Annotated in this window: 43 protein-coding genes and 2 pseudogenes (1 of these 45 running past the window's edge); 25 read left to right on the top strand and 20 right to left on the bottom strand. The window is 68.4% G+C overall.

Annotated features, from left to right (window positions below; all coding sequences use genetic code 11):
- The 5 genes from QH196_RS28935 to QH196_RS28915 all read right to left on the bottom strand — a co-directional run.
- Nucleotides 1–645: the 5' portion of an ESX secretion-associated protein EspG gene (locus QH196_RS28935; RefSeq protein ID WP_280419013.1), read on the bottom strand. It extends 102 nt beyond the left edge of the window; the window shows 645 of its 747 coding nt (coding positions 1–645); it begins with the start codon at nucleotides 643–645; the stop codon falls past the left edge of the window.
- On the bottom strand, nucleotides 642–1865 hold the full coding sequence (locus QH196_RS28930; RefSeq protein WP_280419012.1) for a WXG100 family type VII secretion target: 1224 nt from the start codon (nucleotides 1863–1865) through the stop codon (nucleotides 642–644). Before QH196_RS28930 ends, QH196_RS28935 begins: the two co-directional genes overlap by 4 nt.
- Nucleotides 1866–1902: 37 nt before the next feature.
- Nucleotides 1903–2283, bottom strand: a complete 381-nt coding sequence (locus QH196_RS28925; protein WP_280419018.1) for a hypothetical protein — start codon at nucleotides 2281–2283, stop codon at nucleotides 1903–1905.
- A gap of 40 nt (nucleotides 2284–2323) precedes the next feature.
- Nucleotides 2324–3025: an alpha/beta hydrolase gene (locus QH196_RS28920; RefSeq protein WP_280419011.1), complete on the bottom strand. Its 702-nt coding sequence runs from the start codon at nucleotides 3023–3025 to the stop codon at nucleotides 2324–2326.
- Between the two features lie 70 nt (nucleotides 3026–3095).
- The gene (locus QH196_RS28915; protein ID WP_280419010.1) at nucleotides 3096–3818 is read right to left on the bottom strand and encodes a hypothetical protein; all 723 of its coding nucleotides are present in this window, start codon (nucleotides 3816–3818) and stop codon (nucleotides 3096–3098) included.
- Between the two features lie 229 nt (nucleotides 3819–4047).
- Between QH196_RS28915 and QH196_RS28910 the strand changes: the two genes are divergently transcribed.
- On the top strand, nucleotides 4048–5220 hold the full coding sequence (locus QH196_RS28910) for an acyl-CoA dehydrogenase family protein (RefSeq protein ID WP_280419009.1): 1173 nt from the start codon (nucleotides 4048–4050) through the stop codon (nucleotides 5218–5220).
- A gap of 9 nt (nucleotides 5221–5229) precedes the next feature.
- Nucleotides 5230–6351 carry an acyl-CoA dehydrogenase family protein gene (locus QH196_RS28905; RefSeq protein ID WP_280419008.1) on the top strand — a complete coding sequence of 374 codons (1122 nt, stop codon included), beginning with the start codon at nucleotides 5230–5232 and terminating at the stop codon, nucleotides 6349–6351.
- A gap of 220 nt (nucleotides 6352–6571) precedes the next feature.
- Here the strand turns inward: QH196_RS28905 and QH196_RS28900 are convergent, their stop codons facing one another.
- Together QH196_RS28900 and QH196_RS28895 are read right to left on the bottom strand one after the other, a co-directional pair.
- The gene (locus QH196_RS28900; RefSeq protein ID WP_280419007.1) at nucleotides 6572–7210 is read right to left on the bottom strand and encodes a phosphoribosyltransferase; all 639 of its coding nucleotides are present in this window, start codon (nucleotides 7208–7210) and stop codon (nucleotides 6572–6574) included.
- Nucleotides 7211–7460: 250 nt separating this feature from the next.
- The gene (locus QH196_RS28895; RefSeq protein WP_280419006.1) at nucleotides 7461–8297 is read right to left on the bottom strand and encodes a carbon-nitrogen hydrolase family protein; all 837 of its coding nucleotides are present in this window, start codon (nucleotides 8295–8297) and stop codon (nucleotides 7461–7463) included.
- A gap of 60 nt (nucleotides 8298–8357) precedes the next feature.
- Here QH196_RS28895 and QH196_RS28890 point away from each other — a divergent pair, with 60 nt between their 5' ends.
- The gene (locus tag QH196_RS28890) at nucleotides 8358–10163 is read left to right on the top strand and encodes a DEAD/DEAH box helicase (RefSeq protein ID WP_280419005.1); all 1806 of its coding nucleotides are present in this window, start codon (nucleotides 8358–8360) and stop codon (nucleotides 10161–10163) included.
- A 108-nt stretch (nucleotides 10164–10271) separates the two neighbouring features.
- Entirely contained in the window at nucleotides 10272–13958 is a 3687-nt protein-coding gene (locus tag QH196_RS28885; protein ID WP_280419004.1) for an AAA domain-containing protein, read from the top strand.
- Between the two features lie 90 nt (nucleotides 13959–14048).
- Here QH196_RS28885 and QH196_RS28880 read toward each other — a convergent pair whose 3' ends face one another.
- Nucleotides 14049–15236 carry an alanine racemase gene (locus QH196_RS28880; RefSeq protein WP_280419003.1) on the bottom strand — a complete coding sequence of 396 codons (1188 nt, stop codon included), beginning with the start codon at nucleotides 15234–15236 and terminating at the stop codon, nucleotides 14049–14051.
- Nucleotides 15237–15274: 38 nt separating this feature from the next.
- Complete coding sequence (locus QH196_RS28875) at nucleotides 15275–15721, bottom strand: TetR family transcriptional regulator (RefSeq protein ID WP_280419002.1); 447 nt, start codon at nucleotides 15719–15721, stop codon at nucleotides 15275–15277.
- Between the two features lie 400 nt (nucleotides 15722–16121).
- On the opposite strand from QH196_RS28875, the gene QH196_RS28870 reads away from it, so the two are divergent.
- Nucleotides 16122–16880, top strand: coding sequence for a tyrosine-protein phosphatase (locus tag QH196_RS28870; protein ID WP_280419001.1), 759 nt, complete (start codon nucleotides 16122–16124; stop codon nucleotides 16878–16880).
- Between the two features lie 9 nt (nucleotides 16881–16889).
- Here the strand turns inward: QH196_RS28870 and QH196_RS28865 are convergent, their stop codons facing one another.
- Entirely contained in the window at nucleotides 16890–18335 is a 1446-nt protein-coding gene (locus QH196_RS28865; protein WP_280419000.1) for a class I adenylate-forming enzyme family protein, read from the bottom strand.
- 129 nt (nucleotides 18336–18464) lie between these two features.
- Nucleotides 18465–19256: an enoyl-CoA hydratase/isomerase family protein gene (locus tag QH196_RS28860; protein WP_280418999.1), complete on the bottom strand. Its 792-nt coding sequence runs from the start codon at nucleotides 19254–19256 to the stop codon at nucleotides 18465–18467.
- Nucleotides 19257–19294: 38 nt separating this feature from the next.
- On the opposite strand from QH196_RS28860, the gene QH196_RS28855 reads away from it, so the two are divergent.
- From QH196_RS28855 to QH196_RS28825, 7 genes and pseudogenes are all read left to right on the top strand, one after another.
- Entirely contained in the window at nucleotides 19295–20314 is a 1020-nt protein-coding gene (locus QH196_RS28855) for a glutathione S-transferase family protein (protein WP_280418998.1), read from the top strand.
- A gap of 365 nt (nucleotides 20315–20679) precedes the next feature.
- A pseudogene (locus QH196_RS28850) lies at nucleotides 20680–21321 on the top strand (hypothetical protein); the annotation flags it as partial.
- A 212-nt stretch (nucleotides 21322–21533) separates the two neighbouring features.
- Nucleotides 21534–22451 (top strand): ATP-binding cassette domain-containing protein, encoded by a 918-nt coding sequence (locus QH196_RS28845; protein WP_280418997.1) that lies wholly within the window; start codon nucleotides 21534–21536, stop codon nucleotides 22449–22451.
- On the top strand, nucleotides 22448–23230 hold the full coding sequence (locus QH196_RS28840; protein WP_280418996.1) for an ABC transporter permease: 783 nt from the start codon (nucleotides 22448–22450) through the stop codon (nucleotides 23228–23230). Before QH196_RS28845 ends, QH196_RS28840 begins: the two co-directional genes overlap by 4 nt.
- Before the next feature lie 310 nt (nucleotides 23231–23540).
- Entirely contained in the window at nucleotides 23541–27218 is a 3678-nt protein-coding gene (locus tag QH196_RS28835; protein ID WP_280418995.1) for an ABC transporter ATP-binding protein, read from the top strand.
- A 107-nt stretch (nucleotides 27219–27325) separates the two neighbouring features.
- Nucleotides 27326–31135: a multifunctional oxoglutarate decarboxylase/oxoglutarate dehydrogenase thiamine pyrophosphate-binding subunit/dihydrolipoyllysine-residue succinyltransferase subunit gene (locus tag QH196_RS28830; protein ID WP_280418994.1), complete on the top strand. Its 3810-nt coding sequence runs from the start codon at nucleotides 27326–27328 to the stop codon at nucleotides 31133–31135.
- A 164-nt stretch (nucleotides 31136–31299) separates the two neighbouring features.
- Entirely contained in the window at nucleotides 31300–31863 is a 564-nt protein-coding gene (locus QH196_RS28825; protein WP_280418993.1) for a Uma2 family endonuclease, read from the top strand.
- A gap of 76 nt (nucleotides 31864–31939) precedes the next feature.
- On the opposite strand, the gene QH196_RS28820 is transcribed toward QH196_RS28825, so the two are convergent.
- Nucleotides 31940–32161: a hypothetical protein gene (locus QH196_RS28820; protein ID WP_280418992.1), complete on the bottom strand. Its 222-nt coding sequence runs from the start codon at nucleotides 32159–32161 to the stop codon at nucleotides 31940–31942.
- A 181-nt stretch (nucleotides 32162–32342) separates the two neighbouring features.
- Between QH196_RS28820 and QH196_RS28815 the strand changes: the two genes are divergently transcribed.
- The gene (locus tag QH196_RS28815) at nucleotides 32343–33341 is read left to right on the top strand and encodes a TIGR03617 family F420-dependent LLM class oxidoreductase (RefSeq protein ID WP_280418991.1); all 999 of its coding nucleotides are present in this window, start codon (nucleotides 32343–32345) and stop codon (nucleotides 33339–33341) included.
- 18 nt (nucleotides 33342–33359) lie between these two features.
- Here the strand turns inward: QH196_RS28815 and QH196_RS28810 are convergent, their stop codons facing one another.
- Nucleotides 33360–34733, bottom strand: a complete 1374-nt coding sequence (locus QH196_RS28810) for an ABC1 kinase family protein (RefSeq protein ID WP_280418990.1) — start codon at nucleotides 34731–34733, stop codon at nucleotides 33360–33362.
- A gap of 205 nt (nucleotides 34734–34938) precedes the next feature.
- Here QH196_RS28810 and QH196_RS28805 point away from each other — a divergent pair, with 205 nt between their 5' ends.
- Together QH196_RS28805 and QH196_RS28800 are read left to right on the top strand one after the other, a co-directional pair.
- Complete coding sequence (locus tag QH196_RS28805; protein ID WP_280418989.1) at nucleotides 34939–35568, top strand: TetR/AcrR family transcriptional regulator; 630 nt, start codon at nucleotides 34939–34941, stop codon at nucleotides 35566–35568.
- A 259-nt stretch (nucleotides 35569–35827) separates the two neighbouring features.
- Entirely contained in the window at nucleotides 35828–37060 is a 1233-nt protein-coding gene (locus tag QH196_RS28800) for a PucR family transcriptional regulator (protein ID WP_280418988.1), read from the top strand.
- Here QH196_RS28800 and QH196_RS28795 read toward each other — a convergent pair.
- Genes QH196_RS28795 through QH196_RS28785 form a run of 3 tightly spaced genes read right to left on the bottom strand, consistent with a single transcriptional unit; the run spans nucleotide 36966 to nucleotide 39302 of the window.
- Nucleotides 36966–37811, bottom strand: coding sequence for a MerR family transcriptional regulator (locus QH196_RS28795; protein WP_280418987.1), 846 nt, complete (start codon nucleotides 37809–37811; stop codon nucleotides 36966–36968). The two genes, QH196_RS28800 and QH196_RS28795, sit on opposite strands and share 95 nt — an antisense overlap.
- Nucleotides 37812–37815: 4 nt before the next feature.
- The gene (locus tag QH196_RS28790; protein ID WP_280418986.1) at nucleotides 37816–38667 is read right to left on the bottom strand and encodes an alpha/beta fold hydrolase; all 852 of its coding nucleotides are present in this window, start codon (nucleotides 38665–38667) and stop codon (nucleotides 37816–37818) included.
- 53 nt (nucleotides 38668–38720) lie between these two features.
- Complete coding sequence (locus QH196_RS28785; RefSeq protein ID WP_280418985.1) at nucleotides 38721–39302, bottom strand: sugar O-acetyltransferase; 582 nt, start codon at nucleotides 39300–39302, stop codon at nucleotides 38721–38723.
- Nucleotides 39303–39368: 66 nt separating this feature from the next.
- Here QH196_RS28785 and QH196_RS28780 point away from each other — a divergent pair, with 66 nt between their 5' ends.
- From QH196_RS28780 to QH196_RS28755, 6 genes are all read left to right on the top strand, one after another.
- On the top strand, nucleotides 39369–39527 hold the full coding sequence (locus tag QH196_RS28780) for a hypothetical protein (RefSeq protein WP_280418984.1): 159 nt from the start codon (nucleotides 39369–39371) through the stop codon (nucleotides 39525–39527).
- 49 nt (nucleotides 39528–39576) lie between these two features.
- Nucleotides 39577–40779 carry a sensor histidine kinase gene (locus QH196_RS28775; RefSeq protein ID WP_280418983.1) on the top strand — a complete coding sequence of 401 codons (1203 nt, stop codon included), beginning with the start codon at nucleotides 39577–39579 and terminating at the stop codon, nucleotides 40777–40779.
- Nucleotides 40776–41450 (top strand): response regulator transcription factor, encoded by a 675-nt coding sequence (locus tag QH196_RS28770; RefSeq protein ID WP_280418982.1) that lies wholly within the window; start codon nucleotides 40776–40778, stop codon nucleotides 41448–41450. Before QH196_RS28775 ends, QH196_RS28770 begins: the two co-directional genes overlap by 4 nt.
- Before the next feature lie 775 nt (nucleotides 41451–42225).
- The gene (locus QH196_RS28765) at nucleotides 42226–43221 is read left to right on the top strand and encodes an alpha/beta hydrolase (protein ID WP_280418981.1); all 996 of its coding nucleotides are present in this window, start codon (nucleotides 42226–42228) and stop codon (nucleotides 43219–43221) included.
- Nucleotides 43218–45071: an ABC transporter ATP-binding protein gene (locus QH196_RS28760; protein WP_280418980.1), complete on the top strand. Its 1854-nt coding sequence runs from the start codon at nucleotides 43218–43220 to the stop codon at nucleotides 45069–45071. The genes QH196_RS28765 and QH196_RS28760 overlap by 4 nt, the downstream gene beginning before the upstream one ends.
- A gap of 29 nt (nucleotides 45072–45100) precedes the next feature.
- Nucleotides 45101–46813, top strand: coding sequence for an ABC transporter ATP-binding protein (locus QH196_RS28755; protein WP_280418979.1), 1713 nt, complete (start codon nucleotides 45101–45103; stop codon nucleotides 46811–46813).
- Nucleotides 46814–47021: 208 nt separating this feature from the next.
- Here QH196_RS28755 and QH196_RS28750 read toward each other — a convergent pair whose 3' ends face one another.
- Entirely contained in the window at nucleotides 47022–47663 is a 642-nt protein-coding gene (locus tag QH196_RS28750; RefSeq protein ID WP_280418978.1) for a TetR/AcrR family transcriptional regulator, read from the bottom strand.
- A 59-nt stretch (nucleotides 47664–47722) separates the two neighbouring features.
- On the opposite strand from QH196_RS28750, the gene QH196_RS28745 reads away from it, so the two are divergent.
- From QH196_RS28745 to QH196_RS28730, 4 genes are all read left to right on the top strand, one after another.
- Nucleotides 47723–49270 (top strand): flavin-containing monooxygenase, encoded by a 1548-nt coding sequence (locus QH196_RS28745; protein WP_280418977.1) that lies wholly within the window; start codon nucleotides 47723–47725, stop codon nucleotides 49268–49270.
- Nucleotides 49267–50097: an SDR family NAD(P)-dependent oxidoreductase gene (locus tag QH196_RS28740; protein WP_280418976.1), complete on the top strand. Its 831-nt coding sequence runs from the start codon at nucleotides 49267–49269 to the stop codon at nucleotides 50095–50097. Before QH196_RS28745 ends, QH196_RS28740 begins: the two co-directional genes overlap by 4 nt.
- Nucleotides 50098–50114: 17 nt before the next feature.
- Nucleotides 50115–51038, top strand: coding sequence for an alpha/beta hydrolase (locus QH196_RS28735; protein WP_280418975.1), 924 nt, complete (start codon nucleotides 50115–50117; stop codon nucleotides 51036–51038).
- Between the two features lie 121 nt (nucleotides 51039–51159).
- On the top strand, nucleotides 51160–52953 hold the full coding sequence (locus tag QH196_RS28730; protein ID WP_280419017.1) for an AMP-dependent synthetase/ligase: 1794 nt from the start codon (nucleotides 51160–51162) through the stop codon (nucleotides 52951–52953).
- Nucleotides 52954–53015: 62 nt separating this feature from the next.
- On the opposite strand, the pseudogene QH196_RS28725 reads toward QH196_RS28730, so the two are convergent.
- The 3 genes and pseudogenes from QH196_RS28725 to QH196_RS28715 form a co-directional block, all read right to left on the bottom strand.
- A pseudogene (locus QH196_RS28725) lies at nucleotides 53016–54492 on the bottom strand (DHA2 family efflux MFS transporter permease subunit).
- 189 nt (nucleotides 54493–54681) lie between these two features.
- Complete coding sequence (locus QH196_RS28720) at nucleotides 54682–55587, bottom strand: glycine betaine ABC transporter substrate-binding protein (RefSeq protein ID WP_280418974.1); 906 nt, start codon at nucleotides 55585–55587, stop codon at nucleotides 54682–54684.
- Nucleotides 55588–55854: 267 nt separating this feature from the next.
- Nucleotides 55855–57060 carry an NAD(P)-dependent malic enzyme gene (locus tag QH196_RS28715; protein ID WP_280419016.1) on the bottom strand — a complete coding sequence of 402 codons (1206 nt, stop codon included), beginning with the start codon at nucleotides 57058–57060 and terminating at the stop codon, nucleotides 55855–55857.
- Nucleotides 57061–57671 lie beyond the last annotated feature (611 nt).

Here is a 57671-nt window from a genome sequence, read left to right as displayed (position 1 = left end):
GCCGGTGTGGATCGCATAGCGGCCGTCCCCGGCGATATCGATCCAGCACAGCACACCGAACGGGTCGGTCCTGGCCGGCCGGTGCACGGAGACCACGAGCTGGCCGATACCGTCGCGCGGTTGCTTCAGCCGCTGCCGGATCCGGGTCGCCACAGTGGGACCCGCGACCGGAATGGTCACCCGGTCCCGGCCGTCGCGTACGACCTCTGCCCGCGGCGCACGCAACCGCGCCCCGGTCCCGACCGGGGCGGCCGGTAACGCGGCGACGACGCGCACGGGCAGGGAGGTGGCGGCCCCGGCCATGATCCGGATATCGCCGCCCCGATCCGGTTCGGCGCCCGGGCGTTGCGTGGCCACGACCCCGATATGTCCGGCCGAGGCACCGAGCACCCGCGTGGCGGGATTGCCCGCCCCGTCCTGTCCGAATGCCGACACACTCACTTCCGGAGCGGCCAGCACCCGCAGGGCTGCTTCCAGATCGGCGTCGAGAGTGGTGTCGCACCACTGCCGCAACGCGGGCAGCTGGGCGGTGCGCTCGGCGGAATCCCGCGCGGACAACCGCACCGCCAGCGGGTAAGGGAGGCGATCGCCGACCGTCTGATCCCAGGCCAGCGCCAACTGGTCCGGGGTGAGGATCCAATTCACTCGGCTTCGGTCCACTCACCCAGGACCGGCGGGGTGGTGGGCTCGAGGGTGCCGATCAGCTGCCCGCCGGGCTCGGCTTCTTCCAGGAAGGTGAGCTCCTCGTCGCCGAAATGCAGGTCGTCGTCCTCGTCGGCGGACCGTTCGGTACGCACCGGCGCCACCGGCGAATTCGAGCGCACGGTATCGGCCGCCATCGCACCGCCCATCATGCCGCCGATCGCCCCCGCGCCCATTCCGGTGATCGCGTCACCACTCGAATTACGCTGCTGCTCCTCGCGATCACGATCGCGTTCACTGTCGGCCCCCGAACCGGCGGGGCGGACCGGGACAGCGAACAATGGTGCACCCGGCGTACTCGCCGGCGCCACGGGTGCACTGCCACCGGATACAGCCGCCGGGGTGGTGGCCGGGGTCGCGGGGGTCGGCTGCTGCGTTCCCGCAGTCGTGGTGGCCTGTGGCTGATCCGCTGGGGCGGGAGTTGCCGCAGGCGCGACAGCAGCTGCGCCGGTGAGTGCGGGGCTCGCGGCGGCTGCCGGGCCGTCTGCGGCAGCTTGCGGAGGAATCGGCGCGCTCGGCGCCACAGAGGCGTCCGATGCGGCCGTAACAACCTTTCCTACCGGCGAACTCACGCCGGTCGCGGAAGCGGCGGGCGCAGTAGCCGGGGTCGGCGCGCCGGGTTCACCCTGACCCGAGCCGGGCAGGTCGGGAAAGGCAGGGACCTGGGATCCGGTGGGAATGAAAGCGCCGAGGTAGACGCTCTCCATCACCCGTACCGCGTCCGCGCGTTCACTCTCGGCCGCCTGCTGGCCGGCGATATTGCCCGTCGCCGCATGGGGATCCAGGAGTGCGGCCGGCAGATCCGGCCGGACCCCGGATGGTTCGCCGATTCCGGTACGGAGCGTTTCGGCGGCATCACCGGCCTGCCCCAGACGCTGCCCCACCGTGGTCAGCACATCGGCGAGCTGCCGGCCGGCGGCCTCGAAATCCCGGACCGCCGCGCCCGCGAGTCCCGCCGCGGCGCCACGCCAGCCGTCGGAGATGGCGCCGCGGATCTCGGTATGCGCCTGTGTCACAGCGTCGTTCAGACCGTTTGCCGCGCCCTGCCACAGTTGTCCGCCGGTCTGCAGGGCCGACGGGTCCAGGAGCGATACCCCGGCGTGGATCTGCTCGTGGGTCAGATTGTCGAAAACCTCGACCGTCGGCGCGTAGTCGGGATCCACTCGATTGTGGGCGCCCCGCAGCCCCGTTCGCGGTAGCTCACGCACCGAGTGCCCCCGCCTGCGTGGCGCCGAGCGCGCCCGCAACCTCGGCATCGGTGTGCTGATAGGCCGCCGCCGCGCTCCGGAAGGTATGTGCGAGCTGCCGCGCCGCACTCGCGTAATCGCGCAGCGCCACTATCGCGTCGCCCGCTTTGCCCTCGAAACCACCGCGCAGGGCGGCACCGGACTCGAATCCGCCGAACCCCGGTACGGAAAGAGCTCCGCTGAGGGTTTCGATCTGCCCATCCACCTGGTCGGCCAGCTGCTCGTAGCGCAGCGCGCACCGCTCCGGCGCGCCCTCGGCGACCAGAACTCCATCGATCCACAGCTCCCCGTCGTCGACGGCCGCGCCGAGCGCGGTAATCGTATTCGGCTGCATCACCGGACCCCCTTCCTTTTCCGCCGGCGCCCGGCGGCTCTCATCGTCGCCGCACCGGCCCCGCGACGATCTCCTGCGTCCATTGCACGATATCCGCCGTGACCCGGCCGCGCACGCGCTCGTGCAGCAGATCGTGTCCCGCATCGGGGTACTCGCGCAGCTCCACCGAATCATGCCGCCGAGCCCAGTCCCGCACCGTCTCGATCGGCGCGCGCCGGTCGTCGACTCCGTGCACCGCCAATACCCGCGGCAGCGGCACGACCTGCGCGGGGGTACCGCCGAGTGCCCGCTCCGGGGTACCGCACAGCACCAGTCCGGCCAGGTCGCGGGCGTCCAATACCGGATCGCGAGAAAAGTCGGCAGAGTGCGGTGGCGCGCCGTGCACAGGTGTGGGGCGGGCAGCGCCGAGCGCGGCCAACGCCGTGATCGCCCCCAGCGAATGTCCCATGAGAGTCAATGGCAGATCAGGGACTCCGTCACGCACGAGCATGGTAAAACGCACCGCGTCGTCCACCAGATCGGCCAGACTGCCCGGCCGATCGGGATCCCCCTCGCTGAGCCCCTGCCCGGCAGTGTCCAGCGTCCACACCGCGATCCCCTCATCGTTCAGCCGGCGCGCGAACTCGTGATAATGCCCGCTGTGCTGTCCCGAACCGGGCAATAACGCCAACACGGCAGCAGCCCCCTCGACCGGCCGATCCCGATAGTGCAAGCGGCCGCGCGCGCCGTCGAAGAACCCCATGACCGAATTCTGGCAAAGAACGCAGACTTCGAAGCTGCGAGCCGTCCGGGGGGAGCGCCCGGCGGGAGGGTTACGCCGGAGCCGGAGCGGGCGCCGGTGCCGACTGTGGCGCCGGGGCCTGAGGTGCGGGCGGAGCGGCCGCGTCCGGCGCAGGGGCGGCGGGGACCGGCGGTTGATCGGGCACGGAGAACAAACCGACCGTGGGCGTCATCACGCAGAGCGCTCCCGGGTAGCTCACGGTTCCCCACATGGAGGCGAGGACCGTTCCCGGCCCGCTGTCGACGGTCCGCGACAGCGAGGCGGTGCCGAACTCGGTGACATCGCTGAGCGTATCCAGCCCGCTGCGGCCGTTGTTGATATTGATCCACGCGACCACCAGGCCCGAACCCTGCGGAATACCGGAATGCCGCGGGGTGGCGTGGAAGGTCAGCGTGCCGGGAGTGCCGCTCAGGTTGATACTGGGCCCGTTGGCCGTGGCGGCCGCGAACGTTGTGGTGATCACACCGTTGCTGCCGCAGCCGAAGGTCGGGGCCGCGTAGACGAAGGGAGCGTAGGCGCCGATATTGCTGATCTCATGGGCGGCGACGACGTCGTGGTAGCTGCGCAGCGCGTCCACTCCGGGACGGGCGGCCGGATCGGCGGCGGTCCGTTCGGTGAGAGCGGTCAGCGCGGTTTCGCCGGGGGTGGGCGCGGCTTCGGGTTCGGCAGCTGCCGGAGTGGTGAAGGTGAGCGCGGCACCCATACCGAGGGCCGCCGCTGCGGCCGCGGTTCGCGCGACGATTCTGTTGTGCACTGCTGAACTCCCTATATCCGCTCGCGGCGATGGCAGGCCGGACCCACCGGCAATCCCCCGCCCACCGCTGCAAGTTACCAGCACCGGCGGGACACCGCCGGGTCACACTCCGCTCTCGGCCCGCGTTATCGGCGGCGGGCGGCAGCTGTATGTGATGCACTCGACGCGGCAGGATAGGTGAGGGGTGTAAATTCGATGCGGGACAATCGAGACATATTTGGAGATGTGTATGAAATTAACTCTGTCTCCCGACGAGGTCGCCTTCCGCGACGAGCTGCGGAAGATCTACACCACCGCGATTCCCGCCGAGATCCGTGAACGCGTGAAGTACGGTCACGAGCTGTCCCGCGAGGACATCGTGACCGCGCACCAGATCCTCAACCAGCACGGCCTGGCCGTACCGAACTGGCCGGTGGAATGGGGCGGCAAGGACTGGACGCCCATGCAGCGGCATATCTGGCAAGACGAGATGCAGTTGGCCAGCGTGCCCGACCCGCTGACCTTCAACGCCACAATGATCGGCCCGGTCATCGCCCAGTTCGGTTCCGAAGAGCTGAAGAAGCGCTTCCTGCCGGCCACCGCCAACCTCGATATCTGGTGGTGCCAGGGCTTCTCCGAACCCGATGCCGGCTCCGATCTGGCCTCGTTGCGCACCACCGCCGTCCGCGACGGCGACTCCTACATCGTCAACGGCCAGAAGATCTGGACCACGGCCGGCCAGTGGGCCGACTGGATCTTCTGCCTGGTCCGCACCGACCCCAACGCCCCGAAGAAGCAGGCCGGGATCTCCATGCTGCTCTTCGATGTGAAATCCCCCGGCGTCACTATCCGCCCGATCAAGCTCATCGACGGCGGCTACGAGGTGAACGAGGTCTTCTTCGAGAACGTGCGGGTGCCCGCCGATCAGCTGGTCGGCGAGGAGAACATGGGCTGGACCTACGCCAAATTCCTGCTCGGCAACGAACGCACCGGTATCACCGCCGTCGGCCGCACCAAGGTGAAGATCGGGGTGGCCAAGGAATACGCCGCGGCCACCAAATCCGGTTCGGGCACCCTGCTCGAGGACCCGCTGTTCGCGGCGCGGATCGCCGAACTGGAGAACGAACTGCTCGCCCTGGAACTCACCCAGCTGCGCGTCGTCTCGAATTCGACCGAGGGCAAACCGAATCCGGCGTCCTCGGTACTGAAGATGCGCGGTTCGGAACTGCAGCAGGCGGCCACCGAACTCCTGCTCGATATCGCCGGACCGGATGCCCTGCCGGTCGGCGCCGGGGATATCGCCTCGCCCGACTGGGCGCAGCGCAGTGGCCCCAGCTACCTCAACTACCGCAAGACAACCATCTACGGAGGTTCCAGCGAGGTGCAGCGCACCATCATCGCCTCCTCGATCCTCGGATTGTGAGGTCAGGTTATGGATTTCGATCTCACCGACGAACAGGTCATGCTCCGCGATACCGTGCGTGACCTCCTCAATCGCCATTACACCCCGGAATCGCGGCTGGCGGTCACCGAAACCGAGCTGGGCTGGAGCCGCGAGGTCTGGGGGCAGCTCGCCGAACTGGGTGTGCTCGGCCTGAGCTTCGCCGAGAAAGACGGCGGTATGGACGCCGGCCCAGTGGAGACCATGCTGGTGCTCGAAGAGTTCGGGCGCCGGCTCGCACCGGAACCGCTGCTGGACGCGGTGCTGGTACCGGGCGGATTGATCAGTGCGGCCGGTAGCGCCGATCAACGGCAGCGGATCCTGCCCGAGGTCGCGGCCGGGTCGAAACTGCTCGCCTTCGCACACGGTGAACCGGGCACCCGCTGGCCCGATCACATTGTGGAGACGACCGCCACCGCCGACGGCGACGCCTACACGCTGACCGGTGTGAAGAACCCGGTACCGCACGGCGACTGCGCCGACGAACTGGTGGTCAGCGCGACCCTGCCCGGCGGCGGTCTCGGCCTGTTCCTGGTCGCGGCGGATGCCAGCGGCGTCACCCGGACGCCGTACAAGACGGTCGACAACCTGCGGGGCGCTCAGGTGGAATTCACCGCCGCGCCGGCGGAACTGCTGGGGTCCGGCGATGCCACTGCCACCGTGGAGTCGGTGCTCGTCGCGGCCCAGGCCGGGTTGTGCGCCGAATCGGTCGGTGCGATGGCGGAATCGCTGCGGTTGACCACCGAATATCTGAAGACCCGGAAACAGTTCGGGGTGACGCTGTCGAAGTTCCAGACCCTCACCCAGCGCGCCGCGGATATGTACGTCTCGCTGGAGCTGGCCCGCAGCATGAGCTACTACCTCACCGCGGCCCTGGTCGACACCGCCGACCCGGTGATCGCGTCCCGGGCCCGGCTGCAGGTCGGCCGCTCGGCGCGGCATATCGGGCAGGAGGCGATCCAGATGCACGGCGGTATCGGGGTCACCTCCGAATACCCGGTGAGTCACTATGTTGCCCGGCTGACCGCCATCGACCGCACACTGGGTGGCCGCCTGGAACATCTGCGGATCCTCAGCGACCGGGTGGGTGAGTACGCACAGCCGGAGCTGTAACACAGCGAAGCCGCGCCCTTGCGCTCCGGCTCACCGGACAACTCCAGGGCTCGAGCGACTCACCGTTCCCCGGGGAACGCCGGCTTCGCCGGAGCAACTCACCGGCCCACCCCGACAGCCCCGCCCACCGAGAACAACTCACCGGGCCGCCCCGACAACTCACCGGCCCCACCGACCACACCCGAACCGACGCACCGGCCGGACGAGTAACCCCTTGATCTCACCGGAGCAGCTCGGTGACCTCGGTGTCGGCCAGCTGGTGGAAATCCCGGTACGCACCACCCACCCCGGCCAGCGCCGCGGGCGTATGCGGGCACACCACCTCGTCGGCCTCCGCACGGATCCGCGGGAGCGCTTCCGGCGCGGCGACCGGAACCGCCACGACCAGGTGTCGCGGTTCCCGAGCGCGCGCCACCCGGCAGGCCACGACGACCGACGCTCCGGTGGCGATCCCGTCGTCGATGATCACCACCGTGCGGTCGCGCAGCGGAATCGGTGGACGGTCACCCCGCCATACCCGGCTGCGCCGCTCCAGTTCGGCGCGTTCCTCCACTTCGATCGCATCGAGCCGCGCGGTATCCAGTCCGGTCTGGCGGACCACATCCGAGTTGATCACCCGCACCCCCTGTTCGCCGATCGCCCCCGCCGCCAGTTCGGGCTGCCACGGCACACCCAGTTTGCGAACCAGCAGGATATCGAGGTCACCGCCGATCACCTCGCGGACCGCCGCCGCCACCGGCACACCTCCACGCGGCAAGCCCAGCACCAGCGGGCCGGGCGCCAGCGAATCCCCCGCACGCAGGTGCCTCAGTTCGTTTCCCAGCGCGCGTCCGGCAGCTACCCGATCGGCGTAGAGCATCACCTTCGACGCTACTCGCTTGCGGCGCCACCATCGTAGATCTCCGCCGACGCCATTCGTATATCGGCCTGTCAGCTCACCCGATCGGCCGAAACACGCCGGTCGCGATCAGCCTGACCGGCCGGAGAACGAACCCCTGGACCAGAAACGTCGCGGACTCTAGCCGGAACGAGCAGACCACCCGACACAAATGGCGCCCCGCTCGCCCCACTTCAGGGGCGCGGTCTCGGTTCGCGGACCCGCAGTTCGCCTACGGGGTCGCGACAGTGAATCTGCGCAGCGACAGGCTCGGGTTGGTCCGGCGCACCTTGTCCAGCAGATCCGGCTCCAGCGGCGCCAGTGCGATCCCGGGTTCGTCCGCCAGTTCGCTCACGATCCGTCCTGCCGGGTCGACGACCATCGAGTGACCCGCACCGCGCGGCCCGCAGTGGTCGGCCGCGGCCAGGTAGACGGTGTTCTCGATGGCCCGGGCCCGCAACAGGGTGGTCCACTGGTCGACCTTTCCCGGGCCCGGAATCCACTGGGCGGGGAGCAGCAGGACCTGCGCGCCGGCGGCGGCCAGGCGCCGGAAGCCCTCCGGGAAGCGCAGGTCGAAACAGGTTTGCAGGCCGAAGGTGAGCCCGGCGGCGGTGAACAGCGCCGGCTCGGTGAGCGGGCCGGGGCGGACGATATCCGATTCGCGCTGACCGAAAGCGTCGTAGAGGTGCACTTTGCGGTAGTACGTGCGCAGCGTGCCGTCGGGTCCCAGCACCACCAGGGTGTTGTGGATCCGGCCGTCGTCCGGCGCGGTGGTCTCGACCACTCCGGCCACCAGATGCACTCCGGTGTCGGCGGCGAGGCGCGCGAGGGCGGTGACGAACGGGCCGTCGAGCGGCTGGGCCGCGGCGTGTACCCGTTCGTCGAGCCGGCCCAGGGCGAACATCGAGTACTCGGGGGCGACCACGATGCGCGCGCCCTGGTCGGCGGCGGCGCGCACCCGGTCGGTGAGGGCCGCGAGGTTGGCGTCGATATCGGTATGGGGTGCGAACTGCACCACAGCCAGAGCCTGCGCCTGCGCGCGCGGCTGATCGGCGGGGTCGGCATCCATGCTGACACCGTATGGCCCGGTGGCCCGGACGACCAGGCCGTACCAGTAAACTCCTGGTCAATGAGCACCAATCAGGGCGACGGCAGCCTCGGCGGAGATCCTGGCGACGCACAAGCCGAGAATGCCGAATCCGCCGGACCGTCTTTCGCCGATCTCGGGATCGATGACCGAATCCTCTCGGCCATCGCCGATGTCGGCTACGAATCCCCCTCCCCCATCCAGGCCGCGACCATCCCCCCGCTGCTCGAGGGGGCGGATGTGGTGGGTCTCGCGCAGACCGGCACCGGTAAGACGGCGGCGTTCGCCATCCCGATCCTGATGGGTTTGCTGCAGGACCGGCCGACCGGCAAACAGCCGGCTGCCCTGGTCCTCGCCCCGACCCGGGAGCTCGCGATCCAGGTCGCCGAGGCGTTCGGCCGCTACGCCACGCATATGCCGAATACGCATGTGCTGCCGATCTACGGCGGGCAGAGCTACGGCGTGCAGTTGTCGGGTCTGCGCCGCGGCGCGCAGGTCGTGGTGGGCACCCCCGGCCGGGTGATCGACCACCTGGAGAAGGGCACGCTGGATCTGTCGCAGCTGCGCTACCTGGTGCTCGACGAGGCCGACGAGATGCTGAAGATGGGGTTCCAGGAGGATGTGGAACGCATCCTCGCCGATACCCCCGCGCAGAAGCAGGTGGCGCTGTTCTCCGCCACGATGCCCGCCGCGATCCGCAAGATCTCCAAGCAGTATCTGCGTGAACCGGTCGAGATCACGGTCAAGTCCAAGACCAGCACCGCGACCAATATCACCCAGCGCTGGGTACTGGTCTCGCATCAGCGCAAACTCGATGCCCTCACCCGGATCCTCGAGGTCGAGGCCTTCGAGGCCATGATCATCTTCGTGCGTACCAAACAGGCCACCGAGGAGCTGGCCGAGAAGCTGCGCGCCCGCGGGTTCTCGGCCGCGGCGATCAACGGCGATATCGCCCAGGCGCAGCGTGAACGCACCATCGGGCAGTTGAAGGCGGGCACCCTCGATATCCTGGTCGCCACCGATGTCGCGGCCCGCGGTCTGGACGTGGACCGCATCTCGCATGTGGTGAACTACGACATCCCGCACGACACCGAGTCCTATGTGCACCGGATCGGCCGCACCGGGCGGGCGGGCCGCAGCGGCGAGGCCCTGCTGTTCGTCGCCCCCCGGGAACGGCATCTGCTGAAATCCATCGAACGCGCGACCCGGCATCCGCTCACCGAGATGCAGCTGCCCAGCGTCGACGATGTGAACGCGCAGCGGGTCGCGAAATTCGGCGATGCCATCACCGAGAACCTGAGCTCGGACAATCTGTCGCTGTTCCGCAAGCTCATCGAGGACTACGAGCAGGAGCACAACACTCCGCTGGCCGATATCGCCGCGGCCCTGGCGGTCGCCGCGCAGGATGGCGAGAGCTTCTTCCTCGAACCCGAACCGGAGCCGGTGGAGCGGCCGCGCCGGGAACGTGCACCGCGCAACTTCGGCGACGGCGGCTTCGACGACCGTCGCGGCCCGAGCCGGCATCGCACCACCGGTGCCGAACTGGCCACCTACCGCATCAGCGTCGGCAAACGGCACCGGGTGGTACCGGGCGCGATCGTGGGTGCGATCGCGAACGAGGGTGGTCTGCGGCGCAGTGATTTCGGGCATATCAGCATCCGCCCCGATCACAGTCTCGTGGAATTGCCGGCGCAGTTGCCGCCGGAAACCCTGGACGCCTTGCGGAGCACCCGGATCAGCGGTGTGCTGATCCAATTGCAGCTCGACCAGGGGCCGCCCCGCTCGATCGGCCGCGGGCCGCGGCGCGACGGGCCCAAACGGCACGAGCGGCGTAAACCGCGTTCGTAGTTTCCACGGTCCCTCCCACCAGGCCGGAGCCGGTGATTACAGTGGGCCGCGTCCGGTGTGCGCGTACCCGCTCGCCGGGTGTATCGCTGGGTCGCAGGAGGGCCGTGGGTGTTCGTTGTCGGTGATCAGGTGGTGTGCGGCGCCACAGATCTGGAGCGTGGCGCGCGCTGTGAGTTCGCGCTGCTGCGCGGACTCGACGCCGAACTGGGCACCGTCCCCGGAACCGACAACGGAATATCGGCCGGGACAAGGGGTTTCGGCGAGTGCGGGATACCGCCGGAAACCGCTTCCGGATACGCGCAATTCGCCGCGCTGCGTACTGCCGTGCGACACCGCCACGGCGCCGGCGTGGTCGAACTCCCCCCGCCCGCCGACCCGGCCGATCCGCTGGGTGCCCTCGCCGCCGCGCACAGTGCCTCCGTCGCAGCGATCCGCGCGGGCGCCCCGGCGGTGCTGGGTGCGGTGTTCTTCGACGGGGATTTCTTCACCCACGTCGATGTGGCCACGCAGACCCCGCACGGGCTGCGGCTGCACGGAACCACCCGGACCCGGCCGGTGCCCACCGCGCTGCGGCTCGCCGCGGCCGCGCTGTTCCTGGAATCGCTGCCGGTACCGGTCGATCCCCGCCTGCACATCCACGCCGGCGGCGAGACACATACCGCCGAGGTAGCCGAGGCAGCGCCGGTGTACCTGGCACGCCGTCGCCGCGTGCACCGGATCCTGGACGAGCACTCGACCGAACTCCTGCCGGTGCAATGGGGGGATCCACGCTTCCGGGCCTGCGGCCGCTGCGCGGTCTGTACCGCCGCCCGCGCCGAGGCCCGCGATCTGCTGCTGGTGGCCGGGATGGATCCGGCCACCCGGACGGCGCTGCGCGCGGCCGGTATCACCACGATCGACCGGCTCACCACCCGCATCGCGACCCCGCCCGACGTACCCGCCCCCACCCTCGCACGGTTGCGCGCCCAGGCAGTTGCCCAGCTGCGGCAGGAACATTCCGGTCGCGGTGAACTGCTGCCGGCCGATCCGGCGGCCCTGGATATGCTTCCGCCCGCCACACCGGGCGATCTCGCCCTGCACACGCATCCGGTGGCACCGGATCGCCTGCGGGTGACGGTGGCCTCCCGGGAATCCCTGCGGTTCTCCTGCGAACTACCGGTCGAGCCGTCCGCGGACGCGCTTTCCCCGCAACACCGTACGGCTCTACGCGACGGTGCCCGCCGCGCGTTCGCCGATCTGCTGGCCGCACTCACCGAACCGCTGCTGACCGAACCGGGCCTGCATATCTTCCATTACACGGCGGCTGCCCGGACCCTGTTGCTGCACACCGCCGGCCGTCTCGGCGCCGGGGAGGAAACCGTGGACGCGCTGCTGCGGACCGGCGTTCTGGTGGACCTGTATCCGATCGTGCGCGGCGCCTTCGTCCTCGGCACCCGCTCCTATGCCCTGCATCCGGTCGCGGCCACGCTCGGTCATCCCGGCGAGACAGACGGCAGTACGGTGCTGTGGCTCGCCGACCGCTTACGCAAGGAGGCCGGCGCCGCCACATCCCGGCCGCCCGGCGCCCACACCGGCGACCTGGACCGGCTGCTGCGGGACACCCCCGCCGTATGTCCGTCGTCCACCGAGGCGGCGCTCGCCGAATACGCGGGCCGCGCCGAACCCGACGGTGACCGATCGCCCGGCGCCCCCGGCGCCGATCCGCACCGGGTCGCGGCGCTGACGGCCGCCCTGCTCGGCTATCACCGCCGCGAACAACAGACGTCCTGGTGGGCCCATATCGACCGGCTCACCCATCCCCTGCCCGAGTGGACCCCGGACCACGGGGTGATGGTGGCCGATTCCTGCACGGTGGATACCAAATGGCATATCGGCCCGGGCGATACGGTGCGCCGCTTCCTGCGCCTGCGCGGACGGCTCACCGGACCGGGGCCGGCGCCCGGCACCCGGGTCTACGTCGTCTACGAACCAGAACACCGTGCGCCCCGGGCCATCCGCACGACCGGGCCCGCCACGGTGCTGGGCTGTGCGATGGAACCCGATCTGACCGATACCGTTCGCCTCGAGGAAACACTCCCGCCCGGAGCTGCGGCACACGACGAACTTCCGGTCGCACTGGCACCGGCACTGCCCGATGCGCACACTGCCGATTCGGAAGCGCTCGAGGAGCTCGGCGAGCATCTGCTCATAACCCTGCCCGGGCTACCGGATACCCCGGTCTTCGACCTCCTGGCTCGCCGGCCACCCCGCGTACGCCCCACCGATGCCGACTCACCTCCAGCGTCCGCGCCGGACGCCGTGTCGCACATCCCCGCAACCGAGGCCGGATCTCGCGCACTCTTCGCCACCGGTACCGGTTCGTCCCACAACTCCGGGGCTCCCGCCGCCGATAGCCCGGTATCTACGACCTCTGCGGAGGGCTCCGGCTCACCCGTGACCGGGTCCGGCTCACCGCCGGCGCAACCGGACGAGTACCGCTCGCCCGCGGACAGCGCGACCAACTCCGGGTCGCCCATCGCCGCCGCCTGGACACCCGCAACCGGCATCGACTCACCGGCAACACAGACAACCGGGTCCGACGCACCTGATCGTGGGGTCGCACTTTCCACGGATCCGTCTGCGGACCCAAGTGACTACGCGACCGCGATCACCGCGGCCCTGCGCGCGCTGGACCGCTCCTACCTGGCCGTACAAGCCCCCACCGGCACGGGACGAACCACCATCCTCGCCGAGTCGATCGCCGCACTCGTCACCCGGGACAACTGGCGTATCGGGATCGTCGCGCCTACCGCCGTCCCGGTGGAGAACCTGCTGGACGCCATCGTCCAGGCCGGGGTGCTCCCGGAGCTGGTGGCGAAGAGCGATGCCGCGGCCGTGGCCCCCGAATGGCTGGTGCTGGACTCCGCCCGCTACGCCCGGTTTCTGTCGAATGCGATCCGCGGATGTGTATTGGGTGGCGCCCCGGGCGATTTCACCGATCCGGACCGGGTGCCCCGGGAGGCCCTGGACCTGCTGGTCATCGCCGATGCGAACAGTTTCTCCCTGGCGGCGACCGCCGCGGTGTCGGTCAGCGCCCGCAATCTACTGCTCACCGGCGACCCCACCGAACGCCACCGGTCGGGTCCCGGTCCGCATCCGGAACCGGTGGACACTGCGGCCCTCACCTGGCTGACCGGTGGCCGGCGGACGCTGCCGGCAACGCACGGCTACTTCCTGGGACGGACCCACCGAATGCCCCCGGAAGTGAGCGATCCGGTCTCGCGCCTGTTCTTCGACGACCGCTTACGTGCCGCGCCGGTGCCCGCTGATCCCGCGGTGACCCTGGAACCCGGTATCGCCACCGTCCTCGTGGAGCATCACGGCAACACCACCTCCTCCGATGCCGAGGCCCGGGAGGTCCTGCAGCAGATCCGCGATCTGCTGGGGCGCACCTGGAACGACGGCACCGGCGCCCGGCCGCTGCAGCCGCACGATATCGTCGTGGTCTCGCCGCACCGGGCACAGGTGAGCTTGATCCGAACCCTGTTGTCCCGGGCCCGGATCGAAGAAGTGCTGGTCGGGACCCCCGAGCTGTTCCGGGGCCGGGAGGCGGCCGTGGTGCTGGTGTCACCGGCGACTTCCACTCCCGAGGACGCCCCCGTTCCGGTCGGTGCACTGCTGTCGGCCGCCGTGGTGCACGATACGTTGTGCCGCGCCCGGCGCCGCGCGATTATCGTCCGTTCCCCGTTACTGACGGAATTCCTTCCGGAAAGTCTCCGCGAATTATCGGCACTGGCCGATTTCATCCGGTTGTGAGCGCGGGAAACGAATTCTCCGGACCACCTGAATTTCGTCCGGCAGTCCGGCTCACCGCTATTTTTCGGGTCGTCCGGATTTCGCCGGGAATCACCCGAAGCATTTCCCTTCACCGCGGTAGGTCGGCACCTCGGTGCGCGACCCGTCACTGTCGACCAGGTACAACCGATCGAACCGTTCACACAGCTCACCGGCCTTGGCATGACGAAACCACACCCGGTCCCCGATATCCGGCACGGCCGATCCCGACAGCGGTGTCTGCACCTCGCCGGCCCCCTCGGTACCCAGCATCCGCAAATCCTTGGGCCACACCGGTTTAGGCACACGGCTCGCCCCGGCCGGACCGGACGCGATATACCCACCCGCGAAAACCGTGGCGATATCGGAGGCGGGCCGGCGTAGTACCGGCAGTGCGAAATACAGGGCGGGCCGCGGGCGGAACGAACGATAGTCGTCGAATAGTGTCGGCACGTAAAGCCCTGAGCCTGCGGTGATCTCGGTGACCCCGGCCGCCGCCGCACTGAGCTCGACGGATCCGGTGCCGCCACTGTTGACGATCTCCAGCTCGCCGGTCACCGAGACCACGGCCGCCAGCACAGCGGCCCGGCGGCGCTCGATCTCGCGAGCGGACGCCTTTTTCACCAGCCGCACAGCGAGCGAGGAATCCGGCAGCCCGGCGATCTGCGCCTCGTAGGTCATCAGCCCGACGACTCGGAAGCCGTCCGCACGGGCCCGCGCGGCGAGGGCCGCGGCCTGCTCGGGCGTGCGTACCGGCGATCGGCGCACCCCCAGATGCAGCGGCCCGATCCGCAGCGAGGCGTCGACATCCAGGCAGAGGCGCGGTGCCACGCGGTTGTTACCCATCGCGGCGCGGATCAGGTCGAGCTGGGCGGTGTCGTCGACCATCAGGGTGATCGCCTCGAGCGCGGTGTCGTCGCCGGCGAGCGCGGCGAGCGCCGCGCGATCAACGGTGGGATAGCCGAGCAGCACATCGCGGGCACCGCACCGGACCAGCCACAGCGCCTCGGCAAGCGAGTACGACATGATCCCGGCGAAACCGCCCGCGGCCGTCAGCTCCGGACCCAGTACCTCCGCGAGCACAGCCCGGCAGCGCACCGATTTGCTGGCGACGCGCAGCGGCCTGCCGCCGGCACGGCGGACCAGGTCGGCGGCATTCGCGCGTAATACGGTCAGGTCCACCGCGGCGAGCGGCGGATCGAGGTCGGCGGTGGCCGCATGCAGGTGGGCAATCGGCGGGGTCGTGCTCACCCCGCCCACTCAACCACCGGACTGGTCATACGTCCAGCTTTTCGGAATCAGGCGTCGACAGCGCGGGTGACCAGATTCGACACCAGATCGTCGAAGGCCACCAGAATCGCCTCGTCGTCACAATCGGCCAGCCAGCGCAGCACCGAACCCTGCACCACGGTGATCACATACCCCGCCACCGAATCGACCGGCTCGATCCAGCGGGTGCCGGAGCGCTGGGCACATAGTTCGAGCCATTCCACCACATGCTGCTGCTGGGTCCGCTGCCGCTCCGATACCACCGGGTCAGGGACGTAATCCGCACGCGAATCCCAGTGCCGGCACAGCGTCTGCACCGTCTTCTCGTAAGCGTGGATCTGCTGGACCGGCCGGGACTTCACCAGCGGCCAATAGGCGCTGAAACCCGCATGCAGTAACACTCGCAACGCACGTAACCCGGTGATATCCAGCACCGCGTCGGCGTTTTCGACCGCTTCACGCACGGCCGATCGCATACGACCCTCCGCTATTTCTCCACGTACGCCCAACGCAAGCTCCCTCGCAAAACACATCGCACACTTCGGCACCGAAACACGGCACCGAAGAGGCCGGCCGGATCGGCAGGCGCAAGGTCGGGAAGTTACCGCCCAACCAATCCGTCAACTCAATATTAGAAACGTTTTCGGGGTTTGAGAACAGCTACACGGGGAAACCCGTACCCGAAGCCTGTTTTGTGACCCCTCCGCAACCGCGGCTTTTCACAACCGGGACCTGGGGCACTCGGTACCGGCACCGGCCTGCCGCCCGCCGGGCAGAGGCCATCGGCCAGTCTACGACGATGCCACCGGGTAGCCCGATCGCTGTGCCTCATCACACACCGCCTCCCATTTCTGTCCGGCCGGTTAGCCTGATTCGGTGACCAGCTCTCCCCTCGCCGACCATCTACGGATCAGCGGCACCTTCAATTTCCGAGACCTCGGCGGCCTGCCCGTCCACGGCGGCGGGACCATCCGGCCCGGGGTCCTACTCCGGTCGGCCCAGCTCAGCCGCCTCGGCGACCCCGGCCATGCGACCCTGCGCGAACTCGGCGTCGGCGCGGTCCACGACCTGCGCGGATACCGGGAGATCGAGCGCGCGGGCGCCGATCACCTCCCGCCGGATATCCAGCTCCGGGTCACTCCGTTCCACGGCGAAACCGCCACCGCTCCGCCGCACGAGGCGGCCGCCGGCCGGGAGGACGCACCCGGCGCGGCGCTGGCCTACATGATGGACGTGTACCGGGGTTTTCCGGCCAGCCCGGAGGCGCATACCGCTCTGCTGGCCCTCGCCGAAGCGATCGTTGCCGATCGTGGCGCCGTTCTGGTGCACTGCGCGGCCGGTAAAGATCGCACCGGGTGGTCGGTGGCCACCATGCTGCGGGCAGTGGGCGTTCCGGAGACCGAGATCCTCACCGATTACCTGCTGAGCAACCACGCCGTCGCCGAACTGCGCTCCTCGCTGAAGGACGAGTTCGGCGCCGACCTGCCACAGGCGGTACTCGAAGTTCGCGAGGAATACCTGCGCGCCGGCCTGGAGGCCGGCACGGAATTGCACGGAGATTTCGACTCCTACCTGCGGGCGGTCGGGTTCACCCCGGACCTGCGGGAACGGCTGCGTGACCGGCTCGTCGCCTGAGGCCGGGCTTCAGGCACTGCGCCGAACCAGCCCATCGCGGCCGATACTCACCTGATCACCCGTGTGGAACCAGGTGCCGGTGAACCGATCGGCGGTGCGTTGCGGATCTTTCCAATACCGCCGGGACACATTCGGCCCGCGGCACAGCAGTTCACCGTGACCGGCCGCGGCCCGTGGGCCGCACAGCGCCAGCTCGGTGCCGCCGAACGGAAAGCCCAGTACCGTACCGTCCACACCGCCGACGAGGCCGGCGGTGGGACCGAGCGCGAGACCGATACCGCTGGTCTCGGTAGCGCCCCATACCGACCACTGCCGGGCGGACGGGAAGACCTGGCACAGCTCCGCCAGAAAGTCGGGCTCGGCGCTCCCGGCCGTGGGGAGACGCTGATCCGACCTGCTGATCCGTACCACCCGATCGGTCGGTAGCCCACCGGCCCGGCCCACCGCGAGCTCGGGGAGCAGCCCGGCGAGGATGCGGGTGTTCGCGGCCACCGTATCGACGCCTTCGCCGGCGATGGCCCGCGCGACTCCCGCGCCGCCCTGCGCCAGCACCACCGTGCCACCGACCGCGAAGGTCGGCAGCAGCTGATCCACACAGCCACCGGCGTGGGCCAGCGGCTGGAGTACCAGGTTGCGCATCCCATCGGTGGGCAGATCGAGCGCCGCCACCATCGATCTGATCGCCGACAGCAGATTCTCGTTGGTCAGTTCGACACCGGTCGGTAGCTCGTTCCCGCCCGCCCCGTCGGTGTAGCAGAGCAACGCCAGATCGTTGAGTGCCGCCCCGTCGTCGATGAACGCCGCGCCGTCGGGGAGATCGGGGGACCACGGCCCGTCGCTGCGGGTGGCACCGCAACCGCGCTGCGCCGAACCCAGGACGAAATCGGCATCACTGTCGGCGATGACCTGTTCGGCCGCCCCGTCCGGCAGACCGTGATGCACCAGTACCGGCACCGCACCGCTGAGCAGCGCCCCCAGGAACGCCTGCACCCAGCGCACCCCGGGCGGCATATGCACCGCGACCCTGTCGCCGTAGCCGATCCCGTGCTCCTGCAAACCACCGGCCACCCGTGACGCCGAATGCCAGAGTTCTCGATAGGTGAGCCGGCCGCCGCCGACCTCCACCACGGCCTCCCGATCGGCGAATGCGTGGACCTGCAGATCGAGCAGTTCGGTCAGTGCCGGACTCAGATTGCCGTACCGCAGGACGCCGTCCGCCCCGCGGGAGAGCGGCGCCGCCGAAGCCGGATCGGCGAGCGGGAACTCCACCAGCGAGATTGCGGGTGAATCGGCCCGGCGGCGCGGGCCTTCGAGATCCTGCGGTGGCGATTCCGCAGGCCCGTCACCGTGCTCGGCGCTCGCCGGGGCCGGTTGCGCCGGGGCCGGTTGCCCGGTGGTCGCGCGGTGTAGTGGACCGGCAGCAGGCCCGATGGTCGTGGTGGTACCGGCTTGCATCGAACCTCCGCACAGTCGAACAGTCAGGCACCTGTGACTATATGACCCAGATCACAAAAATGAGTGCGGAGTCGGCGAATCCGGTCGAATCGAGATCCGGAAGTGGTTTTCCGGCAACTTTCCCGCAACTCAGCGGCCGCTGTAGGTGGCCTTACCCGGGCCGACCTCGAGAAAGCTGCGTACCGCGCGCGGCAGATCCTCGGTATCGAACAACTCGCCGGAGACCTCGGGTGTCACCGAATCCGCGTGCCCCACCCCGCCCGAACGCCACGCCTCCACGATCCGTTTGGTGGCCGCGTGCGCACGCGTCGGCCCCTCGGCCAGCCGATGGGTGAGCGCCACCGCGGCGGTCTCCACATCGTCGTGGACCTGGTTGACCACACCCCACTCCCGCATGGTGGCGGCGTCGTACAGATCGCCGGTCATCACCAGTTCGCGCGCCCGTCCCGACCCCGCGCGTTCGGCCAGCCGCTGCGGACCGCCCATCGACGGGGTCAGTCCGACCACGATCTCCACCAGGCCGAACTTCGCCTTCGGCGCGGCCAGGATCAGATCACAGGCCAGCGCGATCTCGAAGGCGGCGGTGAGCGTGAGCGCATGCGCCGCGAACACCACCGGGCAGGGCAGTGCCTCGATCGGGTGGCTGATCCGGTCGAACAGGTCCTGCCACAGTTGCGCACCCTGTTCGGCGGTCAGCCCGTCGAAACTGTGCACATCCACACCGCCGGAGACCACCTTCCCCTCGGCGCGGATCAGCAGGGCCCGCGGTGGCCGCGCGGTGAGCTCGGCCATATCGCCGGCCAGCGCGTCGAACATGGCCTTGTCGAACAGGTTGAGCGGCGGGGCCGCCAACGTCAGCGTCGCGATCTCGGCGCCGCCTGTGGTGACCGAACGTTCCAGACGAGTGGGTTTCGTGCTCATCTCGCCAGCTTATGGCCCGGTCCTGCCAGACTGGGAACATGACCGAAACCGAACAGGGCAGCTACGTCGAACCGGGTGAGTTCAAACGCGATACCAACTACATCACCACCCGGATCACCGCCGACGGTCGTGACGGTTACCCGGTGGAGCCGGGCCGTTACCGGCTCGTCGCCGCCCGGGCCTGCCCGTGGGCGAACCGGACCCTGATCGTGCGCCGCCTGCTGGGCCTGGAGTCGGCGATATCGCTGGGCCTGTGCGGGCCCACCCACGACAAACTGAGCTGGACCTTCGACCTGGACCCCGGCGGCCTCGATCCGGTCCTGCGGATCCCCCGGCTGCGCGACGCCTATCTGGCCCGGTTCCCGGATTACCCTCGCGGAATCACCGTGCCGGCGATCGTGGACGTGCCCACCGGGCAGGTCGTCACCAACGACTACGCGCAGATCACCCTCGATTTCTCACTGGAGTGGACCGCCCACCATCGCGCCGGGGCACCCCAGCTCTACCCCGAACCGTTGCGTGCCGAGATCGACGAGGTGAACGCGCGGGTCTTCCGTGAGGTGAACAACGGGGTGTATCGCTGCGGGTTCGCCGGCGCCCAGGACGCCTACGACGCCGCCTACGACCGCCTGTTCACGGCACTGGACTGGCTGAGCGACCGCCTGTCCGGACAGCGCTACCTGGTGGGTGACACGATCACCGAGGCCGATATCCGGCTGTTCACCACCCTGGTCCGCTTCGACCCCGTGTATCACGGCCACTTCAAATGCAACCGCAGCAAACTCACCGAGATGCCGGTCCTGTGGGCCTATGCCCGGGACCTGTTCCAGACCCCCGGATTCGGCGACACGATCGACTTCACCCAGATCAAGGACCACTATTACAAGGTCCATACGGATATCAACCCGACGCAGATCGTCCCCAAGGGACCGGAACTGTCCGCCTGGCTGTCTCCCCACGGCCGCGAAGCGCTCCGCGGACGCCCCTTCGGCGACGGCACCCCACCCGAACCGCCCGTTCCCGGCGAAGAGGTCCCAGCAGAACACGGCGCCCGATAGATCGGGCAGGGCCCGACGCCGCCGCGGTAACGCGGGCGCAAGACCACCGCCGGCCCGGCAGGCGCGTCCGGTGGTGGTGCCCAGTTCCGGCGATGGACCGAACAGCACACCTTCCCTTCGCACATTCGCCATGGTGATTTCACCGACCGACCCAACCGACGGCGTATGCAGAAGCCGGTGCACCGGAACAGCGGGTCCCGAGAGGTGACCACCCGGTGTTCCGGGAGCCGATCGGACGCACCGCTGCCCGCGCGCATCGGAACCCGGAAGCCGGGTAATCCGTTGTCGGAACGGACGAAGGTCGGCCCCGTGCCATACAGTGCATAGGGCTCGCAAAGGAGGATGACGCCGTGCGTAACGGGGCAGTGGAAAAAGCCGTGATCGAGGCGCTCGACCACGGTTCCCGGCTACAAGCACCCGCCGTCGCCAAGTACGTCGCGCGACTGCGGCGGGCCCATCCGGACGAAACGCCCGCCCAGATCGTCGAACGCCTGGAACGCCAGTATCTGCTGGCGGTCACGGGCAGCGGTAGTGCGGTGGGTGCCTCGGCCGCGGTTCCGGGGGTCGGCACGATCGCCGCACTTGCCGCGGTGAGCGCCGAAACCACCTTCTTCATGGAAGCCTCGGCGTTGTTCACGCTTGCGGTGGCCGCCGTACACGGTGTCCGGCCCGAGGACGCCCCGCGGCGCCGCGCCATGGTGCTGGCCGTGGTCCTGGGCGACAGCGGTATGGAGATCGTGCAGAAAAGCGTCGGATCCTCGGCCAAGAACTGGGGCACCGTTTTCGCGGACAAGGTTCCCGGCCTGTCCGGTATGAACGATTCGCTGCTCAAACGCTTCATCGTGCGGTTCCTCACCAAACGCGCCGCGCTGATGGCCGGGAAGGTGGTCCCCGCCGGAATCGGCGCCGTGATCGGCGGTGTCGGCAACCGGGCGCTCGGCAAGGCCACGATCAACAACGCCCGCAAGGCTTTCGGGCCGGCGCCGCACTATTTCGCCGACGAGATGGTGCTGGACGCCGAACTCGCGCCCGGCATCGAGCAGCCGGACAAGACCGCGGCACAACCGGATCCGCAACTACCGCCGGCGACGGAATCGCCTCGCGTTTCGACGGAGGATGGCCGGCGGCAGCCGCCGCAAGGGGCACCGGCAGCACTTCCGACCGACCCCCGGCAACCACCGGCCGGTCCCCGATGAGGCCCGCGATCACAGTCCGGGGAATGACCAAACGCTTCCCGGACTTCGAGATCGGCGCGCAGGATGTGTCGTTCGATATCGCCGCGGGTACCTGCGCCGCGCTGGTCGGCCCCCCGGGCTCCGGAAAATCGACGATCGTCGCGGCCCTGCTGGGACTGCTCCCGCCCACCACGGGGTCGGTGACGTTGAGCGGTGGGCGCGGTAGTTCGGCGGTGGGCGCGGTCCTCGCGCCCCGCGGACTGCATCCCCGGCGCACCGTCCGTGACCATCTGCGGGTGTACGCCGCCGCCGGCGGGCACCCCGATCGCCGGGTGCCGGCCGTGCTGGAGATCACCGGTCTCACCGAGCGCGCCGGCACCGTCCCCGACGAGCTGACGCCCGGGGAGGAAGCCCGCGCCGCCCTGGCGACCGCGCTGCTCGGCGACCCGCCACTGCTGATCCTCGACGACCCCACCGCCGGTATGCAGCTCACCGAGATCTCCTGGCTGCAGGGTTTCCTGCGCCGGCACACCCGCCGCGGCGGGACCGTGTTGTTCACCGCGCAGAGCCTGGTCACGGCGTTGCCGGTCGCCGACCATCTGATCGTGCTCGGCACCACCGCGACGGTCGCCTACCAGGGCAGCCCGGCGCGGCTGCGGCGGCGCAACCCCGATCGGCTGGTGGTCGCATCCTCGTCGTCGATCGCGATTGCCACGGCCCTGGCCGCCCGCGGCTTCACCGACGCGGTGATCCGGCCGGACGATCAACTCGCCGTGGCCGGCGCGACCGAGGACGATATCGTCGAGGCCGCCCGGGCCGCCGAGGTCCGGCTGGACGCGATCGTGGCCGACCGGATCCATCCCGATCGTGTTCTCGCCTCGCTGACCCATGCCGCCGCATCCCGGCCGGCCGGTCCCGGTATGCCGCCGTCCACCTCTCTGCCGTACGGGGTTTCCCGATGATCGACGTCGTCCCCGCGGAACTGATTCCGCCCGTGCTCTCCGAATACCGCAAGGCGGTCACACTGCGCTACACCCGGGTCCTTGCCGGCCTGGCGGTGGCGGTGGCGATCGCGGCGCCCGCCATGAGCGCCATCCTGGCCGGCCCGCAGGACCCGGACGGCGAACCGGTGACGGGCGCCGCGACCATCGGGCTCTACATAGCGTTGTTCGCCGTCGTGCTGGGGTCCGCGGCATTCGGCGCCGCGGGCGCGGCCGGGGAACACCAGCACGACACCCTGATGATCACTGCCCTGTTCACCGTGGACCGCGATAAGCTGGCCGGCGCGAAATTCCTGGTCACCGGGCTTGCCGCACTCGCCGCGGCGCTCGCGGTCGAAATCGTCGCAATGCTCTGCCTGTTGCTGTTCGGGCAGGACAAATTCGAGTTCACGGGTTCGCTGTTCGCCGTTCTCGGTGGCGGCCTGGTCGCGGCCGTCTGCTGGGCGCTGATCGGCACGGGGATCGGATTGCTGGTGCGCGCGCCGCTGCTCGCTGTCGGCGCCGTCCTCGGGTGGCTGCTGCTCGTCGAACCCCTGCTGTGGGTGGTCACCGCCGGTATAGGCATCCCGGGTGTCGTGACACTGCTGCCCGGATCCGCCACGCTGAGCACACTGTTCTCCGGATCCTTCGCCGATGCCGATCTGCTGGCCCCGGCGCCCGCGGCGATCGTCGTGCTGCTGCTGTGGACCGTGGGAATCGGCGGCTGGAGCTGGTGGTCGCTGAGGCGCACGGAACTCTGACACCTGCGTCTCCGGAGTCCGCCGCTGTGGACACGGCCGGGCTCGCCGGCCGCCCGGCCGCGCCCTCGGGAACAAGACCCTGTCGGTGGGCGTCGTTATGGTCGATGGCAGGTGAAAGCGGGGGTGTACGGGAGGGGCGGATGAGCGAGTCGGACCCGGTGCCGGAGTCGAACCCGGAGGCGATAGCGCGACGGATAACCGTGGCGGGTCCGTCTGCGTGCTCGGTGGACGCGGTATGAGCGACTCGTATCCGGATGCCGCGGCGAAAAGTGACCGCGCAGAGACCGCACGCCCATCCGATCGACGGAGCATGAGCGATTCGGAGCCCACCGCAAAGCGTGCCGGCAGCGGTGGCGCACAGGCCGGGTGGATCCGCAGGCTGTGGTCGGAGTGCCGGCGTTACCCTGGCACGCTGGCCGGTATCGCGCTGGCGTTGGTGGCTGGAGCTGCGGCCGAGATCGTGGCCCCGCTGCTCACGAAGTGGGCTGTGGATTCGGCGACCACCGGCGCCACCCGGGTCATCGGTATCGTCGCGGGGCTGCTCGCGCTGCTCGCGGCGGGCCGGTTCGCCGCATCGTTCGGGCGGCGGATGCTCGCCGGGAAGCTCTCCCTCGATGTCCAGCACGGTCTGCGGCTGCAATTGCTGGGCTCGCTGCAACGGCTCGACGGCGCGGGCCAGGATGCCCTGCGCACCGGCCAAGTGGTCTCCCGCTCGATCACCGACCTGCAGCTGGTGCAATCGCTGCTGGCGATGGCACCGCTGTCGGGGATGTCGCTGCTGCAGTTCGTGCTCGCCGCGGGGGTCATGCTGTGGCTGTCCCCGCCGCTGGCAGCGGCGGCGTTGCTGATGGTGCCGGTGGTGATCGCGGTGGTCTACCGGATGCGGCCCCGGTTGCACGCCGCGACCTGGTCGGCCCAGCAGCGGGCGGCGGAGCTGGCCCAGCATGTGGAGGAAACGGTCACCGGGGTCCGGGTGGTCAAGGGGTTCGGCCAGGAAGCACGCATGGTCGACGTGCTGGAACGGCACGGGCGCCGTTTGTTCGCCGAACGGATGCGCGCCGCCGGTATCAACGCCCGCTTCTCCCCCACGCTGGCCGCGATACCGCAGGCCGGTCTGGTGGTGGTGATCGCGCTCGGCGGCTGGCTGGCCCTGCAGGGCAGCATCGGCCTCGGTACCTTTCTCGCCTTCAGTGCCTATGTCACGACGATGACCACCACCGCGCGAACGATGGCGTCGGTGATCATCCTGGCCCAGCTCACCCGCGCCGCGGCCGAACGCGTGTACCAGGTGATCGACGCCGGCCCGGCGGTGGCCGACCCGCCGGAGCCGGCGCCGGTTCCCGACGGCCCGCTGGGCATCGAACTCGACTCGGTGACCTTCGGTTTCGACCCCGGGGAACCGATCCTGCGCGATCTCGACCTGCGCGTACGCCCCGGCGAAACCGTCGCGGTCATCGGTCCGGCCGGCTCCGGGAAGACCACCCTGTCACTGCTGCTGCCCCGGTTCTACGCCCCCGATTCCGGTCGGATCCGGCTGCTCGGCACAGGCGCCACCGAGCCCGTCGACATCGCCGATGTCGCCGCGGCGCAACTGCGCGCGGCCGTCGGTGTGGTCTTCGACGATCCGTTCCTGTTCAGCTCCAGCGTCGCCGCCAATATCGCACTGGGCCGGCCGGACGCCACCGGCGCCGAGATCCGGGAGGCCGCGCGCCAGGCCGCCGCAGACGATTTCATCGAAGCGCTGCCCGACGGCTACGACACGGTGGTCGGGGAACGCGGGCTCACCCTCTCCGGTGGTCAGCGGCAACGAATCGCGCTGGCCCGGGCACTGCTGGCCCGGCCGCGAATTCTCGTCCTCGACGACGCCACCTCGGCCGTGGACGCGGTGACCGAGGCAGCCATATTCGGGGCCCTGCCCGACCAGGGGTCGCGGACCACGATCATCCTCGCCCATCGCGAATCCACCCTCGCCCACGCCGACCGGGTGATCCGCCTGCCGGAACCGGCAACAACCGTGGTGAGCGGCCCCGCCGTCGTATCCGAGCGCCTGCCGGTCGCCCAATCCAGGGACCGGATGGCCGCCGCGGCGAATCTCAGCGAAACACCCGAACTGCGCCGGGAGATCGCCCGCCTGCCCGCGGCCGACGAGCAACCCCGGCTGGATCCCGCCCGATTGCGCCGGCCCGATCCCGATTTCCGGCTGGCGCGCCTGCTGCGCCCGGTACGCCTGCTGGTCCTGGCCTCGGTACTGCTGCTCGCCCTGGACGCCCTCATCGGAATCGGCTTCCCGCCGCTGGTGCGGCACGCCATCGATACCGGTGTCGCCGGATCCGACCCGGGCGCCCTCGCCGTCACCGCGCTCCTCGGTGCGGGACTGGTCCTGGCCGGCTGGGTGGTGGCCGCCGCGACCACACTGCTCACCTCCCGCACCGGCGAACGAGTGCTCTACGGGTTACGAATACGCAGTTACGCCCATCTGCAGCGGCTCGGGCTGGATTACTACGAGCGGGAACTGTCCGGCCGGATCATGACGCGGATGACCACCGATGTCGACGCGCTGTCCACCTTCCTGCAGACCGGTGTGTCGACCGCCATGGTGAGCGGGCTTTCGCTGGCCGGGATCGCGCTCGCCCTCCTGGTGATCGATACGCAGCTCGCCCTCGTGGTGCTGCTGGGCGTACTCCCCCCGCTGATCATCGCGACGGTGATCTTCCGCCGGGTCTCCTCGGTGGCCTACAGCATCTCCCGGGAACGGGTGTCGACGGTGAACGCCGATTTCCAGGAGAACATCGCCGGCCTGCGCGCCGTCCAGGCCTACCGGTACGAACGGCGTTCGGCGCACCGGTTCGCCGAATACTCCGCCGGCTACCGCCGCAGCCGGATGCGGGCCCAGCGGGCCATCGCGCTGTACTTCGCGTTCATGGCGTCGTGGACCGATCTGGCGCTGGCCCTCGTGGTGCTCACCGGAGCGCATGCCGTGGCCGCCGGCGAGACCAGCGCCGGCACCCTCATCGCGTTCGTGCTGTACCTGGAACTGCTGTTCGGTCCGGTGCAGCAGTTGTCGCAGGTCTTCGATGGTTACCAGCAGGCACGAGTCGGCCTGCGGCGGATCGGCGAACTGTTGCGCACGCCGTCGTCGATCCGAGCCGACCCGCCCGGCGCCGACCCGCTCACCGCCGGCCTGCGCGGGGACCTCGAGCTCGACACCGTCCGCTTCCGCTACCCGAGCACCGAACGCCCCGCACTCGACGAGGTATCGCTGGCCGTGGCGCCGGGCCGGTCGCTGGCGCTGGTGGGCGCCACCGGCGCCGGGAAATCCACCATCGTCAAATTGCTGGCCCGGCTCTACGACCTCGCCGACACCGATTCCGGTGCGGTCCGGGCCGACGGGGTCGATATCCGCGATTACCGGCTGGACCGGTACCGCTCCCGGCTGGGCATGGTCCCGCAGGAAGCTCACCTGTTCACCGGCGATATCGCGAGCAACATTGCATTCGGGAAACCATCCGCGACCGAATCCGAGATCGCCGCCGCCGCCCGGGCGGTGGGTGCGGCGGAGATGATCGCCGGTCTCCCCGGCGGAATGCACCGGGCGGTCGGGGAACGCGGGCGCGGGTTGTCCGCCGGTCAGCGCCAGCTCATCGCCCTGGCTCGGGCTCAGCTCGTCGACCCCGATGTGCTGCTCCTCGACGAGGCCACCGCCACCCTCGATCCCGATGCGGAAGAGAAAGTGCTGGCAGCGACCGGTTCGCTGGCGCGCAACCGGACAACGGTGGTCGTCGCGCACCGCTTGGCGACCGCCGCACGCGCCGACCGTATCGCCGTTGTCGCACACGGCCGGATCGTGGAACTCGGGACACACGCCGAGCTGCTGGCGGCCGGCGGCGAGTATGCCCGCCTGTGGACAGCCGCGGGTAACACGGAAGGAATATTCTCGATAGGACACGAGTCGTCAACTATGAGGTCGGGGCAGACCGGTGGTCGGTGACGTTGCCGATGGGCACAGGGGCCTATCCTCGTCAGAGGGCGTATCGGTACCCATCCACCGATCCCCGGTGCCGGGCACGTCACAAACGTCGCAGCGCGAAGAACGAAATGAGGCGAACACCTGCTGTGAGCAGCTCAAAATCCCAGTTCGGTCAGAACCAGTGGCTGGTCGACGAGATGTATCAGAAGTTCAAACAGGATCCATCCTCGGTCGACGCCAGCTGGCACGAGTTCCTCGCCGACTACACCCCCGAGACCTCCGGTGATACCGGTAACACCACACAGTCCGCCCCGGCACCGGCGGCCCGCACGGTGAATTCCGCCCCCGTCCCCGCCGAGGCGGCCTCCGTGAAGACCCGCGCCGCCGCCCCCGGCGCCCCGGCCGGTGCGGCCACCCCTGCTGCCGCGCCCAAGCCGGCAACACCCGCCACCGCCGCGGCGAAGACCTCCGCGACCGCACAGCAGCAGCGCGCGCCGAAGACCACCCCGGCGCCGACCTCGAACGCCGCTCCCACCTCGGGCGCACCGAAGCCGTCGGCCGCCGAGGAGAAAAAGGTGCTGCGCGGTGCCGCCGCGGCCGTCGCCAAGAACATGTCGGCGTCGCTGGCCATCCCCACCGCCACCAGCGTGCGGGCCGTCCCGGCCAAGTTGATGATCGACAACCGGATCGTCATCAACAACCACCTCGCGCGGACCCGCGGCGGCAAGATTTCGTTCACCCATCTGCTCGGTTACGCGATCGTGCAGGCCGTGAAGGCCTTCCCGAACATGAACCGGCATTTCGCCGAGGTCGACGGGAAGCCGAACGCGGTGACCCCCGCCCACACCAACCTGGGCCTGGCCATCGATCTGCCCGGTAAGGACGGCAGCCGTTCCCTCGTGGTCGCGGCCATCAAGGGCTGCGAAGAGATGAACTTCGCCCAGTTCCACACCGCCTACGAGGACATCGTCCGCCGTGCCCGCGACGGCAAACTGACCGCCGAGGATTTCAGCGGCGTCACCATCTCGCTGACCAACCCGGGCACCATCGGCACCGTGCATTCCGTACCGCGGCTCATGCAGGGGCAGGGCGCGATCATCGGCGCGGGCGCCATGGAGTACCCGGCCGAGTTCCAGGGCATGAGCGACGAACGGATCGCCGAGGTGGGTATCGGCAAGCTCATGACGCTGACCTCGACCTACGATCACCGCATCATCCAGGGTGCGGAATCCGGTGATTTCCTGCGCACCATCCACAAGCTGCTCATCGCCGACGAGTTCTACGACGAGATCTTCCACGGCCTGGGTGTGCCGTACGAGCCGATCCGCTGGCGCAAGGATATCCAGGAGCGCGGGGTCGACAAGAGCACCCGCGTGCTGGAGCTGATCGCGGCCTACCGCAACCGCGGACATCTCATGGCCGACACTGATCCGCTACGCCTGGTCAAGGAGAAGTTCCAGAGCCACCCCGACCTGGATGTCATCCAGCACGGCCTGACGCTGTGGGATCTCGACCGTGAGTTCAACGTCGGCGGTTTCCACGGCCAGGAACGGATGAAGCTGCGCGATGTGCTGGCGGTACTGCGCGAAGCCTACTGCCGGCATGTGGGTGTGGAATACACCCACATCCTGGAACCCGAACAGCTGAAGTGGATCCAGGACCGGGTGGAACAGAAGCATGTGAAACCGACGGTGGCGCAGCAGAAGTACATCCTGAACCGGCTCAACGCGGCCGAGGCGTTCGAAACCTTCCTGCAGACCAAGTACGTCGGCCAGAAGCGGTTCTCCCTCGAAGGCGCCGAATCGGTTATCCCGATGATGGACGCCGTGATCGACCAGTGCGCCGAGCATGCGCTCGACGAGGTCGTGATCGGTATGCCGCACCGCGGCCGGCTCAATGTGCTGGCCAATATCGTCGGCAAGCCCTACTCGAAGATCTTCACCGAGTTCGAGGGCAATATGAATCCGGCCGCCACGCACGGTTCGGGCGATGTGAAGTACCACCTCGGTGCCCGCGGCACCTATCTGCAGATGTTCGGCGACAACGAGGTCGAGGTCTCGCTGACCGCGAACCCGTCGCATCTGGAAGCGGTCGACCCGGTGCTCGAGGGCCTGGTGCGCGCCAAGCAGGATCTGCTCGACAAGGGCGACGGCGAAGAGGGTTTCTCGGTCGTGCCGCTGATGCTGCACGGTGATGCCGCGTTCGCCGGTCAGGGTGTGGTGGCCGAAACCCTGAACCTGTCGGGTCTGCGCGGTTACCGCGTGGGCGGCACCATCCATATCGTGGTGAACAACCAGATCGGGTTCACCACCGCACCGGAGAACAGCCGCTCCACCGAGTACTCCACCGATATCGCCAAGTTCATCGGCGCCCCCATCTTCCATGTCAACGGTGACGATCCCGAAGCCTGCGACTGGGTGGCCCGCCTGGCGGTCGATTTCCGGCAGAAGTTCCGCAAGGACGTCGTCATCGACCTCATCTGCTACCGCCGCCGCGGCCACAACGAGGGCGACGACCCGTCGATGACCCAGCCGTACATGTACGACGTCATCGACACCAAGCGCAGCGTCCGTAAGAGCTACACCGAAAGCCTGATCGGCCGCGGTGATATCTCGATGAAAGAGGCCGAGGACGCGCTTCGCGATTACCAGGGGCAGTTGGAGCGGGTCTTCAACGAGGTCCGTGAGCTGGAGAAGTATCCGCCGGAGCCGAGTGAATCGGTGGAGGATGCCCAGCAGGTTCCGTCCACCGTGCTCACCGCGGTCGACAAATCGGTATTGCAGCGGATCGGCGACGCGTTCATAAATGTGCCGGACGGTTTCAGCGTGCATCCGCGCGTACAGCCCGTGCTGGAGAAGCGCCGCGAAATGGCCTACGAGGGCAAGGTCGACTGGGCGTTCGCCGAGTTGCTCGCCTTCGGCACACTGATCGACGAGGGTCGCGCGGTCCGGTTGACCGGGCAGGATTCCCGGCGCGGCACCTTCACCCAGCGGCATTCGGTGATCATCGACCGCAAGACCGCCGCCGAGTACACCCCGCTGCACAACATCAACAGCGCCAACCCGGGCTGGTTCGCCGTGCACGATTCGGCGCTGAGCGAATTCGCCGCCGTTGGTTTCGAATACGGCTATTCGCTGGGTAATCCGGACGCGCTGGTGCTGTGGGAGGCGCAGTTCGGCGATTTCGTCAACGGCGCCCAGTCGATCATCGACGAGTTCATCTCGTCCGGTGAGGCGAAATGGGGCCAGCTCTCGGAGGTCGTGCTGCTGCTGCCGCACGGGCACGAAGGCCAGGGTCCCGACCACACCTCGGGCCGGATCGAGCGTTTCCTGCAGTTGTGCGCGGAGGGTTCGATGACGGTCGCGGTGCCGTCCACCCCGGCAAACTACTTCCATCTGCTGCGCCGGCACGCGCTGGACGGTATCCGCCGCCCGCTGATCGTCTTCACCCCGAAGTCGATGCTGCGCAACAAGGCCGTGGTCAGCGATCTGAAGGATTTCACGGAGTCCAAGTTCCGCTCGGTGTTCGACGAACCCACCTACGAACAGGGTATCGGCGATCGCGCCGCGGTGAAGCGCATCCTGCTGACCAGCGGCAAGCTCTACTACGAGCTGGCCGCCGCGAAGGCCAAGCGTAAGCGTGACGATATCGCCATCGTCCGGGTGGAGCAGCTGTACCCGATGCCGAAGTTCCGGTTGAACGAGGCATTGGAGCGCTACACCAACGCGACAGATATCGCCTGGGTGCAGGAGGAACCGGCGAACCAGGGTGCCTGGCCGTTCTACGGCCTGAACCTGCCGGAACTGCTGCCGCAGCGCCTGGGCCGCCTGCGTCGTATCTCGCGCCGCGCCATGTCGGCCCCGTCCTCGGGTTCGAGCAAGGTGCACGCGGTGGAGCAGGCCGAGATCATCGACGAGGCGTTCGAGCCCACCAGCTGATCGTCGATTCGCACGACGCCGGGCGGCCCCCCTTCTCGAAGGTGGGTTTGCCCGGCGTCGTGCGTTTCCGGAAGGGCTGCGTGCAACAAGCCGGTCGACGCGCGCTTGTACACTGAGCCCAGCGGGAACTGCCCCGCCCCGTGCGGTACGGGAGGAGCTGTGTCATGTCTGTCGAGTCGATAACGCCGGCCTGGATGCACCAGCAGATCACGGCAGCGGAGTACGACTCCTGGTCCGAGGAGCAGTGTGCGGGCATCGAGATCGTGGACGGGATGGTCGTCGTGAGCCCCAGCGCGTCCAAACGCCACAACCGGTTGGCCCGTATCCTCGCGAATGCACTGGATGCCGCCGGTGGACCGGACTGGAACGCCGATACCGACTTCGATGTGCGTCTCCAAGATGTCCCGCTCACCAACCGTCGCCCGGACGTGGTGGTGTACCGCGCGGACACGATCGATATCTCGCCCACCCGCCCCGAACACGTGCTCTTGGTCGTGGAGGTGGTCTCACCCGGCTCCGAAACCACCGACCGGATCGTGAAGGTGGACCAGTACGCGAAAGCGGGTATCGCCTTCTACTGGCGGGTCGAGCAGGCTGCGACCGGGGTCCCGCTGATCTACACCTACGTGCTCGATCCGGCGACCGGAACGTACCGGACCGGAGAAATGCACACGGGCGTCGTCAAGGTCTCGGCTCCGTTCGCCACTGAAATCGATCTCGAAGTCTGACCGATTCGACCATCGGACAAGCCGCGCTGACGGGCAAAGGTGCAGCAAGGATCCCTCCGGACGAACCGCGCGGTACTCACCGATTTATAGGTGCGGGCGCAACGAATCGTTCGACCATGCGACGTTCGGCGGTGGAATCCGGTAGTGGCCGGCTCAGCAACGCGAGCACGATCCACTGCGCCGCCTCGGCGTCCGGGGCGATCCCGGACGCCTGCCGCAGCTGACGACTGCTGCCGCCGAACTCGCCGGCTACCTGCACACCGCCTTCGCTGCGGCCCAGGCGCGGCCCGGTTCGCACGATGAGGATCTCCTCGGTGCGCTCGCCCCGATACGCTCGTTCTGCACCGCTGCAATGGCTTCCCAGCCTGTTCGTCCGCCGTCGCCGCACCCTGCCGTTACAGAACGAGCACCGCCCCACCGATAGGCCCACTCCTGACAATTCGGCAACGGTGCGGTCCGGGATGCATTTGGATGGGTTGATGCTGCTCGATCTCCAGTTGGACGCCCGCCCGGACCGTTGCGCAGAACGCGCACGCACCCTCGTCGAGGCGGGTGCCGCCGGATTGTTCACCTTCGAAGGCCCGCACGATGTTCTGCTGCCGCTGGCGGCGGTCGCGGGACGGGTCGATACCGACCTGATGACCAATGTCGCGATCGCCATGCCCCGCAGCCCGATGCATCTGGCGCACGCCGCGTGGGATCTGCAGCTGATGTCGCGCGGGCGGTTCCGGCTCGGGCTCGGCTCCCAGATCCGGCCGCATATCGAGAAACGCTACGGCGCAACCTGGTCGGCTCCGGCGGCCCGGATGCGGGAGATCGTGCTGGCGGTGCGGGCGATTCTCGCGTCCTGGCAGGACGGCACCCCGCTGGATTTCCGAGGTGAGCACACCCGGCACACCTTGATGCCCTCGACGTTCGTGCCCGGTCCCAATCCGTACGGCCCTCCGCCGGTGCTGCTCGGCGCGCTGGGCCCGGTGATGACCCGCACCGCTGCCGAGGTCGCGGACGGATTGCTGGTGATGCCGTTCCACAGCCACCGTCATTTCCGCGAGCGGACGCTACCCGCGGTGGCGGCGGGGATGAAACGCGCAGGGCGTACGGAATTTCCACTGTATCCACAGGTGATCGTCGCGATGGGCCGCTCCGCCGACGAGCGCGCGGCGGCTTCGACCGGAGTGCGCGGGCTGCTCGCGTTCTACGGCTCGACCCCGGCGTACCGGCCCGTCCTGGACATCGAAGGCTGGGGTGGGCTCCAGCCGGAACTCAACGCCCTCTCGAAATCCGGCGACATCATGACCATGTTCGATCGGATCTCGGAGCCGGTGCTCGAAACGCTCGCGGTGTGCGGCACCCCGGAAGAGTGTGCCGCCGAGATCAAACGCCGCTTCGCGGATGTCGCGGACCGGGTGTGCTGCTACTTCCCCGGCTACGACCCACCGACCGACCAGATCGCCGCCCTCGCCACCGCCCTGCGCTGACCGCGCCCGTTCGTCAGCTCAGCAGGCGGCCCGCCAATCCGCGATCGCGCGTCCGATCTCGGTGGTGGGGGCCTCGCCTTCGAGCCATTCACGGGCGATCCGGTGCCAGTTGTTCGTGGTGCCCAACTGGCCGAGCGCCGCGAAGGTGAAAAGGTCCGCGCGGCGGGAGAACACGTGCTCGGGTGGCAGTAACTGTCGACGCATACCGCGGAACTCGGCCGCGCGCGGGTCCATGGCGAGTATCACCGCCCCGGTGGCGAGTTCGGGGGTGATGGTGATCTCGTCGTCGAGCAGATGCCAGCCCGCGGCCGCCCAGACGTAGTTCAGGCATTCGTCCACGGCGACCCCGGCCTGCGGGTCGATGATCCCGCGGCCCACCCAGGCGTCGTAGAGGTCGCGGCCGCGCATCTGCCCGGCGGCGCGCAGGCAGTCGCGTTCGAAATCGGCGTGCACCTGATCCATCCGCTGGTAGAGACCGAAGTCGACGAAGGCCAGCCGGCCGTCCGCGGCGAGCAACATATTCCCCGGATGCGGGTCGCCACAGAATTCGTAGTCGGTGAACAGGGAGTTGATGTAGAAGCGGTAGATGAGCTCGCCGAGCCGGGCCCGGTCGCCGGCGGGCAGGGCCCGCAGGGTATCGAACGGCTGCCCGTCGACGAACTCGGTGACCAGCACGTTGGGTCCGCAGTGCTCGCCGAGGCAGTCGGGAACGGTGACGAAGGGATGCCCGCGGTACCGCTGCGCGACGCGGCGCTGGTTGCGCGCTTCACGTGGATAGTCGAGTTCACCGCCGATAGTGCGGGCGATCTCATCGAGCACTCCCGCGTCGGCGGCGCTGGGCAGCACAGCTTTCCAGAGTTTGGCGAACAGTTTCAGGTTGCGCAGATCGGCGTGCACGGCCTCGTCGACCCCGGGGTATTTGACCTTGACCGCCACGGTGCGCCCATCGTGCAGCCGGGCACGGTAGACCTGCCCGATGGAGGCGGCGGCGATCGGTGTCTCGTCGATATCGGCGAAGATCGCCGAGAGGGGCCCGAGATCGTCCTCGATCACGGTGCGCATCGCCGAAAAGGGAAATTCGGGTGCACGATCACGCAGTTCGGCGAGTTTGTGCCGGAACAGTTCGCGGTGCGATTCCGGCACGAGATCGATATCGAGCACCGACAGCATCTGCCCGAGTTTCATGGCGGCGCCCTTCATACCGCCCAGCACCGTCACCATCTGCTGCGCTGCCTGCAGCGTGGACCGTTCGGCGAGCGCCCGCCGGGCCTGTTCGGGTTTGCCCAGCATCGCGACCTTTGTCCCGGCCTCCCGGATGGCCTGGCCCGCGGCCAGTCTGCCCAGCGTGCTGCCCCGGGCGAGACGTCCGTGCGGAACCCGATCTGTTGCCATCCGCGCCTCCAGAACTCCCCGGTGTAACGGCGGCCACACTACTGCCGGCGCGGCCCATCCGCGAGTAGCTGCCGCGAGCGGGAGTGGTTCGACCGTCCTTCCGGGCACCTCGGTGGGCCGCCGAGCAGGCGATTTCACGGGCCGGGGCCTGCTGCCGCACTAAGCTGGTCGAGCTCGTTGTTTTGCGCAGGAACAGGAGGCAGCGGTGCCCGCCAGAACAGGTCAGCGTAGGCGCCCGACCCAGGAGCGTGCGCGGGCGACCCGCGAGCATATTCTCGATACCGCTGCCCGGCTCTTCGGCGAACGCGGTATCGCCGATACCTCGACGAATCGGATCGCGGCGGCGGCCGGCGTCAGCATCGGCACCGTCTACCGCTATTTCACCGACCGCGCTGTCATCGTCGACGAGTTGCTCGAACGGCTACTGGAGACCATCGAGCAGCGAATCACCAATCATCTGGCCGGCCTCTCGGAGAACTCACCGGAGGAAATTATCGCCGGAGTCCTCGAGATCATCACCGAAGAATTGGTGGCCAATGCGCCGCTGGTCCGCGCACTGGTGGCGGGAGTGCAGTTCTACAACAGCGGTATACCGGAATTCGAGCCCCGCCTGCGCATCCTGGTCAAGGTGATGCTGATCCAGCTGCTGGGCCCGGGTGACGATCGCGAGTACGACACGATGAGCTTCGTCCTGATCAATACGATGTTCGCGGCCGTGCTGCGGGTGTCCGCCCTCGAGGTCGACGACGGCGAGCGCAGGGCGGCCGTCGGGATGACCGCCCGGATGATCGGTCGCTGGATCGAATCCGAGATGGAACGGCGCCTCGCCGCCTGAGTTGTTCGAGCGAAAAGTGAGCAGTTGCGGCGATCAGCTCCGCATAATACTCGTCTCTCGAATCAGAAATTCCATTCGACCTGGTAAACCCACCTAATTACACGTAACCGACGGTCACCGGAAGCGGAGTAGAAGGTGAGTGATAGCTCAGATTATCGTGGGTTCGGAACCGGCGCCCGCCGCACCCTGACCGGCGACGGTTCGTTCCCCGGCCGTCGCGCCGGGCTGATCGACCCTGCGGTGACAAGGAGGTCCCCCGGTGATTATCGAGAGCGCCGATCGCCATGAACTCGCTTCGCGCACCTACCCCTCCGCCCCACCGGCACCCGATGTGCATCGGCTGGCGCGTGAGATCGTGGCCGACCTCACGCGATCCGGAGCACTGTGCCCGGCAATCCCCGGCGATGCCTTGCGCGGTGAGCTCACCGCGGTGGTCCGGGTCTGCCTCGGCTGGTTGATCCGGCGACTGCACGGCGAATGCCCGCCGCAGCGGCTCGACCGGCTCGAGGCCGCCGCCGGCGGCTGGGCACGCGACGACGTCGAGATCGGCACCGTGCTGCACGCCGCCCACCGGGCAGTGAAGGGCGGTGTGGAGCTGTTGGTTCCCTCGGCCGGACAGAAGTCCGGTATCGATATCACCGTCGCGATCACCGCCTCGGTCGAGTTGCTCGCCCTGATCACCTCCACCGTCAGCAAAGCCTATGTCCGGGAACTCAAGAGCGCTGCCGGCGCACACCACACCGATGTGCACACAGTGACCTCGGCCCTGCTCGGCGGGCATACCGCGACCGCCATGGCCCGGGACGCGAGTATCCGCATCGCGGACCGCTACTACGTGCTCGCGCTGGCCGTACCCGCGCACCGCGACGAAAACGATCCGCGCCTGGACCGCCAGGTCGTCGCCCGCCGAAAACTGCGCCGGCTACAGTCCGCCCTGGCCACGCTGCTCGACCGCCAGGCATTGCCGCTGCTCTCGGTCGACGGCGGAACCATCCTCGTTCCCACCGATGCGTGCACCGAAGACGGAATCGATGACCTCGTGCAGAAACTCTCCGCCGCAACCTATGTCGATATCACCGCGACCGTCGTATCCGCGGGCGCCGACGACGTACCGGCCGCGACCCGGCAGGCGCACGAACTGCTCGATATCGTCGAACAGCTGGGACTCGGGGCCAGGGTCCACCGCTTCGCCGAACTGGCATTGGAATACCAGCTGACCCGCCCCGGCGTCGGCCGCGCCCGCCTCGACCGGCTACTCGACCCGCTGGACGGCCACCCCGAACTGCTGCAGACCTTGCAGACCTACATCGACACCGATCGCAACCGCACCCGCACTGCCCGGCAACTGGCAGTGCACCCGAACACGGTCGATTACCGCATGCAGCGCATCGGGGAACTCACCGGCCTCGATCCCACGAACTCCCGCACCTGGTGGTATCTCTACAGTTCCCTGGTCGCCCGCCGCTCACGAGGCTCGGCGGCCATCGCCTGAGCGTGGTCCACCCGGTCCAGCCACGTTTCCGGAGTAGTTCGATCAGGCGCCGTGCCGCGGGCACGGTATCGAATGCGAGGGTGTCGAGCAGTTCGGCGAACGGCGGCTCGATACCGGTGGCGCCCAGGTGGTCCTCGCCCATTTCATCGGCCAGCTCCGTGATGTAGCCGGCCATGGAGTCGGCGAGTTCGGTGAGTGCGGGGTCGTCGTCGGGCAAGTCGAGCGCGCTGCCCAGGGTGCGGTAGAAATCGATGAGACGTGAATCGTCCAGCTGTTGATGTTTGCGGGCGATCCACTCCGGTACCCGGTCGGACGAATGCGCCACCAACGGGATCCAACCGTCCCGTTCGAAGCGCACGATACGTTCGTCGATCCCGAGCGAACGGAGGCGATCGAGAAATTCGACCACCTCCGGCGGCAACACCAGGCCCTCGCCGGCGGTGAGGCGGGCGATACGTTCCCTCCGCCGCTGCCGCTCCCGGATCTCCGCGCGCAGCCGCCGGTCGATCTCGGCGATTGCCGCGGCGAACTCCGTTTCGCCGGCGCCCAGCAGTTCCTGCACGCGCACCAGCGGCACCCCGGCTTCGGCGAGCGTCCGGATCTTGATCAGTTCGATCACCGCGCCGGCGTCGTAGCGCCGATAGCCGGACTGGTCGCGTTCCGGTTCCGCCAGCAGCCCTTTCGCGTGGTAGTGCCGGACCGCACGCACCGTCACTCCGGCATACGACGCCAGTTCGCCGATGGTCAGCATTGGTTCAGTCTCCCGGACCCGGCAGCCGGCCGATGTGATCCGCGACGATCCGGGCGATTTCCGGTGCGCGGGTGAGCACCAGCCGGTGATCGGCATCCATCCAGATTGTAGTGATGTCCGGCCGTTCGCGAGCAAGTCGTTCTATCCCGTCCCGCCAGTTGCGATTGCGCCACCGGGTCCGTTCGCCGGGATCGCCGCCGGCCATCGAGTCCGACATGATCATGCTGATCGGCGCATCGATATCGCGGTACCGGCCGAGAAGGGTTCGGGTGCGGATCACATCGAGTTCCAGGTTCAGGTCGAGTACCTGCTGCGCGGTGAGCGATACCCGATCCGCGGCATCGCGCGTATCGTCGCGGTCCGGCGCCGCCGAGGTCTCCCACATCGCCCGGAACTCCGGCATATCAGCCGCGGAGAGAAACGGTTCGGGTATCGGATTCGCTCCGTCGATGAGTACCAGCCCGGCCACACCGCCGGGGTGCTCGGACGCATAGTGCGCGACCAGGTCGGCGCCGAGTGAGTAACCGGCGAGCACGGGTGCCGGATCGGAGAGCCGCACAGTCGACACGACGGCGGTCAGATCCGCGAGAAAGTCTGCGAACGAGTACCGCGCGGCAGGGGAGCTGAGACCGTGCCCGCGGAGGTCGAAGGCCACCACATCGTGGTCGCGGCGCAGCAACTCGATCAGAACATGCAGACCGGCCTGTGTGGAATACAGGCCGGGACAGAGTACGACGGTTCGCCCACGGCCGCCGCGGGACACCGAAACGGTGCCACCCTCGTGATCGATCGAGAAGCGTTGCAGGCCGGGGCGGCGGCCACTGCCGGTCCGGATATCGTCGATTTCGCTGGTCATGACGACCATGGTGCGAGATTGACCCAGGGGCAAGGTCAACCGCCGAGGCAGGCCTACCGAGGGTGGGAGCGCCCCGGGGCGAGCTGCCGGACGACCCGGCACGGATTGCCCGCGGCGAACACCTGCGGCGGCACATCCCTGGTCACGACGCTGCCGGCGCCGACAACGGCGTTCGCCCCGATCGTCACACCGGGGCAGACGATCACACCCCCGCCGAGCCAGACATTGTCGCCGATGGTGATCGGCGCGGCGGTCTCCCAGCGCTGCCTCCGGAGCTCGTGGTCGTCCATCGGATGCAGTGCGGTCAGCAGCTGGGCTCGTGGGCCGATCGAGACGTCGTCACCGATCCGCACCGGCGCGCAATCCAGCACGATCGCGTCGTAGTTGAGAAAGCTGTTGCGCCCCAATTCGATCAGGTAGCCGTAATCGCACTGGAACCGCGGCATGATCCACGAACCCTCGCCCACGGCACCGAGCAGGTTCTCCAGGATGTCGCGCCGCTGCGCCTCGTCGCCGGATTTCGTCTCGTTGAAACGATCCAGCAGTTTCTGACAGGCCCGCCGTTCCGCGACCAGTTCCGGATCGCTGTCCCGGTAGAGCTCTCCGCCCAGCATGCGCTGCTTCTGCGTAGACATACCGGCGATCCTGCCGTAGACCGGCGGATTCCGGCGCGGGGATATAGAGGCTGCCGAGGCCCGTCCATGCGTACGACGGTCCGGAAATCGCGGCGCCGAGGGTATGCCTTCCCGCTGCCGACGACCGCCGGTACCGGAGGGGCGAAACAGGTCGAACCGGCCGCCACCTACGTCGGTGCGCGTAGAGCGGGCACGCTCGGATACGTCGTCGGCCGTAGCCGGTGACGCCTCCCGAGGGGAGCCCGAGCCGGCCGGGGTCACGTACTGTCACGATATGGATCTGCGGACGGTGTCACGGGAGCTGTCTGCGCGTTTCAGGCGGCAGCCCGCGTGGTTGCCGGATATCGCGCTGGGGTTGTTCGTCACGGTGATCCAGGTGCTCGGTGCGATGGTTCCGGTGCCGGTCGAGCCGGCGTCGACGCCGGTCTCGGGGATCGGGTACGTCCTGCTGGTCGTGAGCGGTGTGGCCGTGGTGGCGCGCCGGCAGCGGCCCGTCGCGGTTTTCGCGATCACCGGTGTGGCCAGCCTGATCTATTTCGCTTTCGACTTTCCCGATCGTGCTTCCTACCTCGGGCTTTTCGTCGCTCTGTACACCGTGGCCGCATACGGCGACGGGCATCGCTCACTGCGGATCGCGGGCGCGGGGATCGCGGTGCTCTCGGTCGGCTGGGTGATCGCCGGCGCCGATGTGGAACCCGTATCGGCGATCGGCTGGGTGTTCTTCCGGATCGGCGGGGCGGTGATCGCCACCATGCTGGGCGAATCCGCGCGGTCGCGGCAGGTGATGGCCGCCGATGCGCAAAAACGCGCGGAGCTCGCGGAACGCTCGCGTGAGGAGGAGGCCCGCGCCCGGGTCGACGCCGAACGGCTACGGATCGCCCGCGAAGTACACGACACCGTCGCCCATGCCATCGCGATCATCAATGTCCAGGCCGGGGTCACCGCGCATGTGCTCGGCAAACGGCCCGAACAGGCCCGCGATGCGCTGCACACCATCGAACAAACCAGTTCCCGGGCGCTGCAGGAGATGCGCGCGATCCTCGGTGTGCTCCGCGACGGCGATGAGCGTGAACCGTTCCCGGGGCTCGACCAGATCCGCGAGCTCACCGGAAAGGCCCGCGAGGCCGGGCTCGATATCAGCCTCGAACAGCCCGAATCGGTGCCGGCGCTGCCGAGCGCGGTGGGCAGTGCGGCGTACCGCATCGTGCAGGAATCCCTCACCAACGTGATCCGCCATGCCGGACCGACGCGGGTGACGGTGATACTGGAACCCGTGGTCGATGCCCTGTACATCCGAGTGATCGACGAAGGACGCCGCACGCCCGGACCCGGCCACACCGGTTCGGGTCGCGGAATCGCCGGTATGCGCGAACGCTGCCGATTGCTCGGCGGTGAACTCGACGCGAAACCACGCCCCGGCGGGGGATTCGAGGTCACCGCCGGTCTGCCGTTCGCCCCGGTGGGTTCGCGCCTGTGAACACACCACCGATCAAAGTTCTGCTCGCCGACGACGAGCGGCTGGTTCGTTCGGGTTTCAAAGTCCTGCTGGACCTGGAGGACGACATCACGGTGGCCGGGGAAGCCACCGATGGCGCCGAAGCGGTCGAACTGGCCCGCAGCACCCGGCCCGATGTCGTGCTCATGGATATCCGGATGCCGACGCTGGACGGGATACGCGCCACCGCCCGGATCGCCGAAACGGCCGGGCTCGAGCAGGTCAAAGTGCTGATCCTCACCACCTACGACACCGACGACAACGTCTTCGAAGCATTACAGGCGGGCGCGAGCGGCTTCCTGCTCAAGGACGCCGGTCCTGCCGAACTGCTGCACGCGATCCGCGTTGTCGCCGCCGGTGACGCACTTCTCGCGCCCCGAATCACCCGGCGGCTCATCGGCCAGTTCACCGCGGCGCGCCGAGTCGCGCGGTCCGCGGCGCACCGGCTGAGTGTGCTCACCGACCGGGAACGCGAGGTTCTCGCCCTGGTCGGGCAGGGTATGAGCAACGACGAGATCGGCGCCACCCTGTTTCTCAGCCCGGCCACCGCCCGCACCCACGTCAGCCGCGCCATGGTGAAACTGGGTGCCCGGGACCGCGCGCAACTGGTCGTGATCGCCTATCAGACCGGGTTGTGTGATTCGGCTCCGTAGGCGGCCACGGCAGTAGCTCCCGTGAGGCCGCTGCCCTACCGGCTCTTCCAAGCCCGCCTGTGTTCACCGCACGACCGACGCGCCGGAACGCCCGGCACGGATACTCCCCGGCGCCGAGGCGGCCGGGCGGCAAGCGCGTCACCCACGAGGTCTGGCATCGCACCGCCGCAACGTCGAACCGCGCCGCATCCGGTCCGCGGCGGGCATCGGCACCTCGAACCATCGACTGCCCCGACCTTCGGACCGCCACAACCGGCGGCCCCGGCCGAACCCCGGAATATCCGCAATCCGCCCGCAGGTCGTCCGTGCGATGGTGAAACCGGGCGGCCGGGACCACGTTTGCAGCGCGCCACGGCCCACCTGCTACTGCCCCCGCAACCGGCCCCTGCCGATCCTGTCGCAGGTCCTCGTAGCCGACTGCGGCTACGACAGTGAGCCGGCCGCCGGGCCGGAAATCTGCTGCCGCGCGATTCGGACTCATCGAAATGTGTCGACCCCAAGCCATTTCGCTGACCCGCGCGGGGGCGGCTCAGCGCTGCGGGGAACTCCACGATCCCAGCCGGTCCACGCTGCGTCGCGGGTCCTACCCGGCTCGCGGGGCTACGACAGGGGCCGTAGCCGACCGGGCCGCTGGTACGCGAATTCACGTAGACAGTGCCGCCCGCCGCCGGAAGCGCGAGTCATCCGGCCGGCGCCACCATCGAGGTACCCCGCGGAGCACCGAATCCGGTTCGGCACGAAAGGCATAACCATGCGAGGCAGAGTTCCACTGCGAATGCGTATCGTCACCAAACTGCGGCCGGCCCCGGACTGGGATTCGGTCACCCCGGAACAGTTCGTCGAGTTCCGCACCACGCAGAACCGCTTGCGCGGGTCGAGGCTGCTGCGGCCCCTCACCGGCCGGCCCGACCGCGCGGCACGGATCGCCGACGAACCATTCGATCTCCCCGGCCGGCGGTTGAACATTCGGGTGTATCGGCCGGAGTGGGAAGGCTCTCCACTGCCGATGGTGATCGCCTTTCACGGCGGCGGTCTCATCAGCGGTTTCCCGGATCAGGACGATTGGCTGCTCGCCCATCTGGCCGCCCACTGTCCGGCCGTGGTGATCTCACTCGATTACCGTCTGGCGCCCGAACACCCGGTGCCTGCGCCGGTGCTCGACGCCTACGACGCCGTACCCCGGCTGGCCGAGCTCGCTGCCGGCTGGTATGCGGATCGGGACCGGATCGCGCTGCTCGGGTCCAGCGCGGGGGCCACGCTCGCGGCCCTCACCGCGATCCGGTGCACCGAACTGGGACCAGCCCTGCGCGCCCAGGTTCTGATCAATCCTCAGCTGGACTGGACCGAGCGGGCTTTCGAATATCCCTCGTTCACGGAGAACGCGAACAGTCCCACCGCGTCCCCTGCCGAATGCCGAGCGGTCCCTCGTCTGGCGGTCCCCGAATTCTTCGATCGCCGGACGATTTCCCCGATGTACAGCGAAGGACTGAAGGGGGTCGCGCCGGCACATATCCTCGCCGCCGGCCTGGATCCGCTCGAGGACCAGTCCGCTGCTTACGCCGATCGCCTGCGCTGCGCCGGGGCCGAGGTGACGTTGACCCGGTATCCCGAAGCGACACATGCCTTCCTGAGCATGCCGGGCGCTGTCCCGGCCGCCCGGCGGGCCCGCGCGGAAATACTCGACCATCTCCGCCACCGGCTGGCCGGCGGCCCGCCCGCCGGTGAGCGACCCGCCGCCACGCCGGCGCCGGGAAGGCGGGTGCGGCGATGACCACCACAGAACTCGCCGAACGGCCGCAGCAATCCGTCCCCGCGGCGGCGGATACCCCGACGCGGCACGATATCGCCGGCGTTCTGCGCGCTCACCTGGGGAGTTTCGCCGCGGTGGTCGTCTTGCAGATCGCCGGGGCGGTCGCGGGTCTCGCACCGCTGCTGGCGGTCGTGGAACTGGGGCGGATCCTGTTGTCGCCCGGCCCGCTCGACGAGGGGCATATCCGGTTCGTGGTCCTCGCGGGTGCGCTCGGATTGTTCGCGCAACTCCTGTTCACCGGCGCGGCGACCGGAATCGGGCATCTGGTCGACACGCGGGTACAACTGGCGTTCCGCCGCCTCCTCGCCGAGCGGCTCGGCCGGGTGCCGCTCGGCTGGTTCTCCCGCCGCCGGACCGGTGAGCTGGCCAAAGTGGTCGGCGAGGATGTGAGCGCCGTACACCCGTTCATCGCGCATACCCCCGGCGAGCTCGTCTCGGCGTTCGTGGTGCCGCTGGTTTCGCTGATCTACCTGTTCACCGTCGACTGGCGGCTCACCCTGATCACTCTGGTCCCGGTGGCGCTCGCGCTTGCGCTGGTGCCACTGATGATGACCCCGGCCCGGCTCCGCGAACAGCGGGCCTTCGACGCGGCTATGGGACGGATCGCGGATTCGGTGGTGGAGTTCGTGCAGGGGATCGCGGTGGTGAAGGCGTTCGGTGAATCCGGGCGCGCGCACCGCCGTTTCCGCACCGCCGCCGACGAGTTCGCCGATATCTTCTTGCGGATGGTGCGGGGCCTCGCCCCGGTCGGCGCTGCGATGCAGGTGGCGACGTCACCGCCGTTCGTGCTGCTGGTGGTGCTGATCGGCGGAGCGGCGCTGATCGCGAACGGGGGTATGGCACCTGCCGATCTATTGCCGTTCCTGCTGCTCGGGCTGGGTCTGACGGCGCCCGTGGCGGCCCTGGGGCACGGCTTCGACGATATGCAGACGGCCCGGCGCGCGGTGAACCGCATCGGGAGCGTGCTCGCCGAACCGCCGCTCCCGCAACCGGCCCGCCCGGTGACGCCTCGGGGGTATCGCGTGGAACTACGCGACGTGCGATTCGGTTACGACGCCGGGCACGAGGTGTTGCGCGGTATCGACCTGACGCTGGAACCGGGCACCGTCACCGCCATCGCCGGACCGTCCGGCAGCGGCAAATCCACGCTGGTGCAGTTGCTGCCCCGATTTTTCGACCCGGTGGCCGGATCGGTGCGGGTGGGCGGTGTGGATCTGCGCGAGATCGCCGACCGCGACCTCTACCGCACAGTCTCCTTCGTCTTCCAGGACGTGCGGCTGCTGCGCGCCTCGGTCGCCGAGAACATCGCGCTCGCGGTCCCCGATGCCGACCGTGCCGCGGTGATCCGGGCGGCCCGGCTGGCGAATATCCATGACCGGATTCTGGAACTGCCGCGCGGCTACGACTCGGTGATCGGCGTGGATGCGGGACTGTCCGGCGGTGAGGCACAGCGGGTTTCGATCGCCCGCGCCCTGCTCGCCGACACCCCCGTGCTCGTCCTCGACGAGGCCACCTCCTTCGCCGATCCGCAGACCGAACAGGCCGTCCGCACCGCGCTGGCCACCACGGCCGGCGACCGGACAACCGTCGTTATAGCCCACCGCTGGGAGACCGTCGCCGGCGCCGACACGGTCGTGCTGCTGCGCGACGGGCAGATCGCCGCATCGGGCCGGCCCACTGAACTGCTGGCCGCGGGTGGCGAGTTCGCCGCGTTCTGGCGGTCGCACCCCACATCACTGGACACAGAGAGTCGAGAGGAGGACGGCGCGGCCGCGGCGAGCTCGGACTCGACGCACTCCCCCCGGCCTTGAAGGGCCGGGCTTGCGCGCCACGAATTCAGATGATCCGCATGCTGTTACGGGTACTGGGCCATTCCTACGCCCGCCCGGTCCGCCGCACCATCGTCTTGATGACCATCACCGCGATCGCGGAAGGACTGTCCTACGCACTGCTGGTTCCGGTGCTGCGCGCGCTGTTCGGCGCGGAGCCCGCCGCCGCCCGGATACCGCTGGTCGCGTTCGGGGTAGCGGTCGCGGGATACGCGCTGCTGCGCTATCTCAGCGATCTGTCCGGCTTCCGCGCCGGCACCACGCTGCTGCGCGGTGTGTATCACCGGCTGGGCGATCATCTGGCCCGGTTGCCCATCGGCTGGTACAACGCCGATCGGGTCGGCGAGATCTCCGTCCTCGCCGGCCGCGGAGTGTTGCAGGCCATGAGTGTGATCGCCCATCAGCTGTCTCCGCTCGTCTCGGCCACCGTCACCCCGCTGACCGTCGTCGGTGTCATACTCGTCTTCGATTGGCGCCTGGGTCTGGCAGCTCTGGCCGCCGTGCCGATCGTGGTGCTGATCCAGATCCGGTCCGGTCGCGCCATGGCCGCCGGTGATGCCGAACGCCACGCCCGTGATCAGGAGGCCGCCGGGCGGGTCGTCGAATATCTCCAGGCGCAGCCGGTACTGCGCGCCGGCAGCCGGACCGCCGAACGTTTCGGGATGCTGGACAACGCGTTGCGCGGTGTGGAACGCGCGGCCCGGCGCAGCATCCTGTCCGCGTTGACCGGGGTGGTGGGCCTGACGCTCGTCGTGCAGATCACCTTCACCGCGCTACTGGCCCTGGGCGCGTATTTCGCTCTCGGCGGCGATATCGGCGCGGCGGAACTGCTCGCGGTGCTGGTCCTGGCAACGCGCTGCACCGAACCGCTGCTGTCCCTCGCCGAACTCGGTGGCCAGTTGCGTGCGGCACGGGCCGAGCTGACCCGGCTCGACGCGCTGCTGCGCACCCCACCGCTGCCGGAACCGGCCCACCCGGTCCGCCCGGCACGCCACGACCTGGCGTTCGAATCCGTGACCTTCGCCCACGACGACCGCCGGGTTGTCGATGATCTCTCGCTGTCGGTGCCGCAGGGTCAGCGGCTCGCGATCGTCGGGCCCTCCGGCGCGGGGAAGAGCACACTGCTGCAACTGATCGCCCGGTTCTACGACGTGGACACAGGCGCGGTGCGGATGGGCGGCGTGGATATCCGCGCCATCGACACCGAATACCTCATGTCACAGATCTCCTTCGTCTTCCAGCACGTGTACCTCTTCGACGGCACGATCGAGCAGAACATCCGCCTCGGCCGGCCCGACGCCACCGACGCGCAGGTCCGCGCGGCAGCATCCGCGGCTCAGCTCGACGAGGTGATCGCCCGGCTCCCGAACGGCCGGCACACGAATGTCGGCGAGGGCGGCGCCCTGCTGTCGGGTGGGGAACGCCAGCGGGTCTCGATCGCCCGCGCCCTGCTCAAGGATGCGCCCATCGTGCTGCTCGACGAGGTGAGCTCGGCGCTGGACCCGGTGAACGAGGCGGCGGTCCACGAAGGGATCGAACGGCTGATGGCAGGCCGGACGGTGGTGCTGGTCGCGCACCGGCTGCCTACGGTCCAGCGCGCCGACCGCGTCGTATTCCTCGATCGCGGGCGCATCGTGGAAGACGGCAGCCATGACGAACTGCTGTGCCGGGGCGGCCGGTACGCGGATTTCTGGAACCTCGCTACTACACCGGCTCAGGGATGAGGGGCTGGGAGGTCGCCCGGTGACCTCCCGCCGCTTGCGTCGACCGTTCCGGTAATCCATCGAGCCGTCCCCGTAGACGCGGGGACCGGTGCGCGCCGGATCGGTTCGAGCTGAGGATCCTGCCTCGTCCCGCAGGAGCACAGACACCGCGACCCTCGCGGTGCCTGTTCCCCCGTTCCCGGGCACTGCACAGCGGCAGGTGGAGGGGTCAGGACCGGAGGGCGGCGGCCAGCGCCGGGTTCACCGCCGTCGACAGCGCCATCAGCGACTCCACCAGCAGGTCGATCAGCGCGTCTCGGGTAATGGTTTCCTCGCTCAGCCAGGACAGGGTGGTTTCCTCGGTGAACGCGACCCAGCCCCGGACCGACAGCAGCAGGCGGGGATCTTCGCGTTCCTGATCCGACAGCGGCACCTCGGCGAGGATGATGCCGACGATCGCGCGCCGGGTCTGCGCCACCATATCCGCCAGGGCGGGGTCGGAACTGGTGGGGCCGCGTAGTAATGCCAGGTACGAGGTGCGGTTCTCGCTGACGTAGTCGATATAGCGGCCGACCGAATCGCGCAGCATATCGGCCGGACCGAGGCTGGGGTCCGGGACGACCCGCACCAGCAGTTCCGCGTTCGCCTGTTGCACTACGGCGAGTTGGAAGTCCTGTTTGGTCGGAAAATAGTGGAACAGCAGGCCGCGGGAAATACCGGCTCGAGCTGCGATTTCACTTATCGATATGTCCTCGATGGCCCGTTCGCCGAGCATTTTCACGCCGAGGGTGATCAGCTGTGCTCGCCGCTCGTCCGGGCTCAGGCGGACACGCTTGGCGGTTTCTCCCTGGCTGATACTCACTTCGTCCATCCTACTGAACGCTGCTCAATACTGTTGACTCCGGCTCAATAGAGCTTTAGTCTGAGTATATGAGTCGCAAGGTTACAGACAAAGCTGTCGCCAACCGGACGGTCCGCCACCTGCGGACGATCATCATCGGCAGCGGTTTCGCCGGCCTCGGCCTCGCCATCCGGCTGACCCAGCAGGGCCGGGATGATTTCCTGGTGCTGGAACGCGGCAGCGATGTCGGCGGCACCTGGCGGGACAACACCTACCCGGGCGCCGCCTGCGATGTGCCGTCGCATCTGTACTCCTACTCCTTCGCGCTGAACCCGGACTGGTCGCGCTCGTTCTCCCGGCAGGGCGAGATCCAGTCCTATATCCAGGGCGTCGCCGAGAAGTACAACGTGCGCGATAAGCACGTCTTCGACTGCGATGTCACCAGCGCCCACTGGAACAACGACACCGCGCGCTGGGAAATCTCCTCCAGCAAGGGCGATTTCACCGCCGATACCGTGGTCTCCGCGGTCGGCGCACTGTGCGAGCCCAATCTGCCCGACATCAAGGGCATCAACAGCTTCGAGGGCGAGATCTTCCACTCGGCCCGGTGGAACCACGATTCCGACCTCACCGGCAAACGGGTCGCGGTGATCGGTACCGGCGCCTCGGCCATCCAGATCGTCCCCGCGATCGCCGGGAAGGTCTCCCACCTCGACGTCTACCAGCGCACCGCGCCGTGGCTGCTACCGCGGCTGGACCGGCCCTACACCCTGCCGGAACGGCTCGCCTTCAAACACATTCCCGGCGTGCAGCGGCTGTCCCGGGCCGGTATCTACGCCGCCCGCGAAACCCAGGTGGTCGGCCTGGCGAAATTCCCGGCGCTGATGCGCGGTTTCGAAGCCTTGGCCAAGGCCAAACTACAGCTGGAGATCCGCGACCCGGAACTGCGCAAGAAGGTCACCCCGAACTTCCGGATCGGCTGTAAGCGCATGCTGATCTCCAACGAGTACTACCCGGCGCTGGATCGCGACAATGTCGATGTGGTCACCGACGGTATCGCCGAGATCCGCTCGAACTCGATCGTGACGAAGGACGGCACCGAGCGGGAAGTCGACGCGATCGTGGTCGCCACCGGGTTCCACGTCACCGACTCCCCCACCTACCAGACCATCTTCGGTCGCGACGGCCGCAGCCTCACCGAGGTCTTCGACGAGATCGGCCAGCAGGGCTACAAGGGATCGGCGATCGCCAACTACCCCAATATGTTCTTCCTGCTCGGCCCGAACGTCGGGCTCGGCCACACCTCGATGGTGTACATGATCGAATCGCAGATCAACTACATCGCCGATGCCCTGGCGACCTTCGAGAACCGGAACCTGCGCACCGTCGAGGTCCGCCGCGACGCCCAGGACGCCTTCAACGCGGGCCTGCAGCGCAAACTCGCCAAGAGCGTCTGGAGCACCGGCGGCTGCGCCAGCTGGTACCTGGACAAACACGGTAACAACACCACGTTGTGGCCGGACTTCACCTTCGAATTCCGCCGGATAACAAGGAAATTCGATATCGCCGCCTACGATACGACCACGGCGGCCGACGCCCCCGCCCGCCCCGAGCTGAAAGTAGTGACTGCACAGTGAGCAACGAAGCTTATTTCCGCAACAAGGTCTGCGTTATCACCGGTGCCGGGTCCGGTATCGGCCGCGCACTGGCCGTGAACCTGGCGCGCCGCGGTGCGAAGCTGGCGCTCTCCGATATCGATACCGAGGGCCTGGCCGAAACCGTGCGCCGCTGCGAACAGCTGGGCGCCGAGGTGAAATCCGACCGGCTCAACGTTGCCGAACGCGAGGCCGTCCTGCTGTACGCCGATGCGGTGAAACAGCATTTCGGTGTCGTGCACCAGATCTACAACAACGCCGGTATCGCACATCACGGCGATATCGTGAAAACCGATTTCAAAGACATCGAACGCATCATGGACGTCGATTTCTGGGGTGTGGTGAACGGGACCAAGGCGTTCCTGCCCTACCTCCTGGAATCCGGAGACGGGCACGTGGTGAACATTTCCAGCCTGTTCGGCCTGATCGCCGTCCCCGGCCAGGCCGCCTACAACTCGGCCAAATTCGCGGTCCGCGGATTCACCGAGGCGCTGCGCCAGGAAATGCTGGTGGACAAGGCGCCGGTCAAGGTCACCTGCGTCCATCCCGGTGGTATCAAGACCGCGGTCGCCCGCAACGCCACCTACACCGAGGATATCGACGGCGCGGACGCCAGCTCGAAATTCGACAAGTATCTCGCCATCCACAGCCCGGAAATGGCGGCGGAAACCATTGTCGACGGTGTGCGCAAGGGCCACGGCCGGGTGCTGATCGGCTGGGAGGCCAAGCTGCTGGATCTGTTCGTCCGCACCGCCGCCTCCGGTTACCAGCGCATCGCGGTCGCCGTCGAACGCCGATTCCTACCCTGACCGGGAGCAAGACCGATATGCGAGATATCGCCCTCCCGCTGCCGTTGATCCGGGCGTTCATGGGCCCGCTGTACCGGTTGTCGTTCGACCACCGGCTGCCTTTCCGGGCACAGCGAGCGCTGATCGACGCCGCCTCGATCCTGCAGCCGGTACCTGCCGGTGTGCGGGTGGAGAAGTTGCGGCTGGGTGGACGCCCGGCCGAACGGCTCGCCCCGCGTACGCCGGCGGCGACCGGCCCCGCCGCCGTGCTCTACCTGCACGGTGGCGGTTATACCGTCGGTTCCCTGGCCACCCATCGCTCGCTCAACGGCCGCCTGGCCGCCGCGACCGGACTGCCGGTCTATGCCATCGACTACCGGCTGGCGCCCGAGCACCCGTATCCCGCGGCACTCGACGACGCCGAGGCCGCCTACCTCGAACTGGTCACCGAATACGGCTACCGCCCGGACCGGATCGCGATCGCCGGTGATTCCGCGGGCGGCGGCCTCTCCCTGGCGCTGGCCCAGCGGCTCATCGCCCGGCACGGGCACACCCCCGCCGCGCTCGGCCTGATCGCCCCGTGGGTGGATCCGAACCAGCTCTCCGAACGCCCGCGCGACCTCGTGGTCAACGGCCCCTGGTCGCGGGCGTGCGCCGCGGCCTATCTGGGCGGCGGCGACTGCAACGATCCGGGCTATGCCCCACTGCACGGCGCCCTCGCCGGACTGCCCCCGGTGTATATCCAGGTCGATATCGACGAACTGCTGCACCCGCAGTGTGTCGACCTCACCGCCGCGTTGCGGGCAGCCGGGGTCAACGTGGAGTTCACCGAGAGCCGGGGGCTCTGGCATGTCGCCCAGCTACAGGCCGGCTTGGTCGGCCCAGCGGCCACCGTCCTGGGCGAAATGGCCGGCTTTCTGCGGCACGCCGTGGATCAGCAACCGGCGAGCGACATAGGATGAACTGATCAGGACTCGTGAACCTCGGCCATGACGTGAACTCTGCGCATTCACGGGTGGCCCGTCACCGGACGGTGCCGGTGGCGTAAATTACCGACCAGTAAGCACACAGGGAAAGGCAATGATGCGCGAGTTCGAAGCCCCGGCTTCCTACACCATCCCGGAGGACGCGAACAATTCCGATGCCGTGTTCCGGCACGCGAAGGAATCCCCCGCCGCGGTCATGTTCAACGTCCCCGACGGCCGGGGCGGCTGGCGCGATGTGCGGGCGGAAGAGTTCGCACGATCGGTCACCGATGTGGCGAAGGGCCTGATCGCCTCCGGTGTCGAACTGGGCGACCGGGTCGCCATCATGGCCGCCACCCGCTACGAATGGGCGCTGCTCGACTTCGCCATCTGGGCGGCCGGTGGCTGCACCGTGGCCATCTACGACAGCTCCTCGGCCGAGCAGGCCCGCTGGATCCTGCAGGATTCGGCCACCGCGCTGCTGATCGTGGAGAACGATAAGCACCGCGGGGTGATCGCCGAGATCGACCCGGGCGAACTGCCGCAACTGCGCGAAACCCTGCAGATCGACTCCGGCGCGCTGGACACCCTCATCGGACGCGGCGCCGAACTCGACGACCAGGCCGTGCACGACCGCCGCGCCCAGGTCACCGCCGCCTCCCCGGCCACGCTGATCTACACCTCCGGCACCACCGGCCGGCCCAAGGGCGTCATGCTGACCCACGCCAACCTGTGGGCCGAATCCCGCTCCGACCGGATCGCGCTGGCCTCTTTCCTCTCGCCCGGTAAGAAGACGCTGATGTTCCTGCCGCTGGCGCATGTTTTCGCCCGCGCCGTGGGGCTGGCCGCCTTCGACGCCAAGGTCACCGTCGCGCACACCTCCGACTGGAGCACGCTGGTCGCGCAGTTCGCCGAACACCGGCCCGATTTCGTACTGTCGGTACCGCGCGTATTCGAGAAGGTGTACAACGCGGCCAAGCAGAAGGCACACGACGAAGGCAAGGGCGCGATCTTCGACGCCGCCGCGGCCACCGCGATCGCCTACAGCGAGGCTCTGGAGAAGGGCAAACCCGGACTGCGGCTGCGCGCTCAGCGCGCCCTGTTCGACAAGCTCGTCTACGGGAAACTGCGCGCCGCCCTCGGCGGTAACTGCCAGGCGGCGGTCTCCGGCGGCGGCCCCCTCGGCGCCCGGCTGGGCCATTTCTTCCGCGGTATCGGCGTCACCATCTACGAGGGTTACGGCCTCACCGAGACCACGGCCGCCATCACGGTCAACACCCCGGAGCATATCCGTGTGGGATCGGTCGGCCGCCCGATCGAGGGCCATGCTGCCAAAATCGCCGAGGACGGCGAACTGCTGCTGCGCGGCTCCGTGGTATTCGACGGTTACTGGGGCAACGACGAAGCCACCGCCGACGCATTCGAAGACGGCTGGTTCAAAACCGGCGACCTCGGTGCCATCGACGCGGACGGGTTCGTCACCATCACCGGCCGCAAGAAGGAAATCATCGTCACCGCCGGCGGGAAGAACGTCTCCCCCGCCGTCCTCGAGGATTCGCTGCGCGCCCATCCGCTGATCAGCCAGGTAATGGTGGTCGGCGACGGTAAACCGTTCATCGGCGCGCTGATCACCCTCGACCCGGAAGCACTGCCGGGCTGGAAGGAACGCAACAATGTCGCCGCCGATGTCGATATCACGCGGCTGGTCAACAATCCGATGCTGATCACCGAGGTGGAGACCGCGGTCGCCGATACCAACAAGAAGGTGTCCAAGGCCGAGCAGATCAAGAAGATCAATATCCTCACCGTGGACTGGACTCAGGAAACCGGTGAACTCACCCCGAAGATGTCGCTGAAGCGTTCCGTGGTGATGAAGCAGTACGCCGACGAAGTCGACAAGATCTACAGCTAGCCGATCGCCAGAAAACGCGGCCCCCGGGGAAGGTAAGCCCACCGGGGCCGCGTTTTCGTCCATCAGCGGGTGAGGGAATCCGCCTTCGGTGCCTGTGCCGGACCCGCGGGCCCGGCGGCGGGGTGGCGGATGAACAGGGCGGAGGCCACCACACCGACCAGGAGCAGCACCGCGGGCAGAAACGTCGCCTCACTCAGCGCAGTACTGAACGATTGCTGTACGGGTTCGGGGACCTGGCCGGCGCCCATCCCTTCCCCGGCCGGAGCCCCGCCCAGCCCTTGGGCGCTCATCCGGGACGCCACCAGTGCACTGATCGCGGCACTGCCGAGCACCGCACCCACCTGGCGGGTGGTGTTGTAGACGCCGGCGCCGGCCCCGGCCTGGTGAATCGGCAAGTTGTGGGTGGCGGTGGTGGCCAGCGGCGCCCAGATGAACGCATTGGACAGGCCCGCGACCGCACCCGCGAGCACCATCCAGGTGATATTCGCATGCGGGTTCCGCATCACCAGCGCCAGCCAGGCGACCGCTATCGCGAACAACAGGAATCCGGTGGTCGGGATCAGACGTGGATGCCACCGGCCCGACAGCTTGCCCACCACCGGTGCCGCCACACCGGAGAGGATCGCCATCGGGGCGAGCACCAGCGCGGACCGGGTGGGCGTCATACCGTGCACGGCCTGCAGATAGAAGTAGATCGGCACCATCACGGCAGTGGTCGCCGCGCCCATACTCGCGATGGCCAGATTCGACAGCGAGAAATTGCGATCGCGGAAAAGGTTCAACGGGAGCAGCGGCTCGCCGGACCCGCGCGCCTGGGTCACCAGGAAAACAGCCAGCACCGCGAGCCCCGCAACGATCATCAACCAGATGGTGGCCGACCAATCGTTGGCGTTGCCCTCCTGGATACCGAACACCAGCAGGAACATGCCGGTCGCGCTCAGCACGACCCCCAGCAGGTCGAATTTGTGCTCATGGGTCGGCAGGGACGGCACCAGCCAGACCGCGAGCACGAAAGCGACGATCCCGACCGGCACGTTGACGATGAAGATCCATTCCCAGCCGAGACCGTCCACCAGCACCCCGCCCAGGATCGGGCCGATCAGGGTCGCCAGCCCGGCGACGGCACCCCACAGGCCCATCGCCGCGCCACGGCCGTCCGGCGGGAAGGTCCGGGTGATCACCGCCATGGTCTGCGGTGTCATCAGCGCGGCGCCCAGCCCCTGCACCGCGCGCCGCGATCAGGGTTTCGATAGTGCCCGACAGCCCGCACCACAGCGAGGCGAGGGTGAACACCGTCAGGCCGATCAGATAGATGTTCTTGGGACCGAATCTGTCCCCGAGCCGTCCCGTGATGAGCAGCGGTACCGCGTAGGTGAGCAGATAGGCGCTGGTCACCCAGATGACGCTGGAGATATCGGCGTGCAGATCGGTCATGATCGCCGGGTTCGCGACTGCCACGATGGTCACATCGAGCAGGATCATGAAGAATCCGACGACCAGGGCCCCCAAGGCCAGCCACGGATTACGTTGAGTGGGCATAGATTCCATTCCTGTCCCGGCGGCGCGGGATGCGCCGGCTCATGGATCTGTCGCGGTGCGCCGCATCATCCGGCCCGCCACCGGCCAGTGGTACGCGGCAACGGTTCATGCCGTATCACTCCGGACTACATGTACGACGTCGCGGGCCGCACCAACATTCCGGGCATTTCGGACCGATCGTAACCCGTGCTACAGACCGTGCGCGTCCAGCCAGGTTCGCGCCAGTTCCGCCGGATCGGCACCCTCGTCGCGTACGCGCAACACCAGCGCGGCGAGTTCGTCGGTGGTCAGTTCACCCGCCACATAGTTCAATTTCTCGGACTGCCGCTCGTCCAGCACACCCTTGCGGAGGACGGCCACCGGGTTCTGTGCACGGATCGCGTCCCCGGAATCGGCCGGCACGGTCAGGCCGTCGATGCCGCCGGGCAGGAATTCGGCCGGACCACCCAGCACGGCCACCTGAATCCGGCCGTCGACCAGGGCACGCCGCAGTTCGGCGGGGTCGGTGAACTGCTGGGTCGCGCTGAATTCGCAGCCCGAGATCCGCGCCGCCACCGCGGGAAGGTCCAGCAGGCCCGGCACCGCCGCCGTCCCCGCGGTCAGCCCGGAACACTGCTTCGCGAGATCTTCGACCGACCCGATTCCGCGTTGTTCGGCGGTGGCGGTGGTGATCAGTACCCGGGGTTCGAAATCGGTGCCGTCGGCGAGGTCGGTGGTGACGGTGTCCTGGGGCAGCGAACCGTTCAGTTCCTCGGTTACGGCCTCAACCGTCTCGGCGTCCGCCCCGATATTCAGTTCGGCGAGCAACGCACCGTTGTGATCGGCCGCCACCGCGATCGTCCCCGCCGACAGTGCGGCCAGCATCTCGGACCGCTCCCCCACCCCGGGCTCCACCCGGACCGCCGTCCCCGTCCGCGCCAGCGCCTGCGCATAGATCTCGGCCAGCACCCGCGATTGCACCGGCTGCTGCGCCCCCACCACCAGCGGATCGGCCGCCTCTCCGGAACCGCAGGAAACAGCCAGCACGGCAAGCGCCGGCACCAGCATCCGCCCCACCACACGCACCGACGCGGCCAGCACCATCGCGCGCGACACCCACTTCCCGTAACCAGCCCGCCGCACCCGATCCCGGGCGCCCGACAGCCCGAATCTACCGCCGCCCACGCTCCCGATAACTCGCACCCCCACGACCGTCCACGCTCAATGCGATGCGGCGCAGCCGCGAGCATCGAGGCTGACAGCAGGGACCCAGGGGGCCAAAACCCGCGCCGCCGGAGGCGGCGCAGACACTACAGCACCCGGTCATTGGTGACGACCGGGTGCTGTAGCTGGGTTACCGCCCGGGTAAGGCGGAACGATCTATCAGGCGACGCCTTCCGCGCGGGCGGCGGCGGCGACCGCGTCGGCGACCGCGGGGGCGACCCTGGGGTCGAGGGGGCTGGGCACGATCTTGTCGACCGCGAGTTCGTCGGCGACCACGCCGAGGATCGCGTCGGCGGCGGCGATCTTCATTCCTTCGGTGATCCGCCGGGCGCCCGCGTCGAGCGCACCTTTGAACACACCGGGGAAGGCCAGCACATTGTTGATCTGGTTCGGGAAATCACTGCGGCCGGTGGCGACGATCCCGGCGTATTTGCGGGCGACGTCCGGGTGGATTTCCGGGTCCGGGTTGGACATGGCGAACACGATCGATTCCGGTGCCATCGAGGCGATGAGGTCTTCGGCGATGGTGCCCGCGGACAGGCCCAGGAACACATCGGCGCCGGCGAGCGCGTCCGCGGCGGTGCCGGTGAGGCCGCGCGGGTTGGTGCGTGCGGCGAGGTCGGCTTTCACTGTGTTGAGGTCGGTGCGGTCGCTGCTGACGATGCCCTTGGAGTCCAGCACCGTGACGTCGGGGATTCCGGCGGCGAGCAGGATATTGGTGCAGGCGACACCCGCGGCGCCGGCGCCGGAGACGACGACCTTCAGGCCCGAGGTCGGCCGGCCCTGCACCTTGGCTGCGCCGTTCAGGGCCGCCAGCACCACGATGGCGGTGCCGTGCTGGTCGTCGTGCATCACGGGGCAGTCCAGCGCTTCGACGACCCGCTTCTCGATTTCGAAGCAGCGCGGCGCGGAGATGTCTTCCAGGTTCACGGCGCCGAAGCTGGGCCGCAGGCGCACCAGGGTTTCGACGATTTCGTCGACGTCCTTGGTGTCGAGCACGATCGGGATGGAGTCGAGGCCGGCGAACTTCTTGAACAGCGCCGATTTACCCTCCATCACCGGCAGGGAGGCGCGCGGGCCGATATCGCCGAGGCCGAGCACGGCGGAGCCGTCGCTGACGACGACCACCAGGCGGTCGGTCCAGGTGTAGCGCTTCGCCAGTTTTTCGTCCTCGGCGATCGCGCGGCTCACCTGCGCCACCCCCGGGGTGTAGGCGATCGATAGGTCGCGCTGGGTCTCCAGGGGCGAGCTGAGCTCAACCGAGAGCTTGCCCCCGAGGTGACCGGCGAAGATCTCCTCGTGAGTGATCGCCGCGAGGTCTGCAGCCTCATTTTTGCTGGCGGTGGCATTCGGTGCGTCAGTCACAGAGGACACGTTTTCACTCCTGCTGGTTGCGGTCGTAACCGGTGGACGGTTACCGCCGGGTATTTGGTGTTATCTGCGTCATATCGTTCATCGGTGGCGCGACCAGGATGTTTCCCGGTGGAGCCGTAACCCGGAGGCCCGGAGAGTCCGGGACGAGGCGAAAAGTGGCAGCACTGATTTCGGGCAGCTGCCCTCCGGGCGGATTTCGGACGGGTTGGTCCGGCAGAACTCGACCGGCGCCCGGCTCCGGCTGCGATGGTGCGTCGCGTGGCGGTGGGCGCCCGATATCCCCGACCCGGCGGTGGCAACGATCGGGAATCCGCAACATTGTGCCAGGTCCGGTGCGGAACGCCAAACCGGCACCGCGGATCGTGTATCGAACACCACGGGCTCAGCCTAGGTGGCGGGCATTACCTTCCCGTAAGGGGAAACTCCCGGCTCCGGGAAGTCGCGGGTGAGCTGTGTTTATTTGCGGCGCCTACGGCGCCGCGGGTTTAGGCCCCTTTTGTGCCCGGATTTAGCCCAACGGTGGAGGGGGGGCGGCCGCGCGGGGAGGGGCCCGGAAGGCGGGGGCGGGCGCGACCCGTTAAGGGGGGGCGGGGCGAGGGGCC

Source organism: Nocardia carnea (assembly GCF_029868325.1).
GTDB lineage: Bacteria > Actinomycetota > Actinomycetes > Mycobacteriales > Mycobacteriaceae > Nocardia > Nocardia carnea_C.
This window is presented reverse-complemented; position numbering and strand designations above follow the sequence as displayed.

What these genes read in the sequence shown, in the direction of transcription:
- QH196_RS28860 (WP_280418999.1), bottom strand. Translation starts at nt 19,256, where the DNA reads ATGAGCACGAAACCCACTCGTCTGGAACGTTCGGTCACCACAGGCGGC.
- QH196_RS28830 (WP_280418994.1), top strand. Translation starts at nt 27,326, where the DNA reads ATGAGGCGAACACCTGCTGTGAGCAGCTCAAAATCCCAGTTCGGTCAG.
- QH196_RS28735 (WP_280418975.1), top strand. Translation starts at nt 50,115, where the DNA reads ATGCGAGATATCGCCCTCCCGCTGCCGTTGATCCGGGCGTTCATGGGC.
- QH196_RS28910 (WP_280419009.1), top strand. Translation starts at nt 4,048, where the DNA reads ATGAAATTAACTCTGTCTCCCGACGAGGTCGCCTTCCGCGACGAGCTG.
- QH196_RS28745 (WP_280418977.1), top strand. Translation starts at nt 47,723, where the DNA reads ATGAGTCGCAAGGTTACAGACAAAGCTGTCGCCAACCGGACGGTCCGC.
- QH196_RS28875 (WP_280419002.1), bottom strand. Translation starts at nt 15,721, where the DNA reads ATGCGATCGGCCGTGCGTGAAGCGGTCGAAAACGCCGACGCGGTGCTG.
- QH196_RS28825 (WP_280418993.1), top strand. Translation starts at nt 31,300, where the DNA reads ATGTCTGTCGAGTCGATAACGCCGGCCTGGATGCACCAGCAGATCACG.
- QH196_RS28780 (WP_280418984.1), top strand. Translation starts at nt 39,369, where the DNA reads ATGCGTACGACGGTCCGGAAATCGCGGCGCCGAGGGTATGCCTTCCCG.
- QH196_RS28900 (WP_280419007.1), bottom strand. Translation starts at nt 7,210, where the DNA reads ATGCTCTACGCCGATCGGGTAGCTGCCGGACGCGCGCTGGGAAACGAA.
- QH196_RS28845 (WP_280418997.1), top strand. Translation starts at nt 21,534, where the DNA reads ATGACCAAACGCTTCCCGGACTTCGAGATCGGCGCGCAGGATGTGTCG.
- QH196_RS28835 (WP_280418995.1), top strand. Translation starts at nt 23,541, where the DNA reads ATGAGCGATTCGGAGCCCACCGCAAAGCGTGCCGGCAGCGGTGGCGCA.
- QH196_RS28815 (WP_280418991.1), top strand. Translation starts at nt 32,343, where the DNA reads ATGCTGCTCGATCTCCAGTTGGACGCCCGCCCGGACCGTTGCGCAGAA.
- QH196_RS28755 (WP_280418979.1), top strand. Translation starts at nt 45,101, where the DNA reads ATGATCCGCATGCTGTTACGGGTACTGGGCCATTCCTACGCCCGCCCG.
- QH196_RS28810 (WP_280418990.1), bottom strand. Translation starts at nt 34,733, where the DNA reads ATGGCAACAGATCGGGTTCCGCACGGACGTCTCGCCCGGGGCAGCACG.
- QH196_RS28775 (WP_280418983.1), top strand. Translation starts at nt 39,577, where the DNA reads ATGGATCTGCGGACGGTGTCACGGGAGCTGTCTGCGCGTTTCAGGCGG.
- QH196_RS28730 (WP_280419017.1), top strand. Translation starts at nt 51,160, where the DNA reads ATGCGCGAGTTCGAAGCCCCGGCTTCCTACACCATCCCGGAGGACGCG.
- QH196_RS28760 (WP_280418980.1), top strand. Translation starts at nt 43,218, where the DNA reads ATGACCACCACAGAACTCGCCGAACGGCCGCAGCAATCCGTCCCCGCG.
- QH196_RS28855 (WP_280418998.1), top strand. Translation starts at nt 19,295, where the DNA reads ATGACCGAAACCGAACAGGGCAGCTACGTCGAACCGGGTGAGTTCAAA.
- QH196_RS28925 (WP_280419018.1), bottom strand. Translation starts at nt 2,283, where the DNA reads ATGCAGCCGAATACGATTACCGCGCTCGGCGCGGCCGTCGACGACGGG.
- QH196_RS28795 (WP_280418987.1), bottom strand. Translation starts at nt 37,811, where the DNA reads ATGCTGACCATCGGCGAACTGGCGTCGTATGCCGGAGTGACGGTGCGT.
- QH196_RS28895 (WP_280419006.1), bottom strand. Translation starts at nt 8,297, where the DNA reads ATGGATGCCGACCCCGCCGATCAGCCGCGCGCGCAGGCGCAGGCTCTG.
- QH196_RS28905 (WP_280419008.1), top strand. Translation starts at nt 5,230, where the DNA reads ATGGATTTCGATCTCACCGACGAACAGGTCATGCTCCGCGATACCGTG.
- QH196_RS28890 (WP_280419005.1), top strand. Translation starts at nt 8,358, where the DNA reads ATGAGCACCAATCAGGGCGACGGCAGCCTCGGCGGAGATCCTGGCGAC.
- QH196_RS28865 (WP_280419000.1), bottom strand. Translation starts at nt 18,335, where the DNA reads ATGCAAGCCGGTACCACCACGACCATCGGGCCTGCTGCCGGTCCACTA.
- QH196_RS28750 (WP_280418978.1), bottom strand. Translation starts at nt 47,663, where the DNA reads ATGGACGAAGTGAGTATCAGCCAGGGAGAAACCGCCAAGCGTGTCCGC.
- QH196_RS28765 (WP_280418981.1), top strand. Translation starts at nt 42,226, where the DNA reads ATGCGTATCGTCACCAAACTGCGGCCGGCCCCGGACTGGGATTCGGTC.
- QH196_RS28790 (WP_280418986.1), bottom strand. Translation starts at nt 38,667, where the DNA reads ATGACCAGCGAAATCGACGATATCCGGACCGGCAGTGGCCGCCGCCCC.
- QH196_RS28840 (WP_280418996.1), top strand. Translation starts at nt 22,448, where the DNA reads ATGATCGACGTCGTCCCCGCGGAACTGATTCCGCCCGTGCTCTCCGAA.
- QH196_RS28920 (WP_280419011.1), bottom strand. Translation starts at nt 3,025, where the DNA reads ATGGGGTTCTTCGACGGCGCGCGCGGCCGCTTGCACTATCGGGATCGG.
- QH196_RS28785 (WP_280418985.1), bottom strand. Translation starts at nt 39,302, where the DNA reads ATGTCTACGCAGAAGCAGCGCATGCTGGGCGGAGAGCTCTACCGGGAC.